At 63.7% G+C, this 56,565-nt stretch carries 54 protein-coding genes and 3 tRNA genes (2 of these 57 cut by a window edge); 21 read left to right on the forward strand and 36 right to left on the reverse strand.

All coding sequences use genetic code 11. The features are described 5' to 3' along the window. From folE2 to ahcY, 4 genes are all read right to left on the reverse strand, one after another. Positions 1–347, reverse strand: the start of a protein-coding gene (folE2, locus tag BW975_RS00540) for a GTP cyclohydrolase FolE2 (RefSeq protein WP_076530059.1). Its footprint begins 754 nt before the window's first position; 347 of the gene's 1,101 nt are visible here — the first part of the coding sequence; it begins with the start codon at positions 345–347; its stop codon lies beyond the left edge, outside the window. Positions 348–467: 120 nt separating this feature from the next. After that, complete coding sequence (locus tag BW975_RS00545; RefSeq protein ID WP_076530061.1) at positions 468–809, reverse strand: DUF2853 family protein; 342 nt, start codon at positions 807–809, stop codon at positions 468–470. 187 nt (positions 810–996) lie between these two features. After that, positions 997–1,761, reverse strand: a complete 765-nt coding sequence (locus BW975_RS00550; protein WP_076530063.1) for a PRC-barrel domain-containing protein — start codon at positions 1,759–1,761, stop codon at positions 997–999. A 161-nt stretch (positions 1,762–1,922) separates the two neighbouring features. Further along, complete coding sequence (ahcY, locus tag BW975_RS00555) at positions 1,923–3,314, reverse strand: adenosylhomocysteinase (protein WP_076530064.1); 1,392 nt, start codon at positions 3,312–3,314, stop codon at positions 1,923–1,925. Between the two features lie 126 nt (positions 3,315–3,440). Here ahcY and BW975_RS00560 point away from each other — a divergent pair, with 126 nt between their 5' ends. The 3 genes from BW975_RS00560 to msrA all read left to right on the forward strand — a co-directional run bounded on the left by BW975_RS00560 (position 3,441) and on the right by msrA (position 5,284). Next, positions 3,441–4,034 (forward strand): HD domain-containing protein, encoded by a 594-nt coding sequence (locus BW975_RS00560; protein WP_076530065.1) that lies wholly within the window; start codon positions 3,441–3,443, stop codon positions 4,032–4,034. Beyond that, the gene (locus tag BW975_RS00565; RefSeq protein WP_076530067.1) at positions 4,031–4,516 is read left to right on the forward strand and encodes a GNAT family N-acetyltransferase; all 486 of its coding nucleotides are present in this window, start codon (positions 4,031–4,033) and stop codon (positions 4,514–4,516) included. The genes BW975_RS00560 and BW975_RS00565 overlap by 4 nt, the downstream gene beginning before the upstream one ends. Positions 4,517–4,621: 105 nt before the next feature. Continuing rightward, a complete protein-coding gene (gene msrA / locus BW975_RS00570; RefSeq protein ID WP_076530068.1) occupies positions 4,622–5,284 on the forward strand; it encodes a peptide-methionine (S)-S-oxide reductase MsrA in 663 nt (220 codons plus the stop codon). A 108-nt stretch (positions 5,285–5,392) separates the two neighbouring features. On the opposite strand, the gene BW975_RS00575 is transcribed toward msrA, so the two are convergent. Continuing rightward, on the reverse strand, positions 5,393–6,139 hold the full coding sequence (locus tag BW975_RS00575) for a 2-dehydro-3-deoxygalactonokinase (RefSeq protein ID WP_076530070.1): 747 nt from the start codon (positions 6,137–6,139) through the stop codon (positions 5,393–5,395). Then, positions 6,139–6,558, reverse strand: coding sequence for a protein tyrosine phosphatase family protein (locus BW975_RS00580; RefSeq protein WP_076530072.1), 420 nt, complete (start codon positions 6,556–6,558; stop codon positions 6,139–6,141). Before BW975_RS00580 ends, BW975_RS00575 begins: the two co-directional genes overlap by 1 nt. 126 nt (positions 6,559–6,684) lie before the next feature. Here BW975_RS00580 and BW975_RS00585 point away from each other — a divergent pair, with 126 nt between their 5' ends. Beyond that, positions 6,685–10,254, forward strand: a complete 3,570-nt coding sequence (locus BW975_RS00585) for a hydantoinase B/oxoprolinase family protein (RefSeq protein ID WP_076530074.1) — start codon at positions 6,685–6,687, stop codon at positions 10,252–10,254. Between the two features lie 44 nt (positions 10,255–10,298). Beyond that, positions 10,299–11,057 carry a RadC family protein gene (gene radC, locus BW975_RS00590; protein ID WP_076530076.1) on the forward strand — a complete coding sequence of 253 codons (759 nt, stop codon included), beginning with the start codon at positions 10,299–10,301 and terminating at the stop codon, positions 11,055–11,057. Between the two features lie 2 nt (positions 11,058–11,059). Here the strand turns inward: radC and BW975_RS00595 are convergent. Further along, positions 11,060–11,136: transfer RNA gene (locus BW975_RS00595), tRNA-Arg, on the reverse strand. Positions 11,137–11,255: 119 nt separating this feature from the next. Here BW975_RS00595 and BW975_RS00600 point away from each other — a divergent pair. Beyond that, positions 11,256–12,281, forward strand: coding sequence for a LacI family DNA-binding transcriptional regulator (locus tag BW975_RS00600; protein ID WP_076530078.1), 1,026 nt, complete (start codon positions 11,256–11,258; stop codon positions 12,279–12,281). An 81-nt stretch (positions 12,282–12,362) separates the two neighbouring features. Here the strand turns inward: BW975_RS00600 and BW975_RS00605 are convergent, their stop codons facing one another. The 3 genes from BW975_RS00605 to petA are packed head-to-tail and all read right to left on the reverse strand — an operon-like array spanning position 12,363 to position 15,174. After that, entirely contained in the window at positions 12,363–13,223 is an 861-nt protein-coding gene (locus tag BW975_RS00605; RefSeq protein WP_076530080.1) for a cytochrome c1, read from the reverse strand. Positions 13,224–13,233: 10 nt separating this feature from the next. Next, on the reverse strand, positions 13,234–14,577 hold the full coding sequence (gene petB / locus BW975_RS00610; RefSeq protein WP_076530081.1) for a cytochrome b: 1,344 nt from the start codon (positions 14,575–14,577) through the stop codon (positions 13,234–13,236). Between the two features lie 12 nt (positions 14,578–14,589). Then, positions 14,590–15,174, reverse strand: a complete 585-nt coding sequence (petA, locus tag BW975_RS00615; protein WP_076530082.1) for a ubiquinol-cytochrome c reductase iron-sulfur subunit — start codon at positions 15,172–15,174, stop codon at positions 14,590–14,592. Positions 15,175–15,561: 387 nt separating this feature from the next. Between petA and BW975_RS00620 the strand changes: the two genes are divergently transcribed. After that, positions 15,562–16,281 carry an outer membrane protein gene (locus BW975_RS00620; protein ID WP_076530084.1) on the forward strand — a complete coding sequence of 240 codons (720 nt, stop codon included), beginning with the start codon at positions 15,562–15,564 and terminating at the stop codon, positions 16,279–16,281. Between the two features lie 71 nt (positions 16,282–16,352). On the opposite strand, the gene BW975_RS00625 is transcribed toward BW975_RS00620, so the two are convergent. Genes BW975_RS00625 through dapF form a run of 4 tightly spaced genes read right to left on the reverse strand, consistent with a single transcriptional unit; the run spans position 16,353 to position 19,704 of the window. Continuing rightward, entirely contained in the window at positions 16,353–16,955 is a 603-nt protein-coding gene (locus BW975_RS00625) for a glutathione S-transferase (RefSeq protein ID WP_076530086.1), read from the reverse strand. Positions 16,956–17,009: 54 nt separating this feature from the next. Next, on the reverse strand, positions 17,010–17,621 hold the full coding sequence (locus BW975_RS00630; RefSeq protein WP_076530087.1) for an FMN-binding negative transcriptional regulator: 612 nt from the start codon (positions 17,619–17,621) through the stop codon (positions 17,010–17,012). Then, the gene (gene mtaB / locus BW975_RS00635; protein ID WP_076530089.1) at positions 17,621–18,871 is read right to left on the reverse strand and encodes a tRNA (N(6)-L-threonylcarbamoyladenosine(37)-C(2))-methylthiotransferase MtaB; all 1,251 of its coding nucleotides are present in this window, start codon (positions 18,869–18,871) and stop codon (positions 17,621–17,623) included. Before mtaB ends, BW975_RS00630 begins: the two co-directional genes overlap by 1 nt. Next, positions 18,868–19,704 (reverse strand): diaminopimelate epimerase, encoded by an 837-nt coding sequence (dapF, locus tag BW975_RS00640; RefSeq protein ID WP_244512569.1) that lies wholly within the window; start codon positions 19,702–19,704, stop codon positions 18,868–18,870. The genes mtaB and dapF overlap by 4 nt, the downstream gene beginning before the upstream one ends. 106 nt (positions 19,705–19,810) lie before the next feature. Here dapF and BW975_RS00645 point away from each other — a divergent pair. After that, positions 19,811–19,886 (forward strand) — tRNA-Lys (locus tag BW975_RS00645). 20 nt (positions 19,887–19,906) lie between these two features. Here BW975_RS00645 and BW975_RS00650 read toward each other — a convergent pair. From BW975_RS00650 to BW975_RS00665, 4 genes are all read right to left on the reverse strand, one after another. Further along, positions 19,907–21,400: a tripartite tricarboxylate transporter permease gene (locus BW975_RS00650; protein ID WP_076530093.1), complete on the reverse strand. Its 1,494-nt coding sequence runs from the start codon at positions 21,398–21,400 to the stop codon at positions 19,907–19,909. A 3-nt stretch (positions 21,401–21,403) separates the two neighbouring features. Then, a complete protein-coding gene (locus BW975_RS00655; RefSeq protein WP_076530095.1) occupies positions 21,404–21,907 on the reverse strand; it encodes a tripartite tricarboxylate transporter TctB family protein in 504 nt (167 codons plus the stop codon). A gap of 66 nt (positions 21,908–21,973) precedes the next feature. Continuing rightward, complete coding sequence (locus BW975_RS00660) at positions 21,974–22,954, reverse strand: tripartite tricarboxylate transporter substrate binding protein (RefSeq protein WP_076530097.1); 981 nt, start codon at positions 22,952–22,954, stop codon at positions 21,974–21,976. A gap of 59 nt (positions 22,955–23,013) precedes the next feature. Then, a complete protein-coding gene (locus BW975_RS00665; RefSeq protein ID WP_076530099.1) occupies positions 23,014–24,705 on the reverse strand; it encodes a thiamine pyrophosphate-binding protein in 1,692 nt (563 codons plus the stop codon). A gap of 139 nt (positions 24,706–24,844) precedes the next feature. Here BW975_RS00665 and BW975_RS00670 point away from each other — a divergent pair, with 139 nt between their 5' ends. Next, the gene (locus tag BW975_RS00670) at positions 24,845–25,528 is read left to right on the forward strand and encodes a GntR family transcriptional regulator (protein WP_076533236.1); all 684 of its coding nucleotides are present in this window, start codon (positions 24,845–24,847) and stop codon (positions 25,526–25,528) included. Positions 25,529–25,534: 6 nt separating this feature from the next. Here the strand turns inward: BW975_RS00670 and BW975_RS00675 are convergent, their stop codons facing one another. From BW975_RS00675 to BW975_RS00690, 4 genes are all read right to left on the reverse strand, one after another. Next, positions 25,535–27,112 (reverse strand): gamma-glutamyltransferase family protein, encoded by a 1,578-nt coding sequence (locus BW975_RS00675; protein WP_076530101.1) that lies wholly within the window; start codon positions 27,110–27,112, stop codon positions 25,535–25,537. 22 nt (positions 27,113–27,134) lie between these two features. Beyond that, positions 27,135–27,923 carry a VOC family protein gene (locus BW975_RS00680; protein WP_076530103.1) on the reverse strand — a complete coding sequence of 263 codons (789 nt, stop codon included), beginning with the start codon at positions 27,921–27,923 and terminating at the stop codon, positions 27,135–27,137. Between the two features lie 75 nt (positions 27,924–27,998). Continuing rightward, on the reverse strand, positions 27,999–28,847 hold the full coding sequence (locus BW975_RS00685) for a DMT family transporter (RefSeq protein WP_076530105.1): 849 nt from the start codon (positions 28,845–28,847) through the stop codon (positions 27,999–28,001). Between the two features lie 42 nt (positions 28,848–28,889). Further along, positions 28,890–30,428, reverse strand: a complete 1,539-nt coding sequence (locus tag BW975_RS00690; RefSeq protein ID WP_076530107.1) for a trimethylamine methyltransferase family protein — start codon at positions 30,426–30,428, stop codon at positions 28,890–28,892. A gap of 346 nt (positions 30,429–30,774) precedes the next feature. On the opposite strand from BW975_RS00690, the gene cysS reads away from it, so the two are divergent. The 5 genes from cysS (at position 30,775) to BW975_RS00715 (ending at position 37,054) form a co-directional block, all read left to right on the forward strand. After that, the gene (gene cysS, locus BW975_RS00695) at positions 30,775–32,175 is read left to right on the forward strand and encodes a cysteine--tRNA ligase (protein WP_076530109.1); all 1,401 of its coding nucleotides are present in this window, start codon (positions 30,775–30,777) and stop codon (positions 32,173–32,175) included. Positions 32,176–32,338: 163 nt separating this feature from the next. Beyond that, on the forward strand, positions 32,339–33,949 hold the full coding sequence (gene cimA / locus BW975_RS00700) for a citramalate synthase (protein WP_076530111.1): 1,611 nt from the start codon (positions 32,339–32,341) through the stop codon (positions 33,947–33,949). Continuing rightward, positions 33,942–34,721, forward strand: coding sequence for a squalene/phytoene synthase family protein (locus tag BW975_RS00705; RefSeq protein WP_244512552.1), 780 nt, complete (start codon positions 33,942–33,944; stop codon positions 34,719–34,721). The genes cimA and BW975_RS00705 overlap by 8 nt, the downstream gene beginning before the upstream one ends. A gap of 216 nt (positions 34,722–34,937) precedes the next feature. Continuing rightward, positions 34,938–35,789, forward strand: a complete 852-nt coding sequence (cobA, locus tag BW975_RS00710) for a uroporphyrinogen-III C-methyltransferase (protein WP_076530115.1) — start codon at positions 34,938–34,940, stop codon at positions 35,787–35,789. 44 nt (positions 35,790–35,833) lie between these two features. Then, complete coding sequence (locus BW975_RS00715; protein ID WP_076530117.1) at positions 35,834–37,054, forward strand: MFS transporter; 1,221 nt, start codon at positions 35,834–35,836, stop codon at positions 37,052–37,054. Between the two features lie 56 nt (positions 37,055–37,110). Here BW975_RS00715 and BW975_RS00720 read toward each other — a convergent pair whose 3' ends face one another. From BW975_RS00720 to BW975_RS00730, 3 genes are read right to left on the reverse strand one after another with little or no spacing between them, the layout of a single operon-like run. Beyond that, positions 37,111–37,779: an alpha/beta hydrolase gene (locus BW975_RS00720; protein ID WP_076530119.1), complete on the reverse strand. Its 669-nt coding sequence runs from the start codon at positions 37,777–37,779 to the stop codon at positions 37,111–37,113. Further along, positions 37,776–38,405 carry a DNA-3-methyladenine glycosylase family protein gene (locus BW975_RS00725; RefSeq protein ID WP_076533238.1) on the reverse strand — a complete coding sequence of 210 codons (630 nt, stop codon included), beginning with the start codon at positions 38,403–38,405 and terminating at the stop codon, positions 37,776–37,778. The genes BW975_RS00720 and BW975_RS00725 overlap by 4 nt, the downstream gene beginning before the upstream one ends. After that, entirely contained in the window at positions 38,402–39,109 is a 708-nt protein-coding gene (locus BW975_RS00730) for a precorrin-6A/cobalt-precorrin-6A reductase (RefSeq protein ID WP_076530121.1), read from the reverse strand. The genes BW975_RS00725 and BW975_RS00730 overlap by 4 nt, the downstream gene beginning before the upstream one ends. Before the next feature lie 184 nt (positions 39,110–39,293). Here BW975_RS00730 and BW975_RS00735 point away from each other — a divergent pair, with 184 nt between their 5' ends. Continuing rightward, entirely contained in the window at positions 39,294–39,578 is a 285-nt protein-coding gene (locus tag BW975_RS00735; protein WP_076530123.1) for a TFIIB-type zinc ribbon-containing protein, read from the forward strand. 66 nt (positions 39,579–39,644) lie between these two features. Here BW975_RS00735 and BW975_RS00740 read toward each other — a convergent pair whose 3' ends face one another. Further along, complete coding sequence (locus tag BW975_RS00740) at positions 39,645–39,830, reverse strand: PLDc N-terminal domain-containing protein (RefSeq protein WP_076530125.1); 186 nt, start codon at positions 39,828–39,830, stop codon at positions 39,645–39,647. Between the two features lie 71 nt (positions 39,831–39,901). After that, positions 39,902–42,112: an excinuclease ABC subunit UvrB gene (gene uvrB / locus BW975_RS00745; protein ID WP_076530128.1), complete on the reverse strand. Its 2,211-nt coding sequence runs from the start codon at positions 42,110–42,112 to the stop codon at positions 39,902–39,904. A gap of 175 nt (positions 42,113–42,287) precedes the next feature. Here uvrB and BW975_RS00750 point away from each other — a divergent pair, with 175 nt between their 5' ends. Together BW975_RS00750 and BW975_RS00755 are read left to right on the forward strand one after the other, a co-directional pair. Further along, a complete protein-coding gene (locus tag BW975_RS00750; RefSeq protein WP_076533240.1) occupies positions 42,288–43,163 on the forward strand; it encodes a hypothetical protein in 876 nt (291 codons plus the stop codon). Positions 43,164–43,219: 56 nt separating this feature from the next. After that, positions 43,220–43,295, forward strand: a tRNA-Thr gene (locus tag BW975_RS00755). 2 nt (positions 43,296–43,297) lie between these two features. Here BW975_RS00755 and BW975_RS00760 read toward each other — a convergent pair. From BW975_RS00760 to BW975_RS00800, 9 genes are all read right to left on the reverse strand, one after another. After that, the gene (locus BW975_RS00760; RefSeq protein ID WP_076530130.1) at positions 43,298–43,951 is read right to left on the reverse strand and encodes a CDP-alcohol phosphatidyltransferase family protein; all 654 of its coding nucleotides are present in this window, start codon (positions 43,949–43,951) and stop codon (positions 43,298–43,300) included. Next, positions 43,944–44,339, reverse strand: coding sequence for a hypothetical protein (locus BW975_RS00765; protein WP_076530132.1), 396 nt, complete (start codon positions 44,337–44,339; stop codon positions 43,944–43,946). Before BW975_RS00765 ends, BW975_RS00760 begins: the two co-directional genes overlap by 8 nt. After that, positions 44,336–45,271: a phosphatidate cytidylyltransferase gene (locus BW975_RS00770; protein ID WP_076530134.1), complete on the reverse strand. Its 936-nt coding sequence runs from the start codon at positions 45,269–45,271 to the stop codon at positions 44,336–44,338. Before BW975_RS00770 ends, BW975_RS00765 begins: the two co-directional genes overlap by 4 nt. Position 45,272: 1 nt before the next feature. Beyond that, positions 45,273–45,902, reverse strand: coding sequence for a lysophospholipid acyltransferase family protein (locus BW975_RS00775; RefSeq protein WP_076530136.1), 630 nt, complete (start codon positions 45,900–45,902; stop codon positions 45,273–45,275). Between the two features lie 45 nt (positions 45,903–45,947). Beyond that, a complete protein-coding gene (locus BW975_RS00780) occupies positions 45,948–47,570 on the reverse strand; it encodes an ABC transporter ATP-binding protein (protein WP_076530138.1) in 1,623 nt (540 codons plus the stop codon). Continuing rightward, entirely contained in the window at positions 47,567–48,406 is an 840-nt protein-coding gene (locus BW975_RS00785; protein ID WP_076530140.1) for an ABC transporter permease, read from the reverse strand. Before BW975_RS00785 ends, BW975_RS00780 begins: the two co-directional genes overlap by 4 nt. Then, entirely contained in the window at positions 48,403–49,374 is a 972-nt protein-coding gene (locus BW975_RS00790) for an ABC transporter permease (RefSeq protein ID WP_076530142.1), read from the reverse strand. The genes BW975_RS00785 and BW975_RS00790 overlap by 4 nt, the downstream gene beginning before the upstream one ends. A gap of 78 nt (positions 49,375–49,452) precedes the next feature. Next, entirely contained in the window at positions 49,453–51,018 is a 1,566-nt protein-coding gene (locus BW975_RS00795; RefSeq protein WP_244512551.1) for an ABC transporter substrate-binding protein, read from the reverse strand. A 109-nt stretch (positions 51,019–51,127) separates the two neighbouring features. Continuing rightward, positions 51,128–51,784 carry a GntR family transcriptional regulator gene (locus BW975_RS00800; RefSeq protein WP_244512550.1) on the reverse strand — a complete coding sequence of 219 codons (657 nt, stop codon included), beginning with the start codon at positions 51,782–51,784 and terminating at the stop codon, positions 51,128–51,130. A gap of 140 nt (positions 51,785–51,924) precedes the next feature. Here BW975_RS00800 and BW975_RS00805 point away from each other — a divergent pair, with 140 nt between their 5' ends. The 4 genes in view from BW975_RS00805 to BW975_RS00820 are tightly spaced (at most 18 nt apart) and all read left to right on the forward strand, a layout consistent with a single transcriptional unit that may run on beyond the window. After that, a complete protein-coding gene (locus tag BW975_RS00805; RefSeq protein ID WP_244512549.1) occupies positions 51,925–52,971 on the forward strand; it encodes a histone deacetylase family protein in 1,047 nt (348 codons plus the stop codon). After that, complete coding sequence (locus BW975_RS00810; protein WP_076530148.1) at positions 52,968–54,530, forward strand: acetolactate synthase large subunit; 1,563 nt, start codon at positions 52,968–52,970, stop codon at positions 54,528–54,530. Before BW975_RS00805 ends, BW975_RS00810 begins: the two co-directional genes overlap by 4 nt. An 18-nt stretch (positions 54,531–54,548) precedes the next feature. Further along, the gene (locus tag BW975_RS00815) at positions 54,549–55,838 is read left to right on the forward strand and encodes an ArgE/DapE family deacylase (protein ID WP_076530150.1); all 1,290 of its coding nucleotides are present in this window, start codon (positions 54,549–54,551) and stop codon (positions 55,836–55,838) included. Then, a protein-coding gene (locus tag BW975_RS00820) for a phosphotransferase (protein WP_076530152.1) crosses the window boundary here: on the forward strand, positions 55,838–56,565 show its 5' portion. It continues 364 nt past the right edge of the window; the window shows 728 of its 1,092 coding nt (coding positions 1–728); it begins with the start codon at positions 55,838–55,840; the stop codon falls past the right edge of the window. Before BW975_RS00815 ends, BW975_RS00820 begins: the two co-directional genes overlap by 1 nt.

The following is a 56,565-nucleotide window of genomic DNA, read 5'->3' on the forward strand; positions in this document are numbered from 1 at the left end:
AGGTCGCCGTTATCGCGGGTGTGAAACCGGATGGGCAGACGAAAATTGGAGATGCCGACATGCTGCAGTTGTTGACGCGCACCACGGATGAGCGAGGCCGGACCGTTCTGCAGATCAGGCATTGTCTTGCGATAGCCCACGTCCGCGTCGAAATCGTGCGGATAAGCGCGGGACAAGGCCGGATAGTTGGACACTTCGCCCCGCGGAAGAAGGCGCGAGATCGACGGATCGAGATCCGCGACCTCCTCGGGCGTGGCCGCAGCGGCCCAACGGCGCAGGAGGGCCAGCGCATCCTGCGCATCGTCGCGGTCCGGTGCTGCCTCCATTCCGGGTGTGTGATGTGTCATTATGCGGCTCCTTGCCAACAAGACCAGACTGCTGATTTAGAACTGCTTGCAACGATTGCCACGGAAAAGCAAAGCGCCCGCCACAATAATGGCGAGCGCCCGTCGGTGAAATCAGCCAGCTCAGCCGTAAACGGACTCTTTGCCGAAATGCTTGGTCAGCATGTAATAGACTACGGCGCGATACTTGTTGCGCTCCGAATGGCCATAAATGCGAAGCACCTCCTGAATGCCGCCCATCAGCTCGGGACCCTCGGGCAGGCCCAGTTTCTTGATCAGAAAATTGTTTTTGACCGTCTCCAGTTCTTCGGTCTGACTGGATGCGACGGTCGAGGCATCGGCATCGTAGATCGACGGACCGCATCCGATCGTGACCTTGGTCAGAAGATCCATGTCCGGTGTCATACCGCATTTGGTCTTCAGGTCATCTGCGTATCGCGCGATCAAATCATCACGTTTGCCCATTCCAATTCTCCCTTTTTCGCGGTCTGTCCGCTCTTCAATGTCTTTGAGCCAAGTCACGCGGCCCTGCGGCAAAGAGTATCGGGTGGCTCCGGTTTGACAATGAAAAAAACCGCTGCCCTCTCGGAACAGCGGCTTTTCGGTCGATACCCCCCGGCCCGGTGACAGGCCGGAGGCGTGGGCCTCGACCTTAGTTGGTCGAATTGGAGTCCGTTGCGGGCTCTTCGGTGGTGACGGCCTGATCGGACTGCTCGGCATCCATTTTGAGCGCGTCGTCCTCGGTCATGGTTTCCTCGTCCATGCCTTCGGCGCTTTCGCCAGATGCCTCAGCGCCCTCTTCGGTCGCCGCGGGGTCATCGACTGTCGTCGCCTGATCCGATGTCTCGACATCCGTGTTCATCGCATCGCCCTCGGTCGACGTCTCCTCGTCCATCGAAGCGCTGCCTTCGGATGCGGTTGCATCATCAGACATGCTGCCCTGCCCTGCATCGTTGCTGCTGATCAGATCGGCCAGAGGCGTTTCGTCGGGCAGGCTTTCGGCGGTGGATTCGTCGAATTCCGGCAGCTCTTTCAGCGCATCTTTTGTGCGGTCCAGCATGATCATCTGCTGGGTTGCATCATAGCTGAAATCGCTCAGCGGCAGCGCCACGGTATATTCTCCGAGGCCCAGGAACCCGCCAATGCCGACGACCGCCTCGGCCGAGCCCTGATTGCCGATGATGTAATCGACATCACCGATCGTTTCGCCGTTGGTCTGATACACGCTCTGTCCAACGATATCACCCACGGTCATCTCGCTGATGGAGGTAAAGGCGGGCGCCGCCATTGTACCCTCGGCGGACATATCCGTGCCCACGCTTGTATCTGCGCCAGTCGTGGCGCTGTCCTGGGCAATGGCACCTCCAGCGATCATGGCGGATGCTGCGGCTGTCATCATGAGTGTCTTGAAAGTCATGTCTTGGTCCTCCTTGGCTTCAAGTCATGCCGTGATAAGAGCCTGCCCCACCCATGGGTTCCGGGGACGCCGCAACGCCAGAACGAAAACAGGCAGAACCCCGCCAAGGGCCCTGCCTGCATCGGCGGAAATCCGTAGGTTCCCGCTGTCATTGAAAAAAATTAGTAGCGATAATGCTCGGGTTTGAACGGGCCTTCGGGCGTGACGCCAATATAATCCGCCTGATCCTTGCTCAGCGGCGTCAGCTTGACCCCGATCCGCTCCAGATGCAGGCGCGCGACCTTTTCATCCAGATGCTTCGGCAGGATATAGACCTCGTTCTTGTACTGACCGCCATTCTGCCACAGCTCGATCTGCGCCAACACCTGATTGGTGAAGCTGGCCGACATGACAAAGCTGGGATGCCCGGTGGCATTGCCGAGGTTCAGCAAACGGCCCTCGGACAGAAGGATCAGACGATTGCCCGAGGGCATCTCGATCATGTCCACCTGCTCCTTGATGTTCGTCCATTTGTGGTTCTTGAGGTTCGCGACCTGAATTTCGTTGTCGAAATGGCCGATATTGCCGACGATCGCCATGTCCTTCATCTCGCGCATATGCTCGATGCGGATCACGTCCTTGTTGCCGGTCGTGGTGATGAAGATGTCTGCCGTTGCCAGCACATCCTCCAGCAGCACCACCTCGAAGCCGTCCATGGCAGCCTGCAGCGCGCAGATGGGGTCGACCTCTGTCACCTTGACGCGCGCACCGGCACCGGCCAGCGACGCGGCCGACCCCTTGCCCACATCGCCATAGCCCAGCACGACGGCGACCTTGCCTGCCATCATGGTGTCAGTTGCGCGGCGGATACCATCGACGAGGCTCTCTTTGCAGCCATACTTGTTGTCGAATTTCGACTTGGTGACAGAGTCGTTCACGTTGATCGCCGGGAAGGGCAGCAGGCCCTTCTTGTGCAGATCATAGAGGCGGTGAACGCCGGTTGTCGTCTCTTCGCTAACGCCCTTGATCGCGTCGCGCGTCTTGGTGAACCAGCCGGGGCTTTCTTTCATGCGCTTCTTGATCTGGGCGAAAACGGCCACTTCCTCTTCGGATTGCGGCACTTCGATCAGGTCCGTCTCGCCCGCCTCGACGCGCGCGCCCAGTAGCACGTAAAGCGTCGCATCGCCCCCATCGTCGAGGATCATGTTCGCGCCTTCGGAGAACTGGAAAGAGCGGTCGAGATAGTCCCAATGCTCTTCCAGCGTCTGACCCTTGATGGCGAAAACGGGCGTGCCGCCCTCGGCGATCGCCGCCGCCGCGTGATCCTGCGTGGAAAAGATGTTGCACGACGCCCAGCGCACATCGGCGCCCAGAGCGTTCAGAGTCTCGATCAGGACGGCGGTCTGGATCGTCATATGAAGCGAGCCGACGATGCGCGCGCCCTTCAGTGGCTGCGCGTCGCTAAACTCTTCGCGCAGGGCCATCAGGCCCGGCATCTCGGTTTCGGCGATATCAAGTTCCTTGCGGCCATAGGCGGCCAGATTGATGTCCTTGACGATATAGTCTTTTGCCATTTTGAGCGGCTCCTCGGAATAACGGGTTGCCGGGCAGATAGCACCGGGGGGGCATTGCGGCAATGCTGGAATACCGGGGCACCGGGCGCTAAGAAGTTCAGGCAACCAAAGGGTAAGGGGCGCATCATGGCTAAACCGCGGGCATGGCAAAAGATGCTGTCGGGCCGCAGGCTGGACCTGCTGGACCCGACGCCGATGGATATCGAGATCGGCGATATCGCGCATGGCCTCGCCTTTGTGGCGCGTTGGAATGGGCAGACACTTGGTGATTTTGCCTATTCGGTGGCTGAACATTCATTGCTGGTCGAAGATATCTTTCGCCGCATCGCACCCGGCGCACCACCCAAATGGCAGTTGGCCGCACTTCTGCACGATGCGCCCGAATACGTGATCGGCGACATGATCTCGCCAGTGAAAAATGCGGTTGGCCCCGGCTATGACGAGATGGACCAGCGGCTAAGTGCCGCGATCCATATCCGTTTCGGCCTGCCCGCGGTCCTGCCCGTCAGCATCAAAAAGCAAATCAAGAAGGCCGACAAGGTCAGCGCCTGGATGGAGGCCACTCAGATTGCGGGATTCGACACCGCCGAGGCGGACCGCTTTTTCGGCCGGCCCGATCCCGCGCTGATGGAGGGGTTGCAGATCCGCCTGCGTCCTCCACTGGACGCACGCGCCGATTTCACCGCACGGACCGATGCACTGCTGGAGCGGATGACATGATCACCGTGCGCCGCGCCACACCGCTTGACGCGCCGCCAATGGCCGAACTGCTGAACGAGATCGTCGGCGAGGGCGGCACCACGGCCCGAACTCAGCCCATCACCAGCCGCGAGATGGCCCAGATGATGGCGGGCGCGCTCGACCGCTCAGCCTGGCATGTCGCACTGAACGACGATGGCGCGCTGCGCGGCTTCCAATACATTCGCCCCATTGACGAGCTGCCGCCCGAGGCCTGCGATATAGCGACCTTCGTGCAGGTGGGCCGCACCGGCCTCGGCATCGGATCGGCTCTTTTTGCCGCCACGGCCAAGGCTGCCAAGGCGATGGGCTATGTCTGGATCAACGCCAATATCCGCGCCGATAACGAAGGCGGGCTGATCTATTACCAAAGCCGCGGCTTTCGCGACTATGCCCGGCGCGAGGATGTGATGCTCGCCTCGGGTCAGCGTGTGGACAAGATCCTGAAACGCTACGAGATCTAGCGCGTCAATCACCGCCCTCTCACCCTTGCGTGAGCCTGTGTTGCGGTGGGTTGGCGCAGCTGCGCCCTTGCGCCATGGTAATCCCAAATCCAAGGAGGACATGCCATGACCAACGTCATGACCAATATCAAGACAGTGCTGCTGGGCGGCCTGATCGCCGTCGGCTTTGCCGCGCAGGGCGAGCCCGCGCAGGCCGCTGAAACACGCACGCTGACCGTCGCGGGTGGCTGCTTCTGGTGTGTCGAAGCCGATTTCGAAAAGGTCAAAGGCGTCAGCGAAGTCGTCTCGGGCTATACCGGCGGCACCACTGACAATCCGACTTACAAGCAGGTGACCGGCGGGAATACCGGCCATTACGAGGCGGTCCAGATCATGTACGATCCCGAGGTCGTCACCCGCCCACAACTTCTGCATATGTTCTTGCGTTCGGTGGATCCGCTGGATGCCGGCGGCCAGTTCTGCGATCGCGGCGACAGCTACCGCACCGCGATCTTTGCCGATGGCGCGGCCGCAGAAGATGCGCAGCAGGCCGTTGCCGCCGCCGAAAAGGATCTGGGCCAAGACATCGTCACCCCGATCCTGCCCGAGCAGACCTTCTACGAGGCCGAGGATTACCATCAGAACTACTACAAAAGCGACGAAACTCGCTTTACCCGCTTCGGGATAAGGACTTACGCCGAAGCGTATAAGCTCTACCGCGATGCCTGTCAGCGCGACGCGCGTGTGCGCCAGATCTGGGGTGAAGCTGCGCCTTTCGCCGGCCAGTAATCACAGCGGTGCCGCCCAGCCCGGCAGTTTGATCCGGGCCATGGGCGCGCCCCTGCTTTTTCTTGGTTTCAAGTACCCAAAATCCCGCCCGTGGCCGGGTGCGGTTCGTCAGTCGGTCAGCCCCGCAGCCGCCCCCAGCGCCATCAGCCCGGCTTGCCAGACGGCGGCGCGCGGCACCGCCTCGGCCATGACGCCCTGCACCGCCAGCGCGGGGGCATAAGGCGCGGCAGCGCCGATAATCCGCAACTCCTGGCCCAGCCAGTAGGCGCGCATCGCGGCCAATTCAGCGCCCAGCAGATGGCCCAGAACCGCCGCCGCATCGCCGCCCAGCACCGCTGCGTTCAGATGCACGGCCAAACGCTCGGGGCGGGACATCGTATCGCCCAGCGCGCCAGTGTCGAACCTGGCCCCACCCGACCCCATCGGCGCGCCAAGCGCGGCCGCAAGCCGCCCGGTCGCCGCCCCCTGAAAGCTGACGATCTCGCGGGCGCTGACATGTACCCAATGCGTGACCTCAGCCTCGGGGATCAGAATGATACCGTCCCAATCCGGCTGCGCCCGCAGCGCGCCCGCGATCAGGACGCGCGCCGACGGATCGAGCCGTGCTGCGGGCGCGATTTGCTGCACGGCGCTCAGAGACCTCGCACCTTGAGGCAAGAGAGAGGTCGGCGGCGCATCACTGGCCGCATCGTTCAAGGTGATCAGACGCTCTGGCAAAACTCCGGCCGCGCGCGCCGCGTCATCTGCATCCGCCACATCATGCGCACGCACAGCACCGCCATCAACTGCGTAGAGAGTCACGCGGCCAGCCTGGGGCAAAAGAACGCCCCAAGCCTCCGACGAGGGATCGGCCATCAATTTCGGTCCGACAGCTGCGCGACGATACCGCGTACATCATACCCGGCATTCGCCGCCGCCGCGACAATCTGGTCGGGCGGTGTAACGCCGACCTGCGTGATGCTCCAGACGGTCGTGCAGCGCGTGCCACTGCGGCAATAGGCCAGCACCGGCGCCGGCAAATCTGCCAGTGCTGCCTTGAACTCCTCGACATCTGCTTCGGTCAACTGCCCCGAGACGATGGGTACGGCGCGAAACTCCAGACCGGCCTCACGGGCCGCGGCAGCGATGCCGGCGATGTCGGGCTGACCCGGATCTTCATCATCGGGACGGTTGCACATGATGGCCTTGAAGCCCGCCTCCTTGATCGCGGGCACATCGGCGGGCGCGATCTGGGCTGAAACGCTGAAATCATCGGTAATCTTGCGCAGGTCCATTGGGCGGCTCCTTGATGAGGGTTGCGTGCAATATGGTCGCAAAGCCACCTCGGTTTCAATGCCCCGCCCCGTTGACAATCCGCGCGTCCCCGCCAACCCTGCCGGCTGCATCCAAAGGGGGGCGGCATGGACAAGCGTTGGGAATTCTGGATCGACCGCGGCGGCACCTTTACCGATATTGTGGCGGTTGATCCCACCGGCGCGCTGCACACGCACAAGCTTCTGTCGGAGAACCCCGAGCGGTACGAAGATGCGGCGGTTGAGGGCATCCGCCAACTGATGGGTCAGCGCGCGTTGCCCGCAGACAGTATCGCCGCCGTCAAGATGGGCACAACGGTCGCTACCAACGCCCTCCTCGAGCGCAAGGGCGAGCCTGTCCTCCTGATGATCACGCGCGGCTTTCGCGATCTGCTGCTGATTGGATACCAGACGCGGCCCCGCCTCTTCGACCTCGATATCAAGCGGCCCGACCTTCTTTATACCGACGTTGCCGAACTGGACGAGCGGCTGGATGCCGAAGGTGCGGTTTTGAGCCCCTTGGACGAGGATGCAGCACGCGCTGCCCTGCAAACCGCCTATGAGAACGGCCTCCGGGCCGTCGCCATTGCCGGGCTGCATGCCTATCTTAACCCGGCGCATGAGGCGCGCGTCGCCCGGATTGCGCGCGAGGTGGGTTTTACACAGGTCAGCACCAGTCACGAAGTCAGCCGCCTTGCCAAGCTGGTCGGGCGCGGCGACACCACGGTCGTTGATGCATATCTTTCGCCCATTCTGCGGCGCTATGTGGACCGCGTCGCGGATGCGCTGGATCTTGGCACGGCGTGCGAGCGCCTTTTGTTCATGCAGTCCAATGGCGGCCTGACCGAGGCGCGCCGCTTTCAGGGCAAGGACGCAATCCTGTCGGGCCCCGCAGGCGGCATCGTCGGCATGGTGCATACCGGTCGCGCGGCCGGGCATGATCGGCTGATCGGCTTTGACATGGGCGGCACGTCGACCGATGTCAGCCACTACGCCGGCGAGTACGAGCGCAGCTTCGAGACCGAGGTCGCGGGTGTACGCATGCGCGCACCGATGATGGACATTCACACCGTCGCGGCGGGCGGTGGCAGCATCTGCAAGTTCGAGGATGGCCGCTTTCAGGTCGGCCCCGAAAGTGCGGGCGCCGATCCCGGACCCGCCTGCTATCGCCGGGGAGGCCCCCTGACAGTCACGGATTGCAACGTCATGTTGGGCAAGCTCAGCCCCGATCATTTCCCCCAGGTCTTTGGCAAGGACGGCGATCTGCCCCTCGACGCCGAGGTGGTGCGCACGAAATTCACCACGCTGGCGGATGACGTGGCCAAGGCCACCGGCGAGTCGCCCCTCAGCCCCGAGGAAATGGCCCAAGGCTTCTTGCGCATCGCCGTCGACAACATGGCGAATGCGATCAAGAAGATCAGCGTGCAGCGCGGGCATGACGTCACGCGCTATACGCTCCAATGCTTTGGTGGGGCGGGCGGGCAACATGCCTGCGGGGTCGCAGATGCACTCGGAATCACGCGGGTCCTGATCCATCCCTATGCTGGCGTGCTGTCGGCCTATGGCATGGGCCTGGCCCCAATCACCGCAATGCAAGAAGCGCAGCTGGACCTCCCGCTGAACGAGTATGACCGCGCGATGGAAAGCGTCGCCAAGCTGGAGCGCGAAACATTGGCCGAGGTCGCAGCCCAAGGCGGCACCGACGCCACCGCAATTCACCGGATGCACCTACGCTATGACGGCTCGCAACAGACGATCCCGGTCGAGGGCGGAACGGGCGTCACCGCGCGCCCGCTTTTCGAGGCGGCGCATCAACAACGCTACGGCTTCGTATCGCCCGGACGGGATATTATCATCGAGATGATCAGCGTCGAGGCCAACGGCGCCAGCCGCGAGGATCTCGCATTGACTCCGCCGGACGGCGATGGTGCGCCTGCTGCGCAGATCGGGGTGTATCAGGGCGGCGCCTGGTCCGACGTGCCGGTTCATGCCCGCGAAACGCTTGATCCGAAGGTCCGGATCAAGGGCCCTGCCATCATAACCGAGACGACCGGCACCAACGTGATCGAACCCGGCTGGTCGGCGCGCGTCGATGCGCGCGCGAACCTTGTTATCGAGCGTCACGAGGCGCTGCGCGGCGAGGTGGCCACGACCGAGGCCGATCCGATTTTGCTCGAAGTGTTCAACAACCTCTTTATGTCCGTCGCAGACCAGATGGGCGCGACGCTGGCCAACACGTCCTGGTCCGTCAACATCAAGGAACGGCTCGATTTCAGCTGCGCCATCTTCGACGCCCAAGGCGATCTGGTGGCCAATGCGCCGCATGTGCCGGTGCATCTCGGCTCCATGGCCGACAGCGTAAAGACGATTATGAGGCTCAATCCGGACGCGCAGCCGGGCGATGCCTTCACGCTAAACTCGCCCTATGCTGGCGGCACACATCTGCCGGACGTCACGGTCATCACACCCCTGTTCGAAGCGGGCCGACCTGTCATGTGGCTGGGCAGTCGGGGGCATCATGCCGATATCGGCGGGCGAACGCCCGGCAGTTCTCCGCCGGACAGCACGCACATCGATGAGGAAGGCGTGCTGATCGACAACGTCCAGCTGGTCCGAGGCGGCGCGTTTCTGGAAACCGAGACCGAGGCAGTGCTACGCGGCGGTCGTTATCCCTGCCGCAACATTCGCCAAAACATAGCGGACCTGAAGGCGCAGATCGCCGCAAACGAGACCGGAAAGCAGGCTCTAAGCAGCGTTATAGAGACGTATGGCCTTGACGTGGTGCAAGCCTATATGGGCCACGTCCAGAGAAATGCAGAGGCAGCTGTGCGCCGGGTGATCGACCGCCTGTCGGATGGAGAATTCCGCTACCCGATGGATCATGGTGCAGAGATATCTGTCTCTATCAAGGTGAATCGTGACGCACGAGAGGCGGTGATTGATTTCACCGGAACCTCGCCCCAACACGCCGGCAACTATAACGCACCGCGCTCGATCAGTGATGCGGTCGTTCTCTATGTCTTCCGCACGCTTGTCGGCGCCGACATTCCGTTGAATCAAGGGTGCCTTAAGCCGCTACATATCATCGTGCCCGAAGGCTCGATGCTAAACCCGGTATATCCCGCAGCGGTCATCGCGGGAAATACCGAGGTCAGCCAGGCCGCGTGCAACGCGCTTTATGGGGCGCTGGGTGTTTTGGCGGGCAGTCAGGGCACCATGAACAATTTCGTCTGGGGCAACGACGCGTTCCAGAATTACGAGACGATTGCCGGCGGCACAGGCGCGGGGCCCGGTTTCAGAGGCTGTGATGCGGTTCAGAGCCACATGACGAACACCCGCATGACCGATCCCGAAATTCTCGAGAAGCGGTTTCCGGTGCGATTGGAAGCGTTCGGCATTCGGCACGGCTCGGGCGGCGAGGGGGAATGGCGCGGCGGCCATGGCGTCGTCCGGCGCATGCGGTTTCTGGAGCCGGTGACAGTGACCACGCTCTGCTCGCACCGAAGCGTGCCACCCTTTGGTGCCGCGGGCGGCGCGCCCGGCAAGGTTGGTGTGAATTGGGCCGAGCTGCCAGATGGCACGCGGCGCGATCTCAAAGGGTGCGATGAGATTGAACTGCAGGCGGGCGCACTTTTTTGCATGGAGACGCCGGGAGGCGGCGGCTGGGGCACTGCCTGACTGATCTTAACAATGGGTTAAGCATTTATCGGCACTCTACGCTCATGAGCGGATATTCCCATTTCAGCGAGGCGGCCTTGCCCCTCTTTGGCGGCGACGAAACGCCGGTAACCGACATGGGATCGGCACAACCCTCGTACATCCGCGATCACCGCGCCCGCCTTCGTGCACGATTCATGCAAGGCGGTGCTGGCCCGATGCCGGATTACGAATTGCTGGAGCTGGTTCTCTTTCGAGCGATCCCAAGACGGGATGTGAAACCACTGGCGCGCGCGCTTCTGGATCAATTCGGCGATTTCAACGGGGTCGTTTCCGCACCCTCATCACGCTTGGAAAAAGTGAATGGCGTGGGCGAGGCGGTCGTCGTTGAGCTGAAGGTGATCGAGGCCGCAAGCCAACGCCTCAGCCGCGCCCGCGTCCTGCAGCGGCAAGTCATTTCGTCCTGGGACGCGTTGCTGGACTATTGCCACACGACGATGGCCCACCGCGACACCGAACAGTTCCGGCTTTTCTTCCTCGACACCAAGAACACGCTTATCGCGGACGAGGCGCAGGCGACCGGCACCGTCGACCACGTGCCGGTCTACCCGCGCGAAGTCGTCAAACGCGCGCTCGAACTCAATGCCTCAGCACTGATCCTTGTACATAACCATCCCTCGGGTGATCCTACGCCCAGCGAAGCCGACATCGTGATGACCCAAAAGATCAAGAACGCAGCCGAGGTCATGGGCATCACGCTCCACGACCACCTCATCATCGGAAAATCCTGCGAGCTCAGCTTTCGCAGCGAAGGATATCTATGACATGGTGACCCCGGCAGGATTCGAACCTGCAACCTGCCCCTTAGGAGGGGGCTGCTCTATCCAGTTGAGCCACGGGGCCAGCGGTGTCTGAATAACGCGAGGCGCTCGGCTTGTCATCGGCGAATAGCGCCATTCAAGCAGCTTGATAGGGCGCGTATGGTTGCGGTAACGTCGACGTCAAAGAGCAGGGACGTCCAAGTGAACAAACCGCCCAACCGAACACTGACCTTGCGTGACGTATCCGAAGCCTCGGGCGTCTCCGAGATGACCGTCAGCCGGGTTTTGCGTAATCGCGGCGATGTGTCCGATGCCACGCGCAAACGCGTTCTGGCCAGCGCAAAGGCGCTGGGATACGTGCCCAACAAGATCGCCGGTGCGCTCGCGTCGAGCCGGGTCAATCTGGTGGCGGTGATCATCCCCTCGATGTCGAACCTCGTCTTTCCCGAGGTGATGATGGGCATCAACGAGGTGCTGGAAGAGACCGAGCTGCAACCCGTCATGGGCCTGACCGACTACACTCGCGAGAAGGAAGAGAAAGTCCTCTACGAGATGTTGTCCTGGAGACCCTCTGGCGTGATCATCGCGGGGCTTGAGCATTCGGACGCGTCGCGCGCCATGCTGCGGGCCTCGGGCATCCCGGTGGTCGAAATCATGGACGTGGACGGTACGCCAGTCGACTCCGTCGTGGGTATTTCGCATCGTCGCGCGGGCGAACAGATGGGTCGCGCCATTCTCAAGGGCGGCTACCGGCGTATCGGCTTCATGGGCACCACGATGCCGCGCGACCATCGTGCGCGCAAGCGCTTCGAGGGGCTGACGGACGTGTTGGGCAAGGCCGGCGTGGAGATCGCCGAGCGGGAATTCTATTCCGGCGGATCTGCTCTTCTCAAAGGGCGTGAGATGACGCAAGCCCTGCTGGGGCGCGATCCTGATCTGGATTTTCTCTATTATTCGAATGATCTAATCGGTGCAGGCGGCCTTCTTTGGCTGCTTGAGCAGGGTTATGATATTCCCGCCAAGATCGGGCTTGCCGGCTTCAACGGGCTTAACTTGCTCAAGGGCTTGCCGCGGGAATTGGCGACAATGGATGCCTGCCGCTTCGAGATCGGGCGTCGCGCCGCTCAGATCATTGCGGATCGGGCGCAACCTGATGCGGATCAGGCACCCCAGCGGATCGCGCTGGAACCCAAGATCAGTTATGGCGACACGCTGCGCCGACCCTGAGGTAAGCCCGCAGTTCGACGAAAAAGCCCCGCTCGATCAGCGAGCGGGGCTTATTCTTGCTTACTGGCCGTGGCTTCCAGCTCAGTCTTTCTTCTTGCCTTTGATGGGCGCCCAGATCCGCTTGTTCGTCAGGTACAGGAGAACCGACAGAACAGTCAGGAAGAGAACCCCGGTCAGGCCTGCATATTTACGCGCCATCAGCTTGGGCTCGGCCGTCCAGGTCAGGAACGCCGCGACGTCCTTGGACGCGCTTTCCAGATCGGCGGGGCTGCCATCATCAAACTCAACCGAATCGTCGTAGATCGGCTGCGCCATATTGATCCAGCTGCCGGGAACGGTGTGGTGGCCTTCTTCGTCCTTGCACTCTTCCGGGAAGCCGCCCGCGCCGAACGCCGCATTATAGCTTCCGGGGAAGTCATCAGGCGCACATTCGGGCGTCTCATGGTAACCGGTCATCAACGAGTAGATGTATTCCGGACCGCCCATCCCCTTCAGGAACTGATTTATGCCGGTGCCGTACGGCCCATGAAAGCCAGCGCGCTTTTTCGCCATGAGTGACAAGTCAGGCGCGTTTTCAAGCATCGACTCAGGGAAGTGATCCGACGGCTTGGCAGCACGGTAGTCATCGATTTCTTCGTCGAAAACTTCATACTGTTCAGCGTAGGCTCGCACCTGGTCCTCGGGCAGCTGAGGGCCGCCTTCGTCACCCAGCGTGCGGATTGGCACGTATTTCATGCCATGGCAGGCCGAGCAGACCTCGGTATAGACTTTGAGGCCACGCTGCAGTTGCAGCGGATCGAAGCTGCCGAAGGGACCTTCGAACGAGAATTCGACATCCTCGATGACGACATCCTCGGCTGCCGCCAGTGCCGCGCCCCCCGAAAGGGACAGCGACAGAGCCAGTGCGGCAGGCGTGCCGAATTTGCGAAGTGTTGCGTTCATTATTCTGCCCTCACTCGGCCGGTTTAACGATGGTGTGCGTGCCACCGACTTTGGGAGCGTTATGCGCCGCGAAGTCTTCTTCGATTGTGGCCGGCTGCGGCAGCGGTTTCTCGATCACGCCAAGAAGCGGCAGGATGATCAGGAAATACGCGAACCAATAGGCCGACGCGATCAGCGAAATGACACCATAGATGCCTTCCGCCGGCATGGCACCCGCCCACATCAGGACGAAGAAGTCGAGAACCAGAAGCGCGAACCACCACTTGAACATCGGGCGATACCGGCCCGAGCGCACGCTGGATGTATCCAGCCAAGGCGCAAGAGCCATGACCGCGATCGCACCGAACATGGCAAGAACACCAAAGAACTTGGCATCGACGATGCCGCCAGTAATCCAGTTGGCCGCAATGACCACCCAGACGTCAGCAGTGAAGGCCCGCAGGATCGCGTAGAACGGCAGGAAGTACCATTCCGGCACGATATGCGCAGGCGTCGCCAGCGGGTTCGCCTCGATGTAGTTGTCGGGGTGACCCAGATAGTTGGGCATGAAGCCGACAATCGCGAAGAAAACGATCAGGATGATGCCCAGCGCGAAGAGGTCCTTGATCACGAAATACGGCCAAAACGGCACCGTGTCCTTCTCGGCCTCGGCCTTGGACGTGCGGCGCACTTCGACACCGGTGGGGTTGTTGTTGCCCGTCGTGTGGAAGGCCCAGATGTGAATAGCCACCAGTGCCGCAATGATGAAGGGCAGAAGGTAGTGCAGGCTGAAGAAGCGGTTCAGCGTCGCGTTATCCACAGCCGGTCCGCCCAGAAGCCAGGTCTGGATCGGCTCACCGATGAACGGGATCGCACCGAAGAGGCCAGTAATCACAGTGGCACCCCAGAAGGACATCTGGCCCCAGGGCAGAACGTAACCCATGAATGCGGTGCCCATCATCATCAGGTAAATGAGCATGCCGATGATCCACGTGATCTCGCGCGGCGCCTTGTAGGAGCCGTAGTAGAGACCGCGGAAAATATGCGCGTACACCGCAACAAAGAACAGCGACGCGCCGTTCATGTGCAGGTAGCGGATGAAGTGACCGCCGTTCACGTTACGCATGATGTGCTCGATCGACGCAAAGGCGTAATCGACATGCGGCGTGTAATGCATCACCAGAACGATGCCGGTGATGATCTGAAGTGCGAGACAGAAGGTCAGGACGATACCCCAGATCCACATCCAGTTCAGGTTCTTGGGCGTCGGAATCATCAATGTGTCGTACATAAGGCCCGCGATCGGCAGGCGCTTGTGGAGCCACTTCTCGCCACGCGAGGTCGGCTCGTAGTGATCGTGCGGAATACCACCCATAATTATGTGTCCTTATCCCAGAATGATCGTTGATTCGTCATCGAAAGAGGCGATCGGCACCGGCAGGTTCGTCGGCGCCGGGCCTTTGCGGATGCGGCCCGCAGTGTCGTAATGCGATCCGTGGCAGGGGCAGAACCAACCGCCAAACTCACCCGCGCCATCGCCCAGCGGCACACAGCCCAGATGCGTGCACACTCCCATCATGACCAGCCATTCGCTATCTGTCCCCGGCTCGGCACCTGGGGGCAGAAGGCCGCGATTCGCGTCAGTCGCAGGCGCGGTGCCATCAATGTTTTCGTTCCGCGCGATGGGATCAGGCAGAGTCGAAACATCGACGCTATTCGCGGATTCCATCTCGGCCTCGGTACGGCGACGGATGAAAACCGGCTTGCCCAGCCATTTGACGGTGATCTGCGTGCCCGGCTCTACGCCGCCCACATCAACCCGGATCGAGCTGAGGGCCTGAACGTCCGCCGAGGGGTTCATCTGATTGACCAGCGGCCAAATGGCGGCACCGGCTGCGACGGTGGCTGCACCAGCAGTCGCGTAATAGAGGAAGTCCCTCCGGGTGCCTTCGTGATCTTCTGCGTGGGACACGAGGTTTACTCCATTCTCACGGGCCTTGCACCGGCCCCATAACGGTTTGAGGCCACAGAGACCCTGCAACCATTCCGACCCGCGTTTTAGCGGGGCTTTCCCAGCCCGTCCAGTGCGCAATGCGACGCATCCCGGCGAGGTGCCGATGTGTCGCGCCGCGGTCTTTGCCCTAGCGTTACGGTCAAGAATAACCGGGAGGCAGCCCACGGCAAGCGTCATGCGCCATTATCACGCACCGCCCTCGCAGCACGCAAAAAACGTTGCGAGGGCGTATGTGTCATGTCTGCCGCGGCGCACAGCAGTGTGATGCCCGGGCGCTTGAGACAAGGGCGCGCGCCGTGTATGGGATGCACAACCGCCGTACCAACCGTGAAAGCGCCTCAGCCCATGACACACCTGCATCGCACATCTTTGGCGCACCGTGCCGCCACCGCATCCAAATCCGCCGCCGCCATCGCCGCACTGGTCATGGCCACGCCTGCCGCTGCAGAGCTGGAGCTGAGCTTCTACCTCGGCACACAGACGGCCAGCGATAGTGACGCCTCCGGCTTTCTGCCGAACGGTGCCGGTGTTTTCGATCGGAACGTCTCGTGGGACGGAAAATCGTTTGATGCGCCCATTTATTACGGTGGCCGCGCCATGTGGTGGACATCGGGCGATCTGGGCTTTGGCATCGAAGGCACCCACACCAAAGCATATGCCAGCGCGGGCGACAAAGCTGCCATCGGCGTTGACCGCCTGGAGTTCACCGATGGGCACAACATCATCACCGCCAACGTGATGAAGCGGTATCCCGGCGCATTCGGCGGCAGCAAATTCACGCCTTATGGTGGTGCCGGTATCGGTGTGGCCATACCGCATGTCGACATTCTGACCAGCGGCGCCACGAACCGCACCTATGATTACGAGGTGACCGGCCTGGCGCTGCGCGGTATCGCAGGCATGAAATACGAGCTGACCGAGGATTGGGCGCTCTTTGGTGAATACCAGATCACCTGGTCCGACAACGACGTCACGATTGATGGTGACCCCGGCCAGCCCGATGGCAAGCTGCGCACCGAGCTGCTGACCCACGCCGTCAATATCGGGATCAGCTACAGCTTCTGATCCCGGCGCGGATCACAGAACAATCGGCCCGGTGCAGCAATCGCACCGGGCCGTTTTGCATCTCAGCCACTCTATTCAGGTTTGGTGGCCTGCATCGAAGGCCGTTCTTCGAACTTGGCGTGCCATGCGACCAGCTGCGGGCGCGCGCTGCGCCATTCGCGGTGGCCCTGCCGGAAGTCGATGTAACTGAGCGCGCAGGCCACGGCGATCTGCCCCATATCCAGCCGCCCGGACAGATGACTGATCCAGCGGGCCTCAAGCGCATCCATCGCACGCTCGACCTTGCTCCATTGGGCCTCCAGCCAGCCATCCCACTGCTTGTCCTCGGGGCGCATCCGCGCCTCGTAGATCATTGCAATACCGGCATCCATAATGGCGTCGCCCGTCGCCTCCAGCGTCAGAACCTCCCATTCATGCGCCTGCGGGTAAAGCGTGCCATCTGCCTGGGCGTTCAGGAATCGGCAGATCACCCGGCTGTCATAAAGCGCGCCACCACCCTCGCGGATCAGCGCCGGGATCTTGCCCAGCGGGTTTGCGGCGGCCACTTCGGGGTCGGTCTTGATCGGCGTTGTGGTGACGACCTGCATTTCGACATCGTCCGTCATACCCAACTCGTGCAGGACGACGGCAACCTTGCGGGCAAAGGGGGATGTGGGGCCGGTCAAGAGTTTCATGGGATGCGCTCCTTTTGCGTGTTGCCGGAGCCTAGGCGCGTGCCAGAGGGCTGTCTACTGCGCCCCGCGCATCAGCGCCGCCATCAGCGCCGTCTCCTGCCCCATGCCGTAGGCGTCCACATGGTCAGCCGCACTCAGCCGGGCGGCCTCAGGCTTGTTCTGGCCCAACTTCCAGGTGCCGTGAACCTCGCTCACATGCATCCGAAAGGGCACGATCTGCCGCATCATGCGCTCCATCAGGCCATCCGTCATCTTGTCCGCCGTCCAGGGCGTTTTGGGCAAAAGGCGGGCCTCGTAAGCTTCGGATTGGCGGTCCAGCAGATCGCGCAGCTCGGCCTCGGGGCGCGGCTCGATCTTGCCCACCAGATGCACGGCGACATAGTTCCAAGTGGGCACCTGATCTTCGGCCCTGTACCAATCGGGCGAGATATAGGTATGCGGCCCCTGCACCGCGAGGCGCGCGGGCGCGCCGCCCAGCCGGGCAATGGGGTTGGAGCGGACCAGATGAAACTCCGCCACGTCGCCAGCCGCGTTCAGCAAGAAGGGCAGATGACTGATCAAGGGCGCGCTGTCCGAGGCGACGGCCAGCATCCCAAACCCCTGCTCGCGCGCGAAGTCGAGGTTGAACGCCTCGGTCGCGCCCCGGAAGGCCGGGTTCGGGTGCATCAGGCCGCGACCAGCTGCGCGGCGCGGGTGCCGGTGATCTGCGCGGGCACGATCTGCCCCTCGGGCCGGGGGGTGTCGAAGGTGACTTCGGTGAATTGCTCGGTCCGGCCCATATGCGGGTTCTCCATCAGCACCGCATGCGCACGGCCCACCTGCGCCGCGAGGTGGCGCGCGACCTGATCCTCGCCCGCCGCGCGCAAACGCGCCGCACGCGCCTTTATCGCGGCACCATTCACCTGCGGCATCCGTGCCGCCGGCGTGCCGGGGCGGGGCGAGTAGGGGAAGACATGCAGCCATGTCAGTTCGCATTCCCGCACCAGCGCCAGCGAGTTCTCGAAATGCGCCTCGGTCTCGGTCGGGAAACCCGCGATGATGTCGGCGCCGAACGTCATATCAGGCCGCAGGCGCCGCGCCTCCTCGGCGAAGCGAATCGCATCGTCGCGCAGGTGTCGCCGCTTCATCCGCTTGAGGATCAGATCGTCGCCGTGCTGAAGGCTGAGATGCAGATGCGGCATGAGGCGCGGCTCGGTTGCGATGGCCTGCATCAGGTTGTCATCCACCTCGATTGAATCGATCGAAGAGATACGCAGGCGCGGCAGATCCGGCACCAGCTTGAGGATGCGCATCACCAGATCGCCAAGGCGCGGCGCGCTGGGCAGATCCGCGCCCCAAGAGGTCAGATCAACGCCGGTCAGAACGACCTCGTTATAGCCCTTCTGAACCAGCCGCTTGATCTGATCGACGACGACGCCGGCAGGCACGCTGCGTGAATTGCCCCGCCCGTAAGGAATGATGCAAAACGTGCAGCGATGATCGCAGCCATTTTGCACCTGCACATAGGCGCGGCTGCGCGTGCCGAACCCGTCGATCAGGTGGCCCGCGGTTTCGGTGACAGACATGATGTCATCGACCTGCACAGGCTCGGTCCCGAAATCACCCGCGAGGCCGGACCAAGTGCTGGCCTGCATCTTCTCGGTATTGCCGATCACCGTATCAACCTCGGGCATCTGCGCGAAGGTCTCGGGCTCGGTTTGGGCCGCGCAGCCGGTGACGATGATGCGCGCGGTCGGGTTGTCGCGGCGCAGGCGGCGGATGTCCTGCCGCGCCTTGCGCACGGCCTCGGACGTCACGGCGCAGGTATTGACCACCACGGCGCCCTCGAGCCCCGCCTCCGTGGCCAATTCCTTCATCGCCTCGGTCTCGTAGGCGTTGAGGCGGCAGCCGTGGTTTGAGAAGATCGGCGCGCTCATGTCAGGCTCGCCAGAAAGGCGGGCGTCAGCGTGCCGCTGGCCACGTGCATCGTGGGGCCGGTCATCCAAACGCCATCCTCGCGCCAGTCGATCATCAGCGTCCCGCCATCCAGATCGATGCGCACGCTGCGTCCGGTCAGCCCGCGCCTTGCCGCTGCGACGGCGACCGCACATGAGGACGATCCGGAGGCCAGTGTCAGGCCCACGCCCCGCTCCCACACCCGCATCCGCAGATGATCGGGGCCGATGATGCTTGCCACCTGCACATTGGTGCGCTGGGGGAAGAGCGGATGATGCTCGTACCGAGGACCAAACTTGTCCAAGGGGATCGCCTCGGCATTCTCGACGAAAAAGCTGCAATGCGGGTTGCCCATGCCGGTGGCGACGGGGCCGCCCTCGATGGGCAGTTCCAGCGTGTCCATCTCCTCGGCCAGCGGGATCTCGCGCCAGTTCAGCTGAGGCGCCCCCATGTTGACCGAGGTCAGGCCGCCCCCTGCATCGTGCGCCTCCAGCGCGCCCCGCTCGGTTGTGAGGGTCAGCGCATCGGCGCCGTCCTCGTCCATCAGGTAGCGCGCGATACAGCGCGTGGCGTTGCCGCAGGCGCCCGCCGTGGTGCCGTCGGAATTCCAGAAGGTCAGATGCGCGTCCGCCTCACCGCTGGCCGCGATCACTGCCAGCTGATCGAAACCAATACCGCGATGCCGGTCCGCAATGCCCATGGCAAGGGCCGGCGTCATCGCCAACCCGCGCGCCCGTGCATCGACGACGACAAAGTCGTTGCCCAGCCCATGCATCTTCATGAAGGGCAATCCGGTATCAAACATCCTGTCCATGGCGGGCATATAGACCCCAGCTGGAAATGAATCCAGAGATTGCCGCGCTATCGCGTCGGAATTGGGGTTGACCCCCGGCGGCGCACTTTCTAATTACGCCCGCAGTGGGCCCTTAGCTCAGTTGGTAGAGCAACTGACTTTTAATCAGTGGGTCGCAGGTTCGAATCCTGCAGGGCTCACCACTTTTACCGCAAAACCCGGATCAGCTGCGCGCACCGGGACGCAAGCGCAGCAGCCAAACGAACACCAGCGTCATTAGCAGGAACATCAGGCTGAACGGGCTGGTGAGGAATATGGTCGGGTCGCCCTTCGATACGATCAGTGAGCGGCGCAGGAACTCCTCCAGATAGGGGCCGAGGATGACCCCCATCAGCATCGGCACCACCGGATAGTCAAAGCGGCGCAGCGCGAAGGCAAAGATGCCGATGGCCAGCGCCATCCACATCTGGAACCCCGAAAAGGACGAGGCATAGACCCCCGCCATCGAGATCAGCGCGATGAATGCGTAAAGCACCCCGCGATTGATCCGTGCGAGACGCAGGTAGAACGGGCCAAATAGTACGACCGATATCATGACGAAGATCGACGCCACGAAGAGCGCGGCAAACATCGGCGCGATGGTCGCCGTGTGTTCGATCAAAAGGCCCGGCCCCGGCACGAGGCCGTGGATCAGAAGGACGCCAAAGATGATGGCCGTCACCGCGTCGCCCGGGATGCCCATGGTCAGCAAGGGGATGATCGCACCGCCGCACATCGCGTTGTTGGCCGATTCGGAGGCGGCCAGCCCCTCATGCGAGCCTTGGCCGAACTCCTCGGGGTGCTTGGCCGTGCGCTTGGCCTCGGCATAGGCGATGAAGGACGCCATGGCCGCGCCCCCGCCAGGCAGCATGCCAATCAGCACGCCGATCACCGAGCTTTTGACATATAGAAACGCGCCAATCTCGCGGATGATGCCGAAATTCGGGATGAAGTCGCGGTGCCGCAGGCGCGGCAGCTCGGCCACGACGGTGCCCATTGCGTGGCGCGCGGGCGTCGCCGCCTGCACCAGCAGCTCGCAAACCGCAAAGAGGCCGATCACGGCGGGCAGAAGGCCGATTCCCTCGACCAGATGATAGCTCCCGAAATCGAACCGCCCTTTGGGCACCATCGGATCGATTCCCACGGTCGAGATCATCAGGCCCAGCGTCATCGCGATGATCGCGCGCCAGAGCGAGCCGCGCGCAACGATCGTCACCGTCACAACCGCCAGCAGCACCAGCGAGAATTTCTCGGGCGTGCGAAAGAGCAGGGCCAGCTGGCTGATGGGCTGCGCCAGCAGCATCAGGACCAGCGCCCCGATCATGCCGCCCACCGACGACGCGAACGCATCGAGGCTGAGCGCCTGCGCGCCATGCCCTTTCTTCATCAGGGCGTGGCCGTCGATACTGGTGATCGCGCCCGAGGGCGCGCCGGGAATGTTCAGCGTGATGCCGGTGATGGACCCGGCATAGATGCCGGCCATGTAGATCCCCATCACCATGATCAGCGCGTTCTGCACCTCCATCCCGAAGGTGAAGGGCAAGAGCAGCGCGATGGCCAGCGTCGCGGTCAGCCCCGGAATGGCGCCAAAGACAAGGCCCAGCATGAAGCCGCCCAGAAGGTAGAGGAACGGCCAGAGCGTGAAGAGCGTTGAAAATCCGCTCATGAGGTCCAGCATGATCTAGAGGCTCCAGACCGGCAGAGACAGCTCGAACAGCCGCACGAAGAAAAGCCAGCCAAAGACGGTGATCACGGCCGCCGTGATGGCCGAGAGTAGCACCGCATGGACGGGCCGCCCACTGGCCTCATAGTTGAAATAAAGCGCAACGATGAAGGTATAGGCGCCAGCGGCGACGAAATACCCCACCCGGTCCAGCCCATAGGCGAAAAATCCGGTCGCGATGATCAGGGCAAGCGGGCCGATGATGGAAACGGCGGGGACATGATCCGATTGCGCCGCCCCCTCGCCATCCTCACGGCCCTTTCGCAGCTCGACCCAGAAAATGCGCAGCGCGCCCACATACATGATCGCGCTCAGCACAATGGGAAGAAACGAGGCGCCCGGCTCCACCCCCTTTGCAAACGGCATGCCAAGGCTGAAGATCTGGCTGGCATAGACCGTGGTCAGCACCAGAAGCAGCATCGCAAAGATCGCCTGGCCATTGGGGCGGGCAGAGCCGGTCATGCGGAGATCATCCTTTGCGCGGGTGGGGCCGCGGCGCGCATCGCTGGGGTGCGCGCCACCGGTATCTTACTTTTCGAGGATACCCTGCTCGACCAGATTGTCGATCAGCGCAAAGGCCTTTTTCTGCGACGCCTCGACATAGGCGGTCGTGTCGGCGCCGTTCATGTAGACAGCGCCCATCGCGGTCTCCTCGGCGCGCGCCTGAAATTCGGGCAGTTCAAACACCTCGGCAAAGCCGGCCTCCAGAACCTCCTTTTGCGCCGGGTCGATCCCCTTGGGCGCGGCGATCAGGCGGAAACTGCCCCAGACCACATCATAGCCCAGCTCCTGCATGGTCGGCACATCGGGCAGGAACTCGCTGCGCTCGGTGCCCATGACGGCCAGCACTCGGGCCTGGCCCGATTGCACGGCGGCATAAACCGCCGACGCGCTCAGCGACGCGGCGTCCGTCTCGCCCGACAGAAGCGCCTCGCGCTGCGGGCCAGATCCGTCGGGATAGGGCACGTGGTTCACCTCGATCCCCGTTGCGTCGGCCAGATCGAGCGCGGGCAGATGCCACACGCCCCCACTGCCGACGTTGGAGATCGAAAGCTCGCCGGGCGCCTCCTTGGCGGCGGCCACGAAATCCTCCAGCGTCTGATAGGGGGAGTCTGCATTCACCGCGATCACCGTGGGATGCACCGTGACCGAGCCAAGGTACTCCAGCTCGGCGGTGTCATAGCCGGGCACCAGATCATAATAGGGCACCGTGATGACGCTGTCCCAGGTCAGCGAGCCAATCGTATAGCCATCGGGGCGCGCCTTCATCAGGCGCAGCGTGCCGATCCCGCTCTGGGCGCCTGTGATGTTCTGCGTGTTGATCCCCACGCCCAGCGTCTGCTCGGCGAAATTCATGAAGGTGCGCATGACGGTATCCGTGCCGCCGCCCGCGCTCCAGGGCATGATGTGCGTCAGGTCCTTCGACGGGTAATCCTGCGCCGCTGCACCAAGCGGCAGCGCAATGGCCAGAGCCGCCAGCGCGGCCGTTCTGCGAGTGAGTTTGATCATTGTTTTTCTCCCTGTTCAGTCGTGATGCGCGACCCGGATACTGCCGGGGCGCGCCCGCATCAGCCCATCCAGCGACGGACAGGCGCCTTGGCTTCTTCCAGTGGCTGGCAGACGATATCGACCAGCGTCGGGCCGTCATGCGCGATCGCCTCTTTCAGCACGCCCTCCAGCTTGGCCGGATCCTCGACCCGCCATGATTTGACGCCGTATGCCGCGGCGACCGCGGCCTGATCGACCCGGTTGAAGTCGACATTATAGTAGCGCCCGCCGCAATCGTCATGCTGGCTGGCCTTGATCCAGCCGAAGTTCGAGTTGGAAAAGACAATGTAGGTGATCGGCGCGCGGCAGCGCGTCACGGTCTCCAACTCGCCGCAGGTGAACCCGAACGAGCCGTCGCCCATCAGCCCGACCACCTTGGAGTCTGGCCTGCCAAACCACGCACCCAAGGACGCCGACAGCGCGTAGCCCAGCGCACCGTGCGCGCGGTTCGTGATGAAATGACGGCCCGGTTGCGGCAGCTGATAATAGGCCGAGAAATAGGGGCAGGACGTGCCCGGGTCCGACACGATGGTCGCGTCCTCGGGCAGGATCCGCTGGAGCGTGGCGATGATACGCTCGGGCCGGATCGGCGCCTCGTCCGAGGCCGCCAGATGGTTGAACTTGTCGAACTTGCGCTTGTGAATATCGGCGATCACGGCCGCGCCGCCAAACGTGCCAGCGCCCTGCCCGCGCCGGTCCAGCTCGGCATTCATCGCGTCCAAAGTCATGCGCAGATCACCGACAACGCCCACTTCGGTGGGCAAGACGGCCCCGATCACCATCGGATCGACGTCGCAATGCACAACGCGCGTGCCGGGCTGCGGCGCCTCCCAGCGCGAGGTGGTGGTGCTGCCCGCGCGGCAGCCCATGAAAACAACCAGGTCGGCGCCCGCCATCGCCTCCCACGTCTCGTCCGTGCCACCGTTCGAGCCGACGACCCCCAGGCAGTTGGGATGCGTCTCTGCAAGGCTGCCTTGACCCGAAATCGAGGTCGCGACGGTGATGTCGAGCCGGGTGGCCAGCCGGTCCAGTGCCTCCATCCCGCCCGAGATCACCACGCCGCCCCCACAGACGATCAGCGGCGATTTGGCCGACAGGATCGCGTCCAGCGCCCCGTCGATCGCGCCCTGATCGGGGCCGGTGCGATAGGCGGGATAGCTAGTCAGCTGCGCATCAGCCCAGATGTCACCTGCGGGCACGTCGTCATATTGAATATCGTAAGGCAGACCCAAATGCGCCGCGCCCGAGCGCCCAGTCGTCATGGCGCGGAACGCCTGCCGCACCATGCGCGGAATGTGATCGGCGCGCTTGATGACCGTGTTCCACTTGGTCAGCGGCCGCATCAGCGCCTCCTGGTCCACCTCGGTCAGAGGATAGCGCCCATAGCTGGCGACTGAGACGTCGGTGGTAATGCCCAGCACGGCGTAGGAACTTTCGCTCGCCTCGATCAGGCCCGGCAGGATGTAGGTGGCGCCGCCGCCTGACGGCCCCTCGCAAACACCGGCGCGCCCCGTGACACGCGAATAACCGTCGGCCATGTAGGTCGCGCTGCGCTCGTCCCGCGTCAGGATGTGCTGGATCGGATGATCGAGCTGCAGCATCGCGTCATAGAACGGAAGGGTCGTGTCGCCGCACAGGCCGAAGATGTGCCGCACGCCATGCGCCTCGAGGCTGCGCACCATCGCCTGCGCACCTGTCATCGAATTGCTCATGGGATCTCCTCGTTCACGTTCCGGCCAAACTGTATACAGGACAATATTCAGAAGCGTGTGCAAATCAATTGCTATTTTTAAGGCGTTGACTAATTTGGGCCGCGCAGCCCATATCGGGGCCAATTTTCAGGGCATCTGCATGCAACAGGACACCGGCGCGGTCGACACCGCCTACCGCACCCTCAAGGAAATGGCCGCAAGCTTTGCGTTCAAGCCGGACGAGCGCCTGAACGAAAGCGCCATATCGGTGCAGCTTTCGATCAGCCGTACGCCGCTGCGCGAGGCGCTGAACCGCCTCACAGCCGAGGGTTTTCTGACCTTCCGGCGCGGTCAGGGCTTTCATTGCCGCTCGCTCAACCCTGCCGAGATGATGGACCTCTACGAGGCGCGTGCCGCGATCGAGGGCGAGACCGCGCGCCTTGCCGCGCGCCGCGCCGAACCGGGCGAAATCGCCGCATTAGAGACATATCTGGAGCAATCCAAGAGCCGTTATACCAGCGGCGTTTCCCCCATTGAGCTGGTCCGTCTGGACGAAGAGTTTCATCGCCGCATCGCGCTGTTGTCAGGCAATGCCGAGCTGGTGCGCCTTTTGGACAACGCCGCCGCGCGCATCCAGTATATCCGGGTGATCGACCTGCAATTGCTGAGCGAGCGAGACGGCGCCCCCGCCATCACGACCGAGCCGCATGCCCGCATCCTCAAAGCGGTGGCCGACGGCGACGAAGAAGGCGCCGCGCGCGAGATGCGCAGCCATATCTCGCGCCGGCTAGAAGAGGTAACGGCGAATGTCAGATTGGCGTTCTCAAGGCTCTATGCGCCTTGATAGGGTCTAATATCCTGCCGCATATCCATCCTTTCGGTGGTCCGATCCGGCCACATAACCACCTTCGACACGCCGGATCAGTTGCGCCCCGCCAAAGCCGAACTCCGCCGCCGTGCCGCCCCGCGCCACGTCATGCCCCATCGCCTGGAGCGCTGCGACAGTAGCGTCCGGCATCCCATCCTCGACCGCCACGCGGCGGCCCGAGACAACCTGCCAACGGGGCGCGTCACTGGCCGCTTGCGGATCCTGCCCCCAGAGCATCGTGCGCAACATCATCTGCAAATGCCCCTGCGCCTGCATCGGCCCGCCCATGACGCCAAAGCTCATCTCGGGCGCACCGCCGCGCGTGACGAAACCGGGGATGATGGTATGGAACGGACGCCGCGACGGGCCGACCGCGGCGGGATGGCCTCGCTCGGCGACAAAGCCGGCACCGCGATTCTGCATATGGATGCCCGTTCCGGGCACCACGACACCCGCGCCGAAGCCCATGTAATTGGACTGGATGAAGGACACCATGCGCCCCTCCGCATCCGCCGCCGTCAGATAGACCGTGCCGCCCGCCCGCGGCGCGCCCGCGCCCGGATCGCCCGCGCAGGCCGGGTCGATGAGTGCGGCGCGCGCGTCCAGATACCCGTCCGCCAAAAGCGCCTCGGGGCCGAATGCCATCGCCTTCGGGTCGCCCACATGCGCGGCGGTATCGGCCAGCGCCAGCTTGGTCGCCTCGATCTGAAGATGCAGCGCGATGGGATCGTCCGGCCCGTAATCGGCCACAGCGGTGCGATCCACCAGACCCAGCGCGATCAGTGCCGCGATACCCTGCCCGTTGGGCGGGATCTCGTGGAGCTCGGCGCCGCGAAAAGGCATCTGGATTGTGCCGCACCAATCGGCCTCATGCGCGGCCATATCCTCGGCGCTGAGCGACGCACCGTTGGCGCGCGCCGCCTCGGCAATCTTCTCGGCCAGCGCGCCGCGATAGAACGCCTCGCCCTCCGTATCGGCAATCAGCTCCAGCGTCTGCGCCAGCGCCTCATTGCGGAACACCTCGCCCGCCCGCGGCGCGCGCCCCTCCGGCATGAAGCATTCGGCAAAGCCCGGCTGATCCCTCAGCAGCTGCGCGCCCTTGGCCCAAAGGCCGGCGATGGTGGGCGAGACAGCGAACCCGTCCCGCGCATATCCGATGGCGGGCGCAAAGAGTCGCGCGAAGGGCAATCGCCCATGCGCGCGCGACAGCATCACCCAAGCCGATACCGCACCCGGCACCGTCACCGCGCCCCAGCCGCGCTGCGGCACGCCGCCGTCGAACTGCGCGTCGGTCCATGCTGCGGGCGCGCGGCCCGTGGCGTTCAGCCCATGCAGCTTTGCACCGTCCCAAAGGATCGCGAAGGCGTCGGAGCCAAGCCCGTTGCCCGTCGGCTCGACCACGGTGAGGCAGATCGCCGTCGCCAGCGCCGCGTCCACCGCGTTGCCGCCCTCGGCCAGAATGCGCAGCCCGGCCTGCGCGGCCAAGGGCTGTGACGTGGCCACCATGTTGCGAGCGTAGACCGGCGTGCGGTGGGTGGCATAGAGCGGAGCGTCGGTCATGGTGGGACTTCCTTCGGTCAGGTTACGCGGCAGCGGGCCGGGCGCTTTGGCAGCGAAGCGTCACGCCAAGGGACGCGATGGTCAAGATGCCCGCGCCCTCCCCGGCCTCCTGCCATGTCGCCGCATCCGAGGCGCTGGCGCGCGCGGCGATCCGCTCCACCCCGTCAAAGGTAAGGGTTGCGTCGGTGAAAGCATCCGCGCCCTGCCGGATCATCATGTCGAAACCCGTGCCGACGACTGCCCAGCCGTCACCGCGCCGCTCTGCCCGTCCCTCGGCCAGCCGCGCATAGCGCGCGGCCTCGGCGGCGGGATCGGGGCTGTGCATGGTCATGGACGTGATACCGCGAAAGCCGTTGGAATGGTCCAGCCACTCATCGCGCCAGACCAGCTCGGGTGTCAGGTGCTGGCAGTAATAGACGCGGCCCACCGGAAACTCGGCAAAGGTCATGCGGACATTGTGAAACCGCGCCATCTGTTCGGTCCCCTCGACATCCACAGGCCGCTCCAAGAGGATCGGCTCTTGCGGATCGAACCCTTCGGAGCGCAGGCGCGCGTAGGTCGCCCCGGCGTCGTCCGAGCGAAAGACAAGGCCGCTGAGGCCGATGGGGCTGTCCAGCACATCCTGCCGCTGCTTGCCTGTGGCAGGCACGCCGACAAGCTCAAGATAGCTGACCGGGTCCATCATCAGATGATTGATCGACCCCAGCGAATGATGCCCGCGCGGCGTCAAGTGAAACCCCAGATCGGCAAAGATCGCGGCGGCACCGTCCATCCCGAGGCCGGTATTGATGACAAGGTGGTCGAGCTGCATGAGCGAGGCTCCCTTCAGGACAGGTGCAGACTGAAGCGTCGCAACGCGATTGTCGAGCCGCGCCCGGTGCCAACGCTACCTTGCGAGGCGCAGCAGAACCGCGCCGCCCAGCATCGCAGCGGTGGCCAGTACTTTGGTCAGGTCCAGCCGCTCCTTGAGGAAGAAGACACCGATCAGTAGCGCAAAGACAACGCTGGTTTCCCGCAGCGCGGTCACGAGGGCGATGGGCGCCTGGGTGAAGGCCCAAGTGACCAGCGCATAGGCGACAAACGAGGCGCCGCCGCCCAAAACGAAGATCGAGCGCCCCGCCGGCCCCGCCATGCGGCGCATCGTGCCGGGGTGCCGCCGCATGAGGAAGAGCGCCATCAGCACCGAATTGACCAGCGCGACCCAGGCATAGAACCCCAGCGGCGAGCCAGAGATGCGCGCGCCATAGCCGTCGACCAGTGAATAAGACGCGATGAACATGCCCGTAACCAGCGCCATGCCCGCAGCGCGCCCGTTGCGCAGACCATCGGCGCGGCGCACGGCGGCAAGGCTGATGATACCAAGCGCAATGATGGCAATCGCCAACAGCTCGGCCCCGCTCAGATGCACGCCGAGCGCCGTCACCGACACGAACGCCACAATCAGCGGAGCCGAGCCGCGGGCGATGGGATAGACTTGGCTCAGATCGCCCATCTCGTATGCGCGCATCAGAAACAGCTGATAGCCCATATGCAGCGCCAGTCCCGCCGCCATCCACGGCAGCGCCGCCATGTCGGGCATCGGCGCAAGCCAGATCGAGATCAGCGCGAAGGGCGTGTGCCCCACGACGACGGCGCCCATCGCCAGCTTCTTGTCGGTGCCGCCCTTGACCGCCGCATTCCAGACGGCGTGCAACAGGGCGGCGCCGATTACGGCGAGGAAGACGGTCTGGCTCATGCGTGGCTCCTTGAGGTTGGCGCCACGCTAGGCCGGATGACCTCAGCTGGGAAGGTGTATCCGAAAGGCCGCCCGGATCGCCGCATCGACATCCGGCGCAAACCGCGCGGCGGAGCGTTCCGACAGGATCGCCTCCTTGCGGGCGGTTGCGGCGGCGTTCAGATCGGGCCTCTCCATCTCGACCCATTGCTTGGGACTCATCCGGTTCGCCGTTTTCGGGTATTGGTAATCCGTCTCCATCCGGGCCAGCGTCTGAGGGGTGCCAAGGTAATGCCCCGGCCCGCCGATGCAGACCTGCCGGATCTGCTCCAGCGCCAGCGTCTCGTCATCCACTTCGATGCCGCGCACGCAGCGCTGCGCATGGCCGATCAGGTCATCCCCTAGGATCAGCGATTCAAGGCAGAAACCCAGAAGCGAGGCGTGCATGCCCGCCGCCTCATAGACCATGTTCAACCCCGACAGCCCCGCCATCACGTTCGAGCACATCTGCTCCCATCCCGCCTGCATGTCGGGCAGCTTGGCATCGGTGATGCCGCCCGCCGCACCGCCCGGCAGATCGTAGAAGCGGTGCATCTGCGCGCAGCCCGCGCTCAGCAGTGCCTGCTCGCCCGAGCCGCCGGTCATCGCACCGGTGCGCAAATCGAGGCCAAAGGGCCATGTGCCGAAGATTGCCGGATGGCCCGGCTTGACCGCGTTGACATAAACGAGGCCGGCAAGGCATTCGGCCGTCGCCTGCACGATGGCGCCCGCGATGGTCGAGGGCGCGGTCGCGCCCGCCATTCCGGCGCTCAGCAGCAGGACGGGCATGCCGCCGAGGATCACCTCTTCCATCACCTCGCAGGATTCGGTGGCGAATTTCATCGGCGGCACGACGAAACAGTTGGAGTTCGACACGAAGGGCCGCTCGCGCCATGCCTCTTCGCTGCCCGCGATCATGTGCAGCATCTCGATCCCCTTGCGGCCAAAGGCGCGCTCGGTGAAGGACACGCCGACATGCTTGGTCGTGCCCGCGCAGCAAGCATAAAGCGTGTTGAGGTCCATCTCCATGTTGTCGGCGATGTCGCGGCAGACCATGGGGCGCTGCACGAAATGGATGTTGTCCAGAACGTCACAGATCCGTGCGGCATCATGCAGGTCCTGCACCGTGCAATCACGGTAATAGCGCCCATCCACATCGACGAGGTTCACCGCCGCGCCCGCCGTGCCGTAATGCACCCGCGTGCCACTTAGCTCCATGTCATGGCGCGGATCGCGGCCCATCAGGGTCACGCTGCGATTGGCCCGCGCGATCGTATCCTCGATCAATGCGCGCGGAAAACGGATGCGCCCGTCATCGCCCTGAATGGCCCCGGCTCCTGTCAGGTAGGCGACGCCGCTGGGCGGCGCATCGGCAAGGCCGATCTGCTCCAGCGCATCGAGCGCGGTCTGGTGAATGCGCTCGACCTCGGCCGGGGTCAGGGGGTTGTACCGCCCCCCTTCCATGCCGGGGCGGATGGCGCGCATCGCGTCGGAGACGGGGGCGGAACGAACGGCACGCCGCGCGGCGCGGCCTCCGGAACGGCGGGGGGCAATCTGGTTCATCTGCGGGCCTCATGCGTGAGGGTGGATCTGGAAGGGGTTTTGCCGACGGGGTCAGAGGCCCGCGGGCCTGCCGCGCGCAGCACGCCCTCGTGCCGCACCGATGGTGCGGATGACGAGGGTGATCTGGCTGAATGGCGACATGGCCATCTTTCCGCTGTTGACCCCTAGATCCCCGCATATCCGGCATGCCCTGTCTGTCCCAATTGCGACTCATGTCGTTTTTGGGCCACCCTGGGCCGCGAAGGGCCTGTGCCACCCCAAAAGGCGCAGCCATCTGCGCTATTCCAAACTGGGGCCGGACTTGCTAAGCCCGCACCACCCCGAGCCAACGCCAGCGAGGCCCGCCATGCCCGAGACCCAGATCAAGCTGCACAACACGCGCACGCGCAAGAAGGAGGAATTCGTGCCTCTGGATGAGAAAAACGTGCGCATGTATGTCTGCGGCCCGACGGTCTATGACCGCGCGCATCTGGGCAATGCGCGGCCCGTGGTGGTCTTCGACGTGCTGAACCGGCTCTTGCGCCACGTATATGGCGAGGATGCCGTGACCTATGTGCGCAACTTCACCGACGTCGATGACAAAATCAACGCCCGCGCCGCCGAGAGTGGACGCAAAATCGGCGACATCACTGAAGAGACGATTGGGTGGTTCCTGGAAGACATGGCCGCTCTCGGCGCGCGCGAGCCGGACGCCATGCCGCGCGCGACCGGGTTCATCCCGCAAATGGTCGAGATGATCGAGGGGCTGATCGCCAAGGGTCACGCCTACGAAGCGGAGGGGCATGTCCTATTCGCCGTCGAAAGCTATGCGGACTACGGCAAGCTGTCGGGCCGGAGCATCGACGACATGATCGCCGGCGCGCGGGTCGAGGTGGCCCCCTACAAGCGGAACCCGATGGATTTCGTCCTCTGGAAGCCCTCCACCGAGGGCCAGCCCGGCTGGGACTCGCCTTGGGGCTATGGCCGCCCCGGGTGGCATATCGAGTGCTCGGCGATGTCGTATGAACTCTTGGGCGAAAGTTTCGACATCCACGGCGGTGGCAACGACCTGATGTTCCCCCACCACGAGAACGAGATCGCCCAAAGCTGCTGCGCCCATCCCGAAGGCGGCTTCGCGCAGGTATGGATGCATAACGAGATGCTGCAGGTCGAGGGAAAGAAGATGTCCAAGTCGCTGGGGAATTTCTTTACTGTGCGGGATCTGCTGGATCAGGGCATCCCGGGCGAGGTGATTCGGTTTGTGTTTTTAAGTACACACTACCGGAAGCCGATGGACTGGACTGAGCGCAAAGCGTCATCAGCGCAAAAGAAGCTGGCGCGGTGGTTTCGAAAAACAGACGGCGTTAAAGCCTATGACAAGCCGCCATACAGAATTGAAGTCGCGCTATCGGAAGACTTGAACACCCATGAAGCGCTTAAAGAAATGGAGCAGCTGTCACCTGAAGCTCTTAAGGCGAGTATGCGGTTTCTGGGTTTCCCAGATGCAGAGACCGTAGATTGGTTTCGACAGGAAAGGGATGACCTCACTGGCGTTTCGTCGAGCTACGGTCATTCACTTGATCAGTCCCGGCTACGAGATTTAATGGAACAATGGCAACGGTTAAGAAATGCAAAAAACTTCGCCGCTGCTGATGATCTGAAGGCACAAATTGAGGCGGCCGGGGTCAAACTGATCGCCGGACCGGACGGTCCGCAAGCTGATCTCAATAAGGATTACGACCCTTCAAAACTAGAGGCTCTGAAATGACGCCACCACTCCGCTCCAAGGGCAGCCCCCGACCGCGGGTGGGGGTGAAGCTGCCGCCGTCGTGCCGCAGGCGCGCGTTTGGCGTGACGGGTGCGGTCGGGGGTTGCCCGTGGTTCCCACGGGCGGAAAGCTCCGAACGAAGCGCTCCGAAACCGGAGGCCACATGACACGCACCCGCCTCTCAATCTACGACACCACCCTGCGCGACGGGCAACAAACCCAGGGCGTCAGCTTTTCGACCGCGGAGAAGCAGCGCATCGCGGCCATGCTTGACCAGCTCGGCGTCGATTATATCGAAGGCGGCTGGCCCGGTGCGAACCCCACCGACAGCGCCTTTTTCGATGCCGCCCCGCAGACCCGCGCGAAAATGACCGCCTTCGGCATGACCAAGCGCGCAGGGCGCAGTGCCGCGAATGACGATGTGCTCGCCGCCGTGATGAATGCGGGCACGCAGACCGTCTGCCTCGTCGGCAAGGCGCATGATTTCCATGTCGAGCGCGCACTGGGCATCACCTTGGAGGAGAATACCCAAAACATCGCGCAATCCATCGCGCATCTGGTGGCCGAGGGGCGCGAGGCGCTGCTCGATGCCGAGCATTTCTTTGACGGCTACAAGGCAAATCCCGCCTATGCCCTCGAGGTGTGCCATGCCGCCTATAAGGCGGGCGCGCGCTGGATCGTGCTCTGCGATACCAATGGCGGCACCCTGCCGACCGAGATCGGGCGCATCACATCCGAGGTCATCGCGGCGGGCATCCCCGGCGATCACCTGGGCATCCACACCCATAACGACACCGAAAACGCGATCGCCGGATCGCTCGCCGCGATCGACGCGGGCGCGCGGCAGGTCCAAGGCACGCTCAACGGGCTGGGCGAGCGTTGCGGCAATGCGAACCTCACCACGCTGATCCCGACCCTGCTGCTGAAAGAGCCTTACGCCAGCACATATGAGATCGGCGTCACATCGGACGCGCTCAAAGGTCTCAGCCGGATCAGCCGCAAACTGGACGACATCCTCAACCGCGTGCCGATGCGGCAGGCCGCCTATGTCGGCGCTTCGGCATTTGCTCACAAGGCCGGTCTGCATGCCAGCGCGATCCTCAAGGATCCCAGTACTTACGAGCATATTGATCCGGCGCTGGTCGGCAACGCGCGCATCATCCCTATGTCCAACCAGGCCGGCCAATCGAACCTGCGCCAACGCCTGCAAGAGGCCGGGATCGAGGTTGCGCCCGGCGATCCGGCCCTCGCCCTCATCCTTGACCAGATCAAGGAGCGCGAGGCGATCGGCTATACCTATGACAGCGCGCAGGCCAGTTTCGAACTGCTAGCGCGCCGCGCCCTCGGCACCCTGCCGGATTTTTTTGAGGTAAAGCGCTACAAGGTCACCGTCGAGCGCCGCAAGAACAAATATGACCGGATGGTCAGCCTGTCCGAGGCGGTTGTCGTTGTGAAGGTCGACGGCGAGAAGAAACTGTCTGTCAGCGAGTCGATGGACGAGTTGGGCTGCGACCGCGGCCCCGTCAACGCTCTTGCCAAGGCGCTGGCCAAGGATCTGGGCCGATATCAGAGCCTCATCGAGGACATGCGCCTGGTCGACTTCAAGGTGCGCATCACCCAGGGCGGCACCGAGGCCGTGACCCGCGTCATCATCGACAGCGAGGACGATCAGGGCCACCGCTGGTCCACAGTGGGCGTCAGCGCGAACATCGTGGACGCATCATTCGATGCGCTTCTGGACGCGATCAAGTGGAAGCTGCTGCAAGGTGCCTGATCTGGGCCAGGATCTGACCGGCTGCGCCGAGCTGCTGCGCCGGGGCGATCCGGATCGCTTCCGCGCGGCGATGGCTGCGCCGGTGGCAGCGCGACGCGTCCTATTTCCCATCTACGCGTTCAACGTCGAGGTGTCGCGTGCGCCCTGGATGACCCAAGAGGCGCTGATCGCCGAGATGCGTCTGCAATGGTGGCGCGACGCGCTAGAAGAGATCGCGGCGGGTGGCAAGGTGCGCCGCCACGAGGTGGTGACACCGCTGGCCGACGTGCTGGATGCGCAAGGCGCCAAGCTCCTCGACGATCTGATCGTCGCGCGTGGGTGGGATATCTACCGCGAGCCATTCGAGGATGACGCACACCTGACCCGCTATCTGGAGCAGACCAGCGGCAATCTGATGCTGGCCGCAGGTCGCGCATTGGGCGAAGTCGATGAAGATGTCGTATTGGATGCGGGCTATGGCACCGGTGTCGCCGCGTGGCTGCGGGCGATCCCTGCGCTGGAGGAAGCCGGACGTATCCCGCTGCTGGACGGGCGCCCCGAGGGGATCCGTGCGCTGGCAGAGGACGGGCAGCGCCGCCTTACCGCTGCACGCTCTCAGCGCCACAAGATCGGCGCTGAGGCGCGCCCGGCCATGCTGGCCGCTTGGCAGGCGGGCGGCATCTTGCGCCGCGCGGCGGCGCACCCGGCGCTGGTGGTGAATGGCGGGCTGGAACCCCGCCCGATTCGCTCGGCGCTGGGGCTGCTGATGCGTTCCACGACCGGACGATGGTAGGGAACAGCGTTCCAATTGCTCCGGATGCGCCGGGCGCAAATTAAAACGATTTTCCAGAAATTGCCGCCCTTTCAAAACAAAACGCACGACCCAGTTGCATATACGAATTGTGGCACCGCACTTCTCCACTTGGGCCGAACCACGTTTCGCGCGGCTAGGCAGGTCCAGAAGGCGCCCCTCTTCCCACATCGAAAATACCGCGTCATATCCTTTGCCATGTTCGACGCGCTCCCCCTCCCGGCCCACGAATGGCCCATGATGCAGCCCGGCTGGGTCTGGCTCTGCGGTGCCGGCCCGGGTGATCCGGGCCTGCTGACGATCCACGCGCTCAACGCGCTGCGTCAGGCCGATGTGGTGGTCTACGACGCGCTCGTGCAGGAATGCATCCTCGATTGGGCGCCGCAGGCCGAGAAAGTCTATGCCGGCAAGCGTGGCGGCAAACCGTCCGCAGTCCAGCGCGACATCTCGCTCCGCCTCGTCGATCTGGCCCGCGCGGGCAAGCGCGTGCTGCGCCTTAAGGGCGGCGATCCCTTCGTTTTCGGACGCGGCGGCGAAGAGGCGCAGACGCTGGTGCAGCACGGCATCCCCGTGCGCATCATCCCGGGCATCAGCGCGGGCATCGGCGGGCTGGCCTATGCGGGCATCCCCGTCACGCATCGCGACGTGAACCAGTCCGTCACCTTCGTCACCGGGCATGATCAGACGGGCAACGCGCCCGCCTCACTCAATTGGAAGGCACTGGCCGAAGGCAGTCAGGTTCTGGTCATCTACATGGGCATGAAACACGCGGGTCATATCAGCGCAGCACTGATGAAACATGGCCGCGACCCCGACGAGCCTTGCGCGGTGGTCTGCAACGCCACCACACCCCAGCAGCAGGTGATCGAGACAACCCTCAGCCGCATGGTTGCCGATATCGAGGCCAGCGGGCTGGAGCCGCCGGCACTCCTGTGCATCGGGCGCTCGGTGCTGATGCGGCAGGTGCTGGATTGGCAAGGCCAGATGGCCGGCGCGCCGGTGCGGGATTTCGATCCTCTGGGCCGTGGTCTGGCTGCCGAGGTCGCCTAAGCGCCTCTTGCTAACGCCGCCGAACGGCTCTAGCAGTTTGCGCCATGACAGATGCCGCCCTCCTTCCCGACGACAGCCGCGCACGCCGCAACGTCACCGTTCTGGTGCTGGCGCAGGCGATCCTCGGCGCGCAGATGCCGATGATCTTTGTCGTTGGCGGGCTTGCGGGCACCGGGCTTGCCTCGAATCCCTGTTTCGCGACGCTGCCCATCTCGCTTATCATCATCGGTTCGATGTTGTCGGCGACGCCGATGTCAGCGATCATGCAGAAATACGGGCGCCGCGTCGGGTTTTTCGTCGGCACGCTTGGCGGCGCCGTCGGCGGCGCGGTGGGCGCATACGGCCTCTATACCGCCTCCTTCCCGCTCTTCTTGCTGGGCAGCTTTCTGACCGGCATCTACATGAGCGCGCAGGGCTTCTACCGTTTTGCCGCCGCCGACACCGCCAGCGATGCGTTCCGCCCCAAGGCGATCTCCTACGTGCTTGCCGGTGGCCTGCTCAGCGCCGTGATCGGGCCGCAGCTGGTCAAGGTGACGGCCGAGGCGATGATCATCCCCTTCTTCGGCACCTATCTTGCAGTGATTGCCCTCAACATCGTCGGCTCAGCGCTCTTTTTGTTCCTCGACATCCCCAAACCGCCGGTGCCTGATGAGGACGCCCCGCGCGGCCGCTCGCGGATCGAACTGCTCAAGACACCGCGGATCGCGGTCGCTGTCATCTGCGCCATGGTCTCGTATGCGTTGATGAACCTTGTGATGACGTCGACACCGCTCGCGGTGGTCGGCTGCGGCTTCGGCCCCAGCCGCGCGGCGGATGTGGTCACGGCCCACGTGCTCGCCATGTATGCGCCCTCCTTCTTCACTGGCCATCTCATCGCACGTTTCGGCGTCGAGCGGATCATGGGCGCGGGCATCGCCATCCTCGCCGCCGCGGGCGCCGTCGCGCTTCAAGGCGTCGAGCTCGAGAATTTCTTCATCGCGCTGGTTCTCTTGGGTGTTGGCTGGAATTTCGGCTTCATCGGTGCCACCTCGATGCTGGCCGGGTCGCACGAGCCGCACGAGCGCGGCCGGATGCAGGGCCTCAACGATCTTCTGGTCTTCGGCGGCGTCACCGTCGCCTCGCTGGCCTCCGGCGGGCTGATGAACTGCTCGGGCGGCGACGCGCAGACCGGATGGGCCTCGGTCAACCTCGCGATGGCGCCCTTCCTGACGCTTGCGGGCGGCGCGCTGATCTGGCTGATGCTGCGCAACCGCCGCGAGGCCTAGGAGCCGCGCAGGCTTTCATTGTTCCGAAAATACTCCCGCCGGAGGCGGCGCCGACCTCACCCGAGGCCGAGCTTGTCCGCCATGAAGGCCAGCGCCACTTCCAGCCCGTCCGGCGCGATGCCGTGGCCGGTGCCCTTCATCACATGGGCATAGACGTCCTTCCAGCCCGCTGCCTGAAGCGCCTCGGCCGCCTCGGGTAGCGATTGCGGTGGCACCACGTCGTCGGCGTCCCCATGCACCAGCAGGATCGGCGGGCGGCTAACCACCTCGTCGGCCAGAAGCTCGGGACGCAGCAGGCGACCCGAGAAGGCGACAATTCCCGCCACCTCATCCTCGCGCCGGGGCGCGACGTGGAGGGCCATCATAGTCCCTTGAGAGAAGCCGAAGAGAACCACCTGTTCGGGCAGAACATCCTCATCCACCATCAGCGCATCGAGAAACGCGTTCAGATCGTTCGCCGCCGACAGAAGGCCGCGCTCAGCCTCCTCCTCGCTCGAGCCGTCGATCCAAGGGATGGGAAACCATTGAAAGCCGTTCGGCATGCCCGGCACGTTCTCGGGCGCGTCGGGCGCCACGAAAAGCGTATCGGGCAGATGCTCGCCCAGCGGGTCGGCAAGGCCCAGAAGGTCAGGCCCGTTCGCGCCATAGCCGTGCAGGAACACGACGATGGACTTCGTCTCGCCCGAAATCGGCTCGCGCCGGCCTGCGTTCAAAACACGCGTCATCTGATGCCTTCCCTTTGTTTCGCCACCCGGTAGTAGGCCCAAAGGAGGCGGGCAGCAACCGACCTGTAGGGGCTCCAGTCTGCGGCCATGGCGCGCATCGCCCGCTCGTTTGGGCGCTCGGGCAGATCGTAGAGGATGCGCGCCGCCTCCTGTAGCGCCAGATCGCCATGGGCAAAGACATCTGCCCGCCCGAGGCTGAACATCGCATAGATCTCGGCGGTCCAGGTGCCGATGCCCGGCACGGCGGTCAGCGTCTTCAGCACCTCGGCATCGGGCGCACTGTGCAGCGCGTCATAGTCGATATCCGCGCGGGCCAGCTCCTGCGCATAGCGGATCTTTTGTCGGCTGAGCCCGGCGGCGCGCAAGCCATCCTCGCCGGCGATCAGGACGGGTGCGGGCGCGGTCAGCCCCGCCGCCTCCATCCGCGCCCAGATCGCGCTGGCCGAGGCCACGCTGACCTGCTGGCTGACGATAGCGCTCAGAAGCTGTGCAAAGCCATCCGGCCTGCGCCGCAGCGGCAGCGCGCCGGTCTCGGCATAGGCCACCTTCATGCGCGGGCAGATTCCGCAGAGCGCGGCGGCATCCGCCGCAACGTCCGCATCCGTTTCGATAATCCGCATGTTCATGGCGCGCGCGCCCAATCGAGCGCCTCGGCGACGGTGGCCACTTGAGTGCCCTCGGGCGGCGCAGGCCGCGCGATCATCGCGACGCGCACGCCCAATAGGCGCGCCGCCGTCAGCTTGGTCTCGGCGCGGACACTTCCAGCGTTGCGCAAGACCAGCCAGTCGATACCCAGCCGCTGGAACAGCTCCAGCTCCTCGCTTACCGGGAAAGGCGGCTGTTGCACCAACCAGTCACCGTTCGGCAGTGGGCATGGCACGCCGGGCGCGCCGATCTGGCGGCAGAAGATGCGGCAATCGGGCCGCGCAGCATACGCCATCAGCCCCTCGCGCCCCGAGGCGACCAGAACCGAGCTGCCCGGCGGGATCTGGCGGGCGGCGTCCGCATCGCTGGTCACATGAGTCCACAGATCGCCTTCTTGCGCGGTCCATTCGGGACGCCGCAGCAGACAATAGGGCACCGCATTTTCAGCACAAAACCGGGCCGCTATCCACGACGTTTCAACCGCGAAGGGGTGGCTGGCGTCCAGCACCGCCTGGGGCCGCAGCGATTGCAGAAACTCCTTCAGCGGCCCGCGATGATCCGCCTGTCCCGTGCTGTCGATCCGCGCATCCTCGGGCAGCCAGATCGCGTGCGCAACACCCGCATCTGTCAGGCTTGAGGCAAGCGCCCGCGCCTCGCCGGTTCCGGCAACGAGGAGCAGGGTCAAGGCAAACTCTTGGCAAGGCAGGGCAAACAGCGTCTCATATAGGGCACCCTAGCCGCGCTGCCCTTGCGCGCCAATCGGCAAAACTGTGCAAAGCCTGCCGTTTTGCCGCTTTCAGCGATATTGCAACCGCATCGCGGCGTCCCCACATCCAATCCTGATAGAAACGCAGTGAAAGGTAAGCGCGATGAAATGTCCGATCGACGGGGCCGAACTGGTGATGACAGACCGATCAGGGGTCGAAATCGACTACTGCCCACAATGTCGGGGTGTCTGGCTGGACCGGGGCGAGCTGGACAAGATAATCGAACGTTCTGACGTCGCGCCGCCCCCACCGCCGCCCGCCGACCGGGGGCGTGACGAGTATCGCGAAGACCGCCGCCGTGACGATCGCTACGACGACCGGTATGATGACCGTTCTTATAAGAAGAAAAAGCGCAGCAGCCTTCTCAGCGAGCTTTTCGACTTCTGATCATCCGCAGCGAACATGAAAAGAGCGGGCACATGGCCCGCTCTTTTTTGTTTGTATCAAGGCCACTTAGACCTGAACCTTGTCACCGCGCGGGCCGGCGAGCAGCCAGATGATGAAGCCGATGATCGGCAGGATCAAAATCAGCAGGGTCCAGAGCACCTTCTTGCCAGTCGAGGCGGCGGAGGTAAGCACTTGATAGATCGCATAGATGTCTGCGATCAGGACGATAATTCCGAAAAGTCCATATTCCATGACGCATCTCCTTTAGGTCGATTGGAGATATAACGAAGTCGTGAGCATTGGGTTCCTGCCCGGCTTCGCGTCTATTTCTTGCGCCGCTTCACGTTCCCGCCACGCTGACCCGGCCTGCCCGCAGTCGAGCGCCCGCGCGTCGCGGACCCGGCTGAGACCGCTTCTTCGACCGCCGATTGCCGCGCAAGCGGGTCGTCCGAGATGGCCAGATCGACAGCCTCCAATCGCTTGACCTCATCACGCAGGCGCGCGGCCTCCTCGAATTCGAGGTTTTCGGCGGCCTTGCGCATATCCGTGCGCAACCCATCGAGATGCGTCTGAAGGTTGCCGCCATGCATCGGCTTGTCGACCTTGGCGGTCACGCGATTCATGTCCACGTCGCCTTTGTAGAGACCTGCCAAAATATCCTCGACGTTCTTCTTGACCGTCGCAGGGGTGATGCCGTGCTCCTCATTATAGGCGATCTGCTTGGCGCGGCGGCGGTCCGTCTCGCCCATCGCGCGCTCCATGCTGCCGGTGATGCGGTCGGCATACATGATGACGCGGCCCTTTTCGTTCCGCGCAGCGCGCCCGATGGTCTGGATCAGCGACGTCTCCGAGCGCAAGAAGCCCTCCTTGTCGGCGTCCAGAATCGCAACCAGCCCGCATTCGGGAATATCCAGACCCTCGCGCAAGAGGTTGATGCCGATCAGCACGTCAAACGCGCCAAGGCGCAGATCGCGCAGGATCTCGATCCGCTCGATCGTGTCGATGTCCGAATGCATGTAGCGCACCTTGATGCCCTGCTCGTGCATGTATTCGGTCAGATCCTCGGCCATGCGCTTGGTCAGGGTGGTGACCAGCGTGCGATAGCCGTCGGCAGTCACGCGGCGCACCTCGTCCAGCAAATCGTCCACCTGCGTCTCGACCGGGCGAATTTCCACCATCGGATCCAGAAGGCCGGTGGGACGGATGACCTGCTCGGTAAAGACGCCGCCGGTCTGCTCGATCTCCCACTTGGCCGGGGTGGCCGACACAAACACCGACTGCGGCCGCATCGCGTCCCACTCCTCGAACTTGAGGGGGCGGTTATCCATGCAACTGGGCAGCCGGAATCCATGCTCGGCCAAGGTGAATTTGCGGCGATAGTCGCCTTTGTACATCGCGCCGATCTGCGGCACGCTGACATGGCTTTCGTCCGCAAAGACGATGGCATTGTCAGGGATGAATTCGAACAGCGTGGGCGGCGGCTCGCCCGGGGCGCGGCCCGTCAGATAGCGCGAATAGTTCTCGATCCCGTTGCAGACGCCCGTCGCCTCCAGCATTTCCAGATCGAACTTGGTCCGCTGCTCCAGCCGCTGCGCCTCCAAAAGCTTGCCCTCGCCGACCAACTGGTCGAGCCTGATCCGCAGCTCCTTCTTGATGCCGATGATGGCCTGCTGCATCGTCGGTTTGGGCGTGACGTAGTGGCTGTTGGCATAAACGCGGATTTGGTCGAACGTGCCGGTCTTCTCACCGGTCAGCGGATCGAACTCGGTGATCGCCTCCAGCTCGTTCCCGAAGAAGCTGAGCCGCCAGGCCCGGTCCTCGAGGTGGGCCGGAAAGATCTCGAGGCTGTCGCCCCGCACCCGGAAACTGCCGCGCTGGAACGCGGCATCGTTGCGCTTGTATTGCTGGGCGACCAGATCGGCCATCACCTGCCGCTGGTCGTAGTCGGTGCCAACCTTCAGATCCTGCGTCATCGCGCCATAAGTCTCGACCGAGCCGATGCCGTAGATGCAGCTGACCGAGGCGACGATGATCACATCGTCCCGCTCGAGCAGCGCGCGCGTGGCCGAGTGGCGCATGCGGTCGATCTGCTCGTTGATCTGGCTCTCCTTCTCGATGAAGGTATCAGAGCGCGCGACATAGGCCTCGGGCTGATAGTAATCATAGTAACTGACAAAATACTCGACGGCGTTGTTCGGGAAAAATCCCTTGAACTCGCCATATAGCTGGGCCGCCAGCGTCTTGTTCGGGGCAAGAATGATGGCAGGGCGCTGAGTCTGCTCGATCACCTTGGCCATGGTGTAGGTTTTGCCCGTACCGGTCGCGCCCAGCAGCACCTGATCACGGTCGCCATCCAGAACGGACTGACTGATCTCGGCAATGGCGGTCGGTTGATCGCCGGCGGGCGAAAATTCGCTGACCATCTCGAACTTCTTGCCGCCCTCCAGTTTGAGCCGCTCCCGCACATCAGGGGCGGGATTGGCCAGAACCGGGGCGTTGGTGGCAGGCTGACTGTCGGAATGAGCGTAGGGCATGGGGCGGATATCCTTGGGCGCGGCAGACCCTACACTTGTTACTTTTCCCGCGCCATTCAACCCGCAGGCACCCTATAACCGCCCAAAGGGCCCGGCGCCGAAACCGGTTTATCTGGGCTGCGATGCAGCCTATACAAACAGCGGCACATCAAACCAAGTTCGGACACGTCCCACCATGCAGCTCGTTCTTCACGCAGGCGCCCACATCACCGACGAAGACCGCCTGCTGAAATGCCTCACGGCAAACCAGGAAGTGCTGACCGAGCGCGGGACCCAGGTGCCCTACCCAAAGGAATACCGCCGCCTTCTGCGCGACGTTCTACACGCCGGAGCGCAGGGCAGCCTGGCGCCGGATACGCGCGAGGTCCTGATGGACGCGCTTGGCTTCGACACACCGCCCGAGCGTTTGATCCTCTCGAACCCCGGTTTTTTCGGCACGCCCAAGATGGCGGCCTCGGGCGGGGATTTCTATACCTCCGCCGCGGGCCGCACGCAGATCTTCCGCGAGATTTTCGCCGGCGACGAGATCGAGATGTTCTTCGCCATCTGCAATCCGGCCACCTTCCTGCCCGCGATTATGGCGCAGACCAAGTTCGACACGCTGGCTGCCTATCTGGGCGGCACCGACCCGCGCGAAATGCGCTGGTCTGGCATGATTCAGCGCGTGCGGGCCGCCATCCCCGATATTCCGATCACCGTCTGGTGCAACGAGGATACGCCTCTGATCTGGGGCCAAATCCTGCGCGAAATGGCCGGAGTCGAGCCGGGTGTGCCGCTGAATGGCGAACACGCCCTTTTGCGCGAAATCATGAGCCCGGCGGGCATGACCCGCTTCGAGAGCTATCTCGAGCAGCATCCCGGCATGACCGAGATGCAAAAACGCCGCGTCATTTCGGCCTTTCTCGACAAGTTCGCCCAAGAAGATGCCATAGAGGAAGAGCTGGACCTGCCCGGCTGGACCGACGAACTGGTGGACGAGCTGAGCGATCTTTACGATGATGATGTCTATGAAATTGGGCGCCTGCCCGGGATCACGCTGATCACACCCTGACATCTGCGCAACGCCGCTTGCCAAGTGCGCACCCCCCTGCTAAACGCCTCTCCGGCGCCCCTATAGCTCAGCTGGTAGAGCAACTGATTTGTAATCAGTAGGTCCGCGGTTCGAGTCCGTGTGGGGGCACCATTTTACTTCTTTCTCGGGGGTGTGGTCAGCAGGCCGTGGCGTATCCGAAATGCGCGGCGCAGCGACGTCGCGGCAGCGCCAAGTGTGACCAGCCACAGCGCGGCGGTCAGCATAGTACCCTGGGGCACCACATGGGTTTCGAATATCGCCAGTACGGCTGCGCCGGTGATCAGCGCCATGCGGTGCGGCTTGGCCATGGGGCCGCAGAAGTCCGGCGCTAATCCGACAGAGGTGCCCAGCTCGCGGGTGTAGGCGGTCAGCACCGCCATAGTGGCCGCGGCAAGGCCGAGCGCAGGCTGGCCGATGCCGATGCCCGCACCGAAAAGGATCGCGATATCCGATACGCGGTCCGGAAACTCATTCCAAAGGGGGCCATCGGGCGCCGCGCGCCCCGCCTCCACTGCGACCATCCCGTCGAAGAGATTGCACAGAAGGCGCATCTGGCAACCGAGCGCGGCGATCAGCAAGAGCGGCGCGGCCCATTCCGGAAACACCGCAAGCGCCGCAAAGGCTAGGCCCGCGATGGCGGCAAAGACCATGCTGGCGAGCGAGATGCCGTTGGGCGTGGCGCCGCGCGCGGCCAGGATACGGGTGACGCGCGCCGCCCAGGCGGTATCGCGGCTGCCGAGGGGGCGGCGGTTGGCGGGGTCAGGCATGGGGCGTCCTTTCGGCGGCGCGCTGGCGCAGGATGTTATAGGTCAGGATATAGCTGGAGGAGACAATCAGCGGCACGGCGATCGTGGCCCAGATCCGCGGCGTGCCGGTAACTCCATGGGCCAGGATCAGGAGCGTGGCGGATCCCATCAGCGCGATAAGCGCAGGCAGGACATAGGCGAGCGGGCCGCGCATCCGCGGCCGCATCCAGTCGACACAGCCTTTCAGCCCGAAGGTCAGCGCGCCGGAAATGCTGCCCTGAACCAGCCCCGCCAACAGCGCCGCGCCCGTCCCGTGCCCGGCGTTGACCCAGACGGCCCAGCCGCCCATCGCGGCAAAGCCGAAGGCGACATGCACGGGCGTGCTGGCGGCGAGGGCGCGCAGGCTCAATGCACATCCCACCAGAAGCGGATGATGTGGAAAAAGATGGGCGCCGAGAAGATCACCGAATCCAGCCTGTCGATGAACCCGCCATGCCCGGCGATCAGATGGCCCCAATCCTTGACGCCTCGGTCACGCTTGATCGCCGACATGACCAGCCCGCCGAAAAAGCCCATGAGCGTGATGGCCAGCGAGATGGCGAAAGCCTGAACGGGTGTGAAAGGCGTGATCCAGAAAAGCGCCGCGCCAAGCAGGCTGGCGCTCAGCACGCCGCCCACCAGCCCCTCCAGCGTTTTCGACGGCGACAGGCGGGGTGCCACCTTGCGGCGTCCCAGAAGCTTGCCCCAGACATATTGCATCACGTCGCTGAACTGCACGACAACGATCAGGAAGAAGATCAGGAACAGGCCCTCGCCCTCATGGCCCGGAATGGTGAGGCTAAGGACCGCAGGCACGTGGCTGACGCAGAAAACAGCGATCATCAGCGCCCATTGCGCCTCGGAGACGCGGATCAGGAAATTGTCCGTCTGCCCACGCAGCGCCGACAGGATCGGCATGAAGAGAAAGGCATAGACCGGGATGAAGATGGAATAGAACCCGTACCAGCCCATGCCGACCGACAGATACTGCAGGGGCAGCACGACAAACACGGCGGCAGCCAGCGCCCAGTGATCCGCCGCCTTCGTGTTGGTCAGCGTCAGAAATTCGCGCAGCGCCGCGAAGGAGCAGAGGGCGAAAAGCACCACCACCCCAGTCGGCCCCAGCGTGAAGGCCAGCGCGATCACACCCGCCATGACCCACCAGGCATTGATACGCGCGTTGAGGTTCTGAACCGTCAGGTTGTCCGGCGACGCGCGGCGCGCCACGAGGCGGCCCGCAACGCTGGCGATGACCAGAACCGTCAGAACGCAAAGCGCCAGAATCGTGAATTGGCTGTTCATGTCATCGCTCCTCGGGCGCCAGGGCCAGCAGCGCGCCGCGCGTGCGGGTCAGAAAATCCGCCTTGTCCTCACCTTCGTTCAGGCGCAAGGGCGCGCCGAAGGTGACGGTACAGATCAGCGGAATGGGCACCAGCGCGCCCTTGGGCATCACGCGGTTCAGATTGGCGATCCAGACCGGCACCAGATCCACGTCAGGGTTGGCATGGGCCAAATGGTAGAGACCCGATTTGAAGGGCAGCAAGGCATCCTCGCCCGTATTGCGCGTGCCCTCGGGAAAGAGGATCAGGCTATCGCCGCCCTCCAGCGCCGCGCCCATCTGCGACACCGGATCGCCTTGCCGTGTCTCGGGGTTGCGGTCGATCAGAACGGCGCGGAACACTTCGCGCCCGATGAAGGCGCGCAGACGCGAGGCCAGCCAATAGTCCGACCCCGCGACAGGCCGGGTGCGCGCGCGCATCTCGCGGGGCAGCACCGTCCAGATCAGGACGAAATCGCCGTGGCTGGCGTGGTTGGCGAAGTAGATGCGCTGGCGCGGAACCGGCTCCGCACCCTGCCAGATGCCGCGCACTGCAGTGATCGCACGGGCAAAACCGACGATCAGTGTCGCGCAGACCCGCGCGCCAACACTCACGCTGCGCCCTCGGGCGCCGTGCACCACATCCCGGCTGTCACGCGCTTACTCGGCATTTTCCAGCGCGCGCTCGTATTCCTGCCCCGGAATCGCATCCAGCAGGGACTGCGTGTACTCCGTATCCGGGCTGTGCAGCACCTTGCCCGCCGGCCCCGCCTCGACGATGCGGCCCTTCTGCATGACGATGATCCGGTCGCAGATACGCGCCGCGACGCGCAGGTCATGCGTGATGAACAGCATAGACAGGTCCAGCCGCGTCTTGAGATCCGCCAGAAGGTCAAGCACCTGCGCCTGGATCGACACGTCGAGGGCGGATACCGCCTCGTCCGCGATGATGATCCTGGGGTCCAGCGCGAGGGCGCGGGCGATGCCGATGCGCTGCCGCTGCCCGCCCGAAAACTCGTGCGGAAAACGGTTCATGGCAGAGCCGTCGAGGCCCACAAGTTCCAAGAGTTCACGCGCGCGATCCATCGCCTGCGCCTTGGGCGTGCCATAGGCAATCAGCCCTTCGGTCAGGATGCGGCTGACCCGCGCCCGAGGGTTAAGAGACGAAAACGGGTCCTGAAAGATCATCTGCAGCTTGCGCCGCTGATCCCGCAGCTCGGCGCCCGACATATGCGCGATATCGGCGCCATCCACCATCACGCGCCCGCTATCGGGGTCGAGCAGCCGCACGAGGCAACGCCCGACCGTCGATTTGCCCGATCCGCTCTCGCCCACGATGCCGATCGTCTCGCCTGCATAAAGCTGGAAGCTGACATCCTGCACGGCCTTCACCACCCGACGCTTGCCGAAAAGCGTGCCGGAGCCGGTCGAGAACGTCTTGTTCAACCCCTCCACCGTGAGGATCGGGTCGCGCGTCTGCTCGGCCGCCTCGGCGCGCTGGGTCAGGCGCGGGATCGCGTCGATCAGCGCGCGAGTATAAGGATGCTGGGGCTTCAGCAGAACCTCATCCGCCGTTCCGGTCTCGACGATCTTGCCGGTCTGCATCACGATCACCCGGTCGGCGATATCGGCCACAACACCGAAATCATGCGTGATAAAGATCACCGCCATACCGCGCGATTTCCGCAGGTTCTCGATCAGCTCCAGGATCTGCGCCTGTGTCGTCACATCGAGGGCGGTCGTCGGCTCGTCCGCGATCAGGATATCGGGCTCCAGCGCCAGCGCCATCGCGATCATCACTCGCTGCCGCTGCCCGCCCGACAGCTGAAACGGATAGGCGCGAATGGCCGAGTTGGGGTCGGGGATGCCGACCTCGTCCAAGAGTTCCAGCGCGCGCTTTTGCCGCTCGGCGGGGCGCAGCACCCCGTGGGCCTCAAAGACTTCGGCAATCTGCGCGCCGACTCGCATCAGCGGGTTGAGCGCGCTCAGCGGCTCCTGAAAGATCATCGAAATGCGTCCGCCGCGCAGCTTGAGCATCTCCTTTTCGGGCAGGTCCAGAATCTCACGCCCGTCAAAGGTGATCGTGCCGCCTGCGGGCTTCACGCCCTGCGGCAGAAGGCCCATGACGGCATTCGCCGACATCGACTTGCCCGAGCCGGACTCGCCCACGATGCAGAGGATCTCGCCCGGCGCGAGGTCGAAATTGATATCCTCGGCCGCGAACTTTCGGTCGGCCCCTTCGGGCAGCGCGATGGCGAGGTCTCGGATTTGAAGCAGGCTCATTCAGATTTCCTCGTCAGGCGCGGGTTGAGCGCGTCGTTCAGGCCCTCGCCGATCAGGTTCAGCGCCAAGACGGTCAGCAGGATCGCCATGCCGGGCAGGAAGGACAGCCACCATGCGGTGCGGATGACAGTGCGCGCGGCCCCGATCATGTAGCCCCACGACATGATGTTGGGATCGCCGAGGCCCAGAAAGGACAGCGAGCTTTCCAGCAAAATCGCCTGCGCGACCATCAGCGAGGCCAGCACGATGATGGGCGGCAGCGCGTTGGGCAGCACATGGCGCAGGATGATCTGCGTATTGCCAAGGCCCGACAGCGTTGCAGCCTCGACGAATTCACGTGTGCGCAGGCTCAGCACCTCGCCGCGCACGAGGCGCGCGACCGGAGGCCACGAGACGATGGCGATGGCGATGATCACGAAGGTCAGGCTGGGCTGAAAGATCGCCAGCAGAACGATGGCCAGCGCGAAACTAGGGATCGTCTGAAAGAACTCGGTGAACCGCATCAACGCGTCATCGGTGCGCCCGGCGAAATAGCCCGCCAGCGCGCCCACCGGAACGCCGATAGCCAGCGCCACGATGGTCGACACAAGGCCGACCAGCAGGCTGACATAAGCCCCATGCGCGAGGCCCGACAGCACGTTGCGCCCCAGCGCATCGGTGCCCAGCAACAAGCCATCCTGGGTGAATGGCGGCAGAAACGGACGCTGCACCATCTTCCAAGGGCTTTGCGGAAACATGATGGGCGCGAGGATTGCGGCCAGCACCACGAGTGTCAGGATCACGAGGCCAATCACGGCGCCGCGGTTATAGCAAAAGCGTTTCCAGAAATCCCTCATGACGTCAGCCTTATGCGCGGGTCGATGATGACGTAGACGACATCGGTAATCAGGTTGAAGAGCAGCACCATCGCCGCCGAGATGTAGAAGACGCCAAGGATCACGTTGTAATCGCGCTGATTGATCGCCTCGAACATCAGGCGCCCGATGCCCGGCCAGGCAAAGACCGTCTCGGTCAGGATCGCGCCACCAAAAATCTGGCCTGCCTGAAGGCCCGCCAGCGTGATGACCGGTAACAGTGCGTTGCGCAGAATATGGCGGCGCTGGATCAGCCCACGGCGCAGACCCTTGGCCCGCGCGGTTTTCACGAAATCAAGGCGGCTGACCTCCAGCATCGATGCCCGCGTCATGCGCATGTAGATCGCCATAAAGAAAAGGCCCAGCGTCGTCGCGGGCAGCACCAGATGCTTGGCCACGTCCAGCACATGCGCCAGGCCCGTATAGCCCGCGCCGATGGTCGAATAACCGAAGCCCGGCAGCCAGCCCAGCCAGACCGAAAAGACCAGCGCCGCCATCAGCGCCACCCAGAAGAGGGGCGTCGCGTAAAAGAGCAGCGCGAGGGTCGAGATCACTGTGTCGCCCCAGCTGCCCTGACGGGCCGAGGCGGCGACACCGGCGATGACGCCCAGCACCAGCGACAGCACAAAGGCCACGCCCGTCAGCAAAAGAGTCGCGGGCAGGCGATCGCCGATCAGCTCGGCCACCGGCATCTGCTGGCGGAAGGAATATCCAAGGTCCAGCTGGACGGCACCCTTAAGGTAGATCCAGAGCTGAACGTAAAGCGGCTGATCGAGGCCAAAGCGCGTACGCAGATCGGCGAGAAATTTCTCGTCGGCAGCGCCTGCCTCACCGGCCATCACGGCGGCGGGATCACCCGGCGCGGCATGGATCAGGAAGAAATTGAAGATCAGGATGGCCAGCAGGATGAAAACCGCCTTGACCAGCCTGCCCAGGATGAAACGTGTCACACTGTCTGCCCTGTTGTTTGCCGTGTTTTTAGGTGGATCCGGGACGCCGCAGCGCCCCGGACCATTGGGCGGTTGCCCTTACTCTTTCGCAATCCACGCATCGCGGAAGCCGTCATTTACGCCCAGCGCTGTGCTGACTGGATTCTTGACGTCGCAGCGATAGATGGTCGGAAAGCCCAGCTCGAGCAGCCAGATATTCGGCACATCCGAGACGATCTGATCCTGGATCTGCTTATAGGCAGCGCGGCGCTCTTCGGGGTCGGCCATCAGGGCCGCCTCGTTGAACATCTTGTCCGTCTCAGGATTCTGGTAGTTTGCCACGTTGTTCCAGGGCGAGCCAGGCTCGGCATTGTTGCCAAGATAGGTCCGCGACACGCCCAGGGCCGGATCGCCGTACTGGTAGAGATAGGTGAACGCGAGGTCGAAGTCGCGATCGCTGATCTTCTGGTTCCAGCCAGCCACGTCCGCAGGCACCAGCTCGGCATTCATGCCGATCTCCGACAGGTTCTGCTTGACCGCTTCGGCCCAGCGGGTCCACGTCTCGCCGTAGGGCAGGCCGAGGATGCGGATGGTCTCGCCGTTATAGCTCGACTCCTCAAGCAGTTTCTTGGCTTCTTCCGGGTTGTAGGAGATGTCCGGAGTGTCGCCATCGTAGAACCGTGTCGAGGACGACAGCGGGCCTGTCGCGACCTTGCCCAGATCATTCCACAGCGCCGACTTGGCGAATTCGCGGTCGACCGCATGCATGATCGCCTTGCGGACCTTCACGTCGTCCAGCGGGGCGTTGTTCATGTTGACCCACATCCAGGACAGCGGGCCAAAGAATTCCCAGCCCTTGTCGGTGATGCAGGTATTCTCCATGTCGCGGATGCGCGGCACCTCGAAATTCTCGATCGAGCCGCCGGGCAGCACGTCGACCTTGCCGGTCTCATACGCCACCGCGCGCGAGGCCGCGTCGGGGATTACATGGTAATAGACCTCATCGAGATAGGGCTTGCCCTCCATGTAATAGTCTTCGTTCTTGACCAGATGGATGTAGCTGCCCTTGACCCATTCATTGAACTTGAAGGGTCCGGTCCCGATGGGCGTATTGTTCGCCTCATTGGTCGTGAAATCCGTGCCCTCGTAGATGTGCTTGGGGATCATCGGGGTCGTGCCCGGCTCGAAGAGGCCGATGAAGGGGCCGAACGGGTTTTTCAGATTGAAGACCACGGTGTGATCGTCGGGCGTGTCGATGCTGTCCACATGGACCAGCGACGCACGCAGGCGCGCATGGGTTTCACGCAGGAACACGTCGATCGAGAATTTCACGTCCTCGGACGTGAACGGCTCGCCATCGTGAAAGGTGACGCCCTTGCGCAGGTTGAACGTGTAGGTCAGCCCGTCCTCGGAAATGTCCCAGGACTCGGCCAACTGGCCCTCGGGCTGCAACTCGTGATCGTAGCGCAGCAGGCTTTCATAGATGTCACCCGCGACCATCTGGGTCGGGCCGTTCTGAATGAGGCCGATCATCAGTCCCGGCGGCTCGGGCTGGATCACCACGTTCAGCGTGCCGCCTGCCTGCGGCTCGCCGTCTTGCGCAGCCAGCGGCCCGGCCAGAGCGCCGGTCAGCGCCAGTGCCAAGGCAGCTGCCGTAAATTTCATTGGTTTGAGCATTCGTTTTCACCCCTGTTGGTTGAGAGATTGGTTTTTGATTTTCTGGGTAGCTTATCGAAAGGTCTGTTGAATTCCACCCATGAATTTGGACAGGTCTTCAGCCTGTTTCGAAGGACGTTATATACGCTGTGATCCCCTCCTTCCCGTCTTCTATGTCTGCGCGCATCGCTGCGCCCGCGGCTGCCGGATCGCGCGCCTCACATGCGGCAACAACGGCGCGATGCCGCTGCAGCGGGCTGATCTGGGCGCTGCCATAATACCCAGCAATCAGTGGGCCCATCCGCAGCCAAAGCCGCCCGAGAATACCCAGCATGACGGGCATCTGCGCGATCTCGACAAGCGCAAAATGGAACTGCTGATTGTACTCTGCGGCTTTGTTCCACCGCCCGGCCTCCATCGATTCCGCGTTGCGCTCGATGAGGCGGAGTAGTGCGGTAATGTCCTTGTCCGAGGCCATCTCGGCAGCGCGCGCGGCAGCCAGTCCTTCCAGCTCGGACCGGATGGTGGCGATCTCGATATACTGCGCCAAGGCCGGCACCGGCACGCGCACGTCGCGCATCGAGCGCTGCTCCAGCGCCTCGTCCTGCAAGAGCCTTTGCACCGCGTCCCGCACCGGCGTCGAACTGGTACCCAGCGCCTCGGCAAGGCTTCGAATTGTCACCTTCTGATTGGGACGCAGCTTGCCACGGACCAGATCCTGACTGATCCGGTCATAGATGGCGCTCCCCAGCGATTCCTTGCTCAGCTCTTTCATCCGCATCCCTGATTTTGATGCATCATGCATCAATTCGATTGAACCGGCAAACGAAACTTGCAATGCTCCGGCGCATATTGACGCTGCGCCGCGTCCGGCTCACAACTGTGGCGATACCGGCCCACAGGAGCCGCGCACACTTGTTTGAGGACACCCGGATGAAAGCCTTCTTTGACGAACGCCAGCTGCGCCACGCGCCCAAGACCTATTTCCGGCGCGGCGCTGCCATGCCGCATCAGGAGCAGCCCCAGCGTGCCGAGATCCTGCGCGACATGCTGATCGGCGAAGGCTTTGAGATCACCAAACCCGGCGATCACGGGCTGGACCCGGTGCGCGCTGTGCACAATCCCGGCTATGTCGATTTCCTGCCCACCGCCTACGAGCGTTTCGTCGAAAGCGCCGGCACCGAGGCGCTGGCCATCCCGACGATGCATCCCGGCGTGCGCCGCGGCAAGGAGCCGAAGGATATCCACGGCCAGCTCGGCTGGTGGATGACCGACACCTCGACGCCGCTGACCGAGGGCACATGGGAGGCGGTCTATTGGTCCGCCCAGACCGCGATTTCCGCAGCTGAGGATGTGCTGGCAGGCGCGCGCAGCGCCTATGCGCTTTGCCGTCCGCCCGGACATCACGCGATGCGAGATTGTTCAAACGGGTTCTGCTTTTTCAACAACGCCTGCGTCGTGGCCAATCAACTGACCTCGAAATTCGGAAAGGTCGCGCTGATCGACGTCGATGTGCATACCGGCAACGGCTCGCTCGATATCCTTTATGAGCGTGGCGATATCTTCTTTTGCTCGCTGCATCCCGATCCCACGACCTACCCCACCTTCTTTCTCGGCCACGCGGACGAGACGGGCGAGGGCGAGGGTGAAGGCAAGTCGCTCAACATCCTGCTCGAACAGGGCGCGAGCCAGGACGACGTGCTGGCCGCCCTCGACAAGGGCATCGGCGCGATCACGGATTTCGGCGCCGAGGCGCTTGTCGTCTCGCTGGGCTTCGACATGGCCGCCGACGATCCGTTGGCCGCCGTGCAGGTCTATCCCGATGGCTTTGCCGAGATGGCCCGCCGCCTCGCCGCGATGGGCCTGCCCACGGTGCTGGTGCAGGAGGGCGGCTATCTCGGGCCGTCGCTGGCCGACAACGCCAAGGCCTTCATCACCACCTTCCGCGAGGCCACGACATGAGCGCGGCCCCCAAGGAGATGAATGGCGCCGAAAGCGTCGTGCGCAGCCTGCACGCGGCAGGCGTCGATACCTGTTTCGCCAATCCCGGCACGTCCGAGATGCAATTCGTCGATGCACTGGACCGCACCAAGCTGATGCATTGCGTGCTGGGCCTCTTCGAGGGCGTCGTGACCGGCGCCGCCGATGGCTATGCCCGCATGGCGCGCAAGCCTGCCGTGACGCTTCTGCACCTCGCGCCCGGCTTCGCCAATGCGGCGGCGAACCTGCACAACGCCAAGAAGGCGCGCGTGCCGATGGTCAACCTCGTCGGTGATCATGCGCTGCGCCACCGCAAATATGACGCGCCGCTGTCGGCGGATGTCGAAGGGGCCTGCGCACCCTTCAGCGACTGGGTGAAATCGGGCGAGGATGCCGGCAGCTTCGCGCGCGACGCGATGGAGGCGCTGCGCGTCGCCAAGGGCAAGCCCGGCCGGATCGCCACACTGGTCGCGCCCGCCGATATCGGCTGGGACGAGGGCGGTCAGATGGCGCCCGAGCTGGACTCCGAAGGGCCGGCGCCTCTTGATGACACCAAGCTGGATGAAGCGGTCAAAATGCTGGAACCCGGCGGCAACACCGCCATCCTCGTCGGCAATTCGGTGCTCGAAGACCCGGCCACGCTCAAGCTGCTGCAAGGCATCGGCGAGAAGACCGGCGCGACAATCCTCGCCCCCACCTCCTCACGCCGGACCGAGCGTGGACAGGGCCGAGCGCCCATCCCCAAGATACCGTACCCGATCAACGAGGCCATTGCCTGCCTCGCGCCCTATGACCGCGCGATCCTGATCGAAACGCTGCCCCCCGTGGCCTTCTTCGCCTATCCCGGCAAGCCGAGCCTGCTGCTGCCCGAAGACTGCGCGCAGGTGACACTCGTCGGCGTCGATGGCGACGGGCAGGCCGCCGTCGCCGCGCTGGCGGATCGCGTCGGCGCGACGCCCGGCAAAGGCGTCAGTCCGGCCCTCGCCGCGCGGCCACAATCGGGCGCGATCACGCTCGAAAACCTAGGCGCCGCACTGGCCAATGCGCTTCCAGAAGACGCAATCGTCATCGACGAGGCCGTATCATCCGGCGGCGCCACCTTCCCGGCCGGTGACATGGCCAAGCCCAATACCTGGCTCGCGCTCACCGGCGGCTCTATCGGCATCGGCATCCCGCTTTCGGCGGGGGCGGCCATCGCCTGCCCCGACCGGCCCGTCATCACGCTCCAGGCCGATGGCTCGGCCATGTATACCATTCAGGGCCTCTGGACGCAGGCGCGCGAAGGCTCGAACGTGACGACGATCATCCTCGCCAATCGCAGCTACGCGATCCTCAAGACCGAGCTTCACAATGTCGGCGCCCAGCCGGGTCAGGACGCGCTCGACATGCTCAACCTCGACCGCCCGCATCTCGATTTCGTGGCGATGGCCAAGGGCATGGGCGTGCCCGGCCGCCGGGTCGAGGACGTGGCGGATCTCATGCGCGCCATCGAGGACGCGGCGAAAGAGCCCGGCCCTTACCTGATCGAAGCGATGCTCTAACCTGAAAGGCACGAGACAATGACACTGGATGCAGACCTGCGGAACCGGATCATCAAGGCGGTCGAGGATGGCTTTGACGCCCAGACCGCCTTCACGCAGAAGCTGGTGCAGAACCCGTCCCTGCGCGGGCACGAGCAAAGCATTCAGGATCTGCTCTTCCGCGAATTGCAGGGGCGCGGCTACAAGATGGACCGTTTCGAGATGGACCGTGCCGCGATCGAGGCGCATCCGGGCGGCTCGAAATTCTCGGACGAGCATTCGGACGCGCCCATCGTGGTCGGCATCCACCGCCCGCGCGAGGAGAAGGGCCGCTCGCTGATCCTGCAATCGCATCTCGACGTGGTGCCCGAGGGGCTGCACGACATGTGGTCGGATCCGCCTTTCTCGGGCAAGATCGAGGGCGACTGGATGTATGGCCGCGGCTCGGGCGACATGAAGGCGGGCGCTGCCGCCAACCTCTTTGCGCTCGACGCCTTGCGTAGCATCGGCCTCCAGCCCGCCGCGACGGTCTATGTGCAATCCGTTGTCGAGGAGGAGTCTACAGGGAACGGCGCGCTTCAGACCTTCCTTCAGGGCTACACCGCCGATGCCGCCTTCATCCCCGAGCCCGAGGAGGAGATGCTGGTGCGCGCCAATCTGGGCGTGCTCTGGTTCCAGGTGCAGGTGCGCGGCGTGCCCGTCCACGTGCGCGAGATGGGCGAGGGCGCCAACGCCATCGACGCCGCCTACCGCATCGTCGCCGCCCTGCGCGAGATCGAGGAAGAGTGGAACGAAGACAAGACGGGCCGCCCACATTTCGAGGAGGAGGCGCACCCGATCAACCTCAATATCGGCAAGATCGAGGGCGGCGACTGGGCCTCGTCGGTGCCGTCATGGTGCAACGTCGATTGCCGCATCGGCATCTATCCCGGCGTTAGCGCCGAGGAGGCCGCCAAGCAGATCACGGACCGCGTCAAGAGTTTTGCCGACAGCGATCCCTTCCTCGCCAACAACCCGCCCGAGGTCGTCTTCAACGGCTTTTACGCCGAGGGTTACGTTCTGGAGGAAGGCAGCGAGGCCGAGACGGTTCTGGGCCGCGCACACGAGGCTGCCATCGGTGCGCCGCTCGAATCCTTTATGACGGCAGGCTATCTCGATAACCGGGTCTATGCGCTCTACAACCAGATCCCGTCGCTCTGCTATGGGCCGAAATCGCGCAATATTCACGGCATCGACGAATGTGTCAGCCTGTCGTCGGTCAAGAAGATCACGACCACCATGGCGCTTTTCATCGCCGAATGGTGCGGCACCGAGGCGGTGGAGGGCTGATGAGCGGCTTGCCCGAGTTCGTCCTTCGGCCTGAACCGCTACCGGAAATGGCCGATCTTCTCGCTCAGGACGCGCCGTCCATAACTTTGGACATGGCGGCCGATCTGGCGCGGGGTCTTTATGGAATAAGTGGCTCTATAACGCCGCTTAGTGCCGAAAAGGACGCGAATTTCCGGATCCGCCTCGCCTCGGGCGCTGAAGCCTTGCTGAAAGTCACCAACACCGCCGAGGATCGCGGCGTCACGGACATGCAGACCGCCGCGCTCATTCATCTGGCGCATGTCGATCCGGACCTACCTGTCCAGCGCATCTGCCGCAGCGTGAAGGGCAGGTCCGCGGAAATCATCACCGGCCCAAATGGCGACCCGCATATCGTGCGGCTCATGAGCTTTCTGAGCGGCACGATACTGGCAGGGGCCAGCCCCACACCGGAATTCTATCCCGCGCTCGGCAGCTTCATGGCGCGGGTGACGCGCGGACTGCGCGGCTTCTTCCACCCCGCTGCCGGGCATATCCTGCAATGGGACATCAAACAGGCGCACCGCTTGCGCCCCATGCTGGACGTGATCGGCGACGCGGCGATGCGCGCACGGGTGGCCGAGATTGTCGCGCGCTTCGACAGCCATATCGCGCCGCAGCTGAGTGGATTGCGCGCGCAGGTCGTCCATAATGATTTCAATCCGCACAACCTGCTGGTCGATGGCGAGAGCGCGTCGCGGCCCGTCGG

Origin of the sequence: Roseovarius nanhaiticus, from assembly GCF_900156535.1 — a bacterium.
GTDB lineage: Bacteria > Pseudomonadota > Alphaproteobacteria > Rhodobacterales > Rhodobacteraceae > Roseovarius > Roseovarius nanhaiticus.

Bases quoted from the DNA above. Each gene is read 5' to 3' on its own strand.
- BW975_RS00685 (WP_076530105.1), bottom strand. From the start codon at position 28,847: ATGAGCCAGACCGTCTTCCTCGCCGTAATCGGCGCCGCCCTGTTGCAC.
- cysS (WP_076530109.1), top strand. From the start codon at position 30,775: ATGCCCGAGACCCAGATCAAGCTGCACAACACGCGCACGCGCAAGAAG.
- BW975_RS00810 (WP_076530148.1), top strand. From the start codon at position 52,968: ATGAGCGCGGCCCCCAAGGAGATGAATGGCGCCGAAAGCGTCGTGCGC.
- cimA (WP_076530111.1), top strand. From the start codon at position 32,339: ATGACACGCACCCGCCTCTCAATCTACGACACCACCCTGCGCGACGGG.
- dapF (WP_244512569.1), bottom strand. From the start codon at position 19,704: ATGGACAGGATGTTTGATACCGGATTGCCCTTCATGAAGATGCATGGG.
- BW975_RS00725 (WP_076533238.1), bottom strand. From the start codon at position 38,405: ATGAACATGCGGATTATCGAAACGGATGCGGACGTTGCGGCGGATGCC.
- BW975_RS00625 (WP_076530086.1), bottom strand. From the start codon at position 16,955: ATGAAACTCTTGACCGGCCCCACATCCCCCTTTGCCCGCAAGGTTGCC.
- BW975_RS00750 (WP_076533240.1), top strand. From the start codon at position 42,288: ATGCAGCTCGTTCTTCACGCAGGCGCCCACATCACCGACGAAGACCGC.
- BW975_RS00565 (WP_076530067.1), top strand. From the start codon at position 4,031: ATGATCACCGTGCGCCGCGCCACACCGCTTGACGCGCCGCCAATGGCC.
- BW975_RS00630 (WP_076530087.1), bottom strand. From the start codon at position 17,621: ATGCACCCGAACCCGGCCTTCCGGGGCGCGACCGAGGCGTTCAACCTC.
- BW975_RS00620 (WP_076530084.1), top strand. From the start codon at position 15,562: ATGACACACCTGCATCGCACATCTTTGGCGCACCGTGCCGCCACCGCA.
- BW975_RS00735 (WP_076530123.1), top strand. From the start codon at position 39,294: ATGAAATGTCCGATCGACGGGGCCGAACTGGTGATGACAGACCGATCA.
- mtaB (WP_076530089.1), bottom strand. From the start codon at position 18,871: ATGAGCGCGCCGATCTTCTCAAACCACGGCTGCCGCCTCAACGCCTAC.
- BW975_RS00650 (WP_076530093.1), bottom strand. From the start codon at position 21,400: ATGCTGGACCTCATGAGCGGATTTTCAACGCTCTTCACGCTCTGGCCG.
- BW975_RS00680 (WP_076530103.1), bottom strand. From the start codon at position 27,923: ATGCAGCTCGACCACCTTGTCATCAATACCGGCCTCGGGATGGACGGT.
- BW975_RS00690 (WP_076530107.1), bottom strand. From the start codon at position 30,428: ATGAACCAGATTGCCCCCCGCCGTTCCGGAGGCCGCGCCGCGCGGCGT.
- BW975_RS00655 (WP_076530095.1), bottom strand. From the start codon at position 21,907: ATGACCGGCTCTGCCCGCCCCAATGGCCAGGCGATCTTTGCGATGCTG.
- BW975_RS00675 (WP_076530101.1), bottom strand. From the start codon at position 27,112: ATGACCGACGCTCCGCTCTATGCCACCCACCGCACGCCGGTCTACGCT.
- BW975_RS00605 (WP_076530080.1), bottom strand. From the start codon at position 13,223: ATGAACGCAACACTTCGCAAATTCGGCACGCCTGCCGCACTGGCTCTG.
- BW975_RS00580 (WP_076530072.1), bottom strand. From the start codon at position 6,558: ATGGACCTGCGCAAGATTACCGATGATTTCAGCGTTTCAGCCCAGATC.
- BW975_RS00575 (WP_076530070.1), bottom strand. From the start codon at position 6,139: ATGGCCGATCCCTCGTCGGAGGCTTGGGGCGTTCTTTTGCCCCAGGCT.
- BW975_RS00815 (WP_076530150.1), top strand. From the start codon at position 54,549: ATGACACTGGATGCAGACCTGCGGAACCGGATCATCAAGGCGGTCGAG.
- BW975_RS00760 (WP_076530130.1), bottom strand. From the start codon at position 43,951: ATGCCTGACCCCGCCAACCGCCGCCCCCTCGGCAGCCGCGATACCGCC.
- BW975_RS00720 (WP_076530119.1), bottom strand. From the start codon at position 37,779: ATGACGCGTGTTTTGAACGCAGGCCGGCGCGAGCCGATTTCGGGCGAG.
- BW975_RS00665 (WP_076530099.1), bottom strand. From the start codon at position 24,705: ATGAGCAATTCGATGACAGGTGCGCAGGCGATGGTGCGCAGCCTCGAG.
- BW975_RS00795 (WP_244512551.1), bottom strand. From the start codon at position 51,018: ATGAAATTTACGGCAGCTGCCTTGGCACTGGCGCTGACCGGCGCTCTG.
- cobA (WP_076530115.1), top strand. From the start codon at position 34,938: ATGTTCGACGCGCTCCCCCTCCCGGCCCACGAATGGCCCATGATGCAG.
- uvrB (WP_076530128.1), bottom strand. From the start codon at position 42,112: ATGCCCTACGCTCATTCCGACAGTCAGCCTGCCACCAACGCCCCGGTT.
- BW975_RS00780 (WP_076530138.1), bottom strand. From the start codon at position 47,570: ATGAGCCTGCTTCAAATCCGAGACCTCGCCATCGCGCTGCCCGAAGGG.
- BW975_RS00550 (WP_076530063.1), bottom strand. From the start codon at position 1,761: ATGACTTTCAAGACACTCATGATGACAGCCGCAGCATCCGCCATGATC.
- BW975_RS00770 (WP_076530134.1), bottom strand. From the start codon at position 45,271: ATGAACAGCCAATTCACGATTCTGGCGCTTTGCGTTCTGACGGTTCTG.
- BW975_RS00715 (WP_076530117.1), top strand. From the start codon at position 35,834: ATGACAGATGCCGCCCTCCTTCCCGACGACAGCCGCGCACGCCGCAAC.
- BW975_RS00670 (WP_076533236.1), top strand. From the start codon at position 24,845: ATGCAACAGGACACCGGCGCGGTCGACACCGCCTACCGCACCCTCAAG.
- radC (WP_076530076.1), top strand. From the start codon at position 10,299: ATGAGCGGATATTCCCATTTCAGCGAGGCGGCCTTGCCCCTCTTTGGC.
- BW975_RS00740 (WP_076530125.1), bottom strand. From the start codon at position 39,830: ATGGAATATGGACTTTTCGGAATTATCGTCCTGATCGCAGACATCTAT.
- BW975_RS00545 (WP_076530061.1), bottom strand. From the start codon at position 809: ATGGGCAAACGTGATGATTTGATCGCGCGATACGCAGATGACCTGAAG.
- msrA (WP_076530068.1), top strand. From the start codon at position 4,622: ATGACCAACGTCATGACCAATATCAAGACAGTGCTGCTGGGCGGCCTG.
- BW975_RS00785 (WP_076530140.1), bottom strand. From the start codon at position 48,406: ATGAGGGATTTCTGGAAACGCTTTTGCTATAACCGCGGCGCCGTGATT.
- BW975_RS00660 (WP_076530097.1), bottom strand. From the start codon at position 22,954: ATGATCAAACTCACTCGCAGAACGGCCGCGCTGGCGGCTCTGGCCATT.
- BW975_RS00585 (WP_076530074.1), top strand. From the start codon at position 6,685: ATGGACAAGCGTTGGGAATTCTGGATCGACCGCGGCGGCACCTTTACC.
- petB (WP_076530081.1), bottom strand. From the start codon at position 14,577: ATGGGTGGTATTCCGCACGATCACTACGAGCCGACCTCGCGTGGCGAG.
- BW975_RS00560 (WP_076530065.1), top strand. From the start codon at position 3,441: ATGGCTAAACCGCGGGCATGGCAAAAGATGCTGTCGGGCCGCAGGCTG.
- BW975_RS00800 (WP_244512550.1), bottom strand. From the start codon at position 51,784: ATGAAAGAGCTGAGCAAGGAATCGCTGGGGAGCGCCATCTATGACCGG.
- ahcY (WP_076530064.1), bottom strand. From the start codon at position 3,314: ATGGCAAAAGACTATATCGTCAAGGACATCAATCTGGCCGCCTATGGC.